Origin of the sequence: Dongia deserti, from assembly GCF_003574735.1 — a bacterium.
Classification (GTDB): Bacteria; Pseudomonadota; Alphaproteobacteria; order Dongiales; family Dongiaceae; genus Dongia_A; species Dongia_A deserti.
Window position 1 is genome coordinate 1 of the sequence record NZ_QORW01000027.1, and the last position, 54,757, is coordinate 54,757.

At 62.9% G+C, this 54,757-nt stretch carries 56 protein-coding genes and 1 pseudogene (1 of these 57 cut by a window edge); 25 read left to right on the forward strand and 32 right to left on the reverse strand.

Features of this window, described 5'->3' with window-relative positions; translation table 11 throughout:
• Positions 1–113 precede the first annotated feature (113 nt).
• The gene (locus tag DTX69_RS27325; protein ID WP_162917609.1) at positions 114–1,538 is read right to left on the reverse strand and encodes a YcaO-like family protein; all 1,425 of its coding nucleotides are present in this window, start codon (positions 1,536–1,538) and stop codon (positions 114–116) included.
• Between the two features lie 750 nt (positions 1,539–2,288).
• Between DTX69_RS27325 and DTX69_RS27330 the strand changes: the two genes are divergently transcribed.
• The 5 genes from DTX69_RS27330 (at position 2,289) to DTX69_RS27350 (ending at position 9,169) form a co-directional block, all read left to right on the forward strand.
• Positions 2,289–3,473: a YcaO-like family protein gene (locus DTX69_RS27330; RefSeq protein ID WP_162917610.1), complete on the forward strand. Its 1,185-nt coding sequence runs from the start codon at positions 2,289–2,291 to the stop codon at positions 3,471–3,473.
• Between the two features lie 88 nt (positions 3,474–3,561).
• Complete coding sequence (locus DTX69_RS27335; protein WP_119304765.1) at positions 3,562–5,625, forward strand: oxidoreductase; 2,064 nt, start codon at positions 3,562–3,564, stop codon at positions 5,623–5,625.
• A complete protein-coding gene (locus tag DTX69_RS27340) occupies positions 5,626–6,555 on the forward strand; it encodes a DMT family transporter (protein ID WP_119304766.1) in 930 nt (309 codons plus the stop codon).
• Between the two features lie 58 nt (positions 6,556–6,613).
• Positions 6,614–6,802: a tautomerase family protein gene (locus DTX69_RS27345; RefSeq protein ID WP_119304767.1), complete on the forward strand. Its 189-nt coding sequence runs from the start codon at positions 6,614–6,616 to the stop codon at positions 6,800–6,802.
• Between the two features lie 321 nt (positions 6,803–7,123).
• Positions 7,124–9,169 carry a BTAD domain-containing putative transcriptional regulator gene (locus DTX69_RS27350; RefSeq protein ID WP_119304768.1) on the forward strand — a complete coding sequence of 682 codons (2,046 nt, stop codon included), beginning with the start codon at positions 7,124–7,126 and terminating at the stop codon, positions 9,167–9,169.
• On the opposite strand, the gene DTX69_RS27355 is transcribed toward DTX69_RS27350, so the two are convergent.
• The 4 genes from DTX69_RS27355 to DTX69_RS27370 form a co-directional block, all read right to left on the reverse strand.
• Positions 9,166–9,558 (reverse strand): hypothetical protein, encoded by a 393-nt coding sequence (locus tag DTX69_RS27355; protein ID WP_119304769.1) that lies wholly within the window; start codon positions 9,556–9,558, stop codon positions 9,166–9,168. The genes DTX69_RS27350 and DTX69_RS27355 overlap by 4 nt on opposite strands.
• Positions 9,559–9,607: 49 nt before the next feature.
• Positions 9,608–11,266, reverse strand: coding sequence for a peroxidase family protein (locus tag DTX69_RS27360; RefSeq protein ID WP_162917611.1), 1,659 nt, complete (start codon positions 11,264–11,266; stop codon positions 9,608–9,610).
• A 142-nt stretch (positions 11,267–11,408) separates the two neighbouring features.
• Positions 11,409–11,714, reverse strand: coding sequence for a hypothetical protein (locus tag DTX69_RS27365; RefSeq protein WP_162917612.1), 306 nt, complete (start codon positions 11,712–11,714; stop codon positions 11,409–11,411).
• 25 nt (positions 11,715–11,739) lie between these two features.
• The gene (locus DTX69_RS27370; protein ID WP_162917613.1) at positions 11,740–12,135 is read right to left on the reverse strand and encodes a hypothetical protein; all 396 of its coding nucleotides are present in this window, start codon (positions 12,133–12,135) and stop codon (positions 11,740–11,742) included.
• Positions 12,136–12,314: 179 nt separating this feature from the next.
• Between DTX69_RS27370 and DTX69_RS27375 the strand changes: the two genes are divergently transcribed.
• On the forward strand, positions 12,315–12,767 hold the full coding sequence (locus tag DTX69_RS27375) for a GNAT family N-acetyltransferase (RefSeq protein WP_119304829.1): 453 nt from the start codon (positions 12,315–12,317) through the stop codon (positions 12,765–12,767).
• Positions 12,768–12,875: 108 nt separating this feature from the next.
• Here DTX69_RS27375 and bufA2 read toward each other — a convergent pair whose 3' ends face one another.
• Positions 12,876–13,133, reverse strand: a complete 258-nt coding sequence (bufA2, locus tag DTX69_RS27380; protein ID WP_119304773.1) for a BufA2 family periplasmic bufferin-type metallophore — start codon at positions 13,131–13,133, stop codon at positions 12,876–12,878.
• A gap of 215 nt (positions 13,134–13,348) precedes the next feature.
• Between bufA2 and DTX69_RS27385 the strand changes: the two genes are divergently transcribed.
• From DTX69_RS27385 to DTX69_RS27400, 4 genes are all read left to right on the forward strand, one after another.
• Complete coding sequence (locus tag DTX69_RS27385; RefSeq protein WP_162917614.1) at positions 13,349–14,197, forward strand: helix-turn-helix domain-containing protein; 849 nt, start codon at positions 13,349–13,351, stop codon at positions 14,195–14,197.
• A 69-nt stretch (positions 14,198–14,266) separates the two neighbouring features.
• Complete coding sequence (locus DTX69_RS27390; RefSeq protein ID WP_119304830.1) at positions 14,267–14,677, forward strand: VOC family protein; 411 nt, start codon at positions 14,267–14,269, stop codon at positions 14,675–14,677.
• Positions 14,678–14,679: 2 nt separating this feature from the next.
• Positions 14,680–15,030, forward strand: coding sequence for a VOC family protein (locus DTX69_RS27395; protein WP_119304775.1), 351 nt, complete (start codon positions 14,680–14,682; stop codon positions 15,028–15,030).
• Positions 15,031–15,202: 172 nt separating this feature from the next.
• Entirely contained in the window at positions 15,203–15,640 is a 438-nt protein-coding gene (locus DTX69_RS27400; protein WP_119304776.1) for a VOC family protein, read from the forward strand.
• 183 nt (positions 15,641–15,823) lie between these two features.
• Here the strand turns inward: DTX69_RS27400 and DTX69_RS27405 are convergent, their stop codons facing one another.
• Complete coding sequence (locus DTX69_RS27405) at positions 15,824–16,285, reverse strand: YaiI/YqxD family protein (protein WP_119304777.1); 462 nt, start codon at positions 16,283–16,285, stop codon at positions 15,824–15,826.
• Positions 16,286–16,417: 132 nt separating this feature from the next.
• On the opposite strand from DTX69_RS27405, the gene DTX69_RS30425 reads away from it, so the two are divergent.
• Positions 16,418–16,873 (forward strand): GNAT family N-acetyltransferase, encoded by a 456-nt coding sequence (locus DTX69_RS30425; RefSeq protein WP_162917615.1) that lies wholly within the window; start codon positions 16,418–16,420, stop codon positions 16,871–16,873.
• On the opposite strand, the gene DTX69_RS27415 is transcribed toward DTX69_RS30425, so the two are convergent.
• Genes DTX69_RS27415 through DTX69_RS27440 form a run of 6 tightly spaced genes read right to left on the reverse strand, consistent with a single transcriptional unit; the run spans position 16,861 to position 23,755 of the window.
• Positions 16,861–17,757 (reverse strand): LysR family transcriptional regulator, encoded by an 897-nt coding sequence (locus tag DTX69_RS27415; RefSeq protein ID WP_119304779.1) that lies wholly within the window; start codon positions 17,755–17,757, stop codon positions 16,861–16,863. The genes DTX69_RS30425 and DTX69_RS27415 overlap by 13 nt on opposite strands.
• A 5-nt stretch (positions 17,758–17,762) precedes the next feature.
• Positions 17,763–17,999 (reverse strand): formate dehydrogenase subunit delta, encoded by a 237-nt coding sequence (locus tag DTX69_RS27420; RefSeq protein WP_284736111.1) that lies wholly within the window; start codon positions 17,997–17,999, stop codon positions 17,763–17,765.
• A 28-nt stretch (positions 18,000–18,027) separates the two neighbouring features.
• Positions 18,028–18,873: a formate dehydrogenase accessory sulfurtransferase FdhD gene (gene fdhD, locus DTX69_RS27425; RefSeq protein ID WP_119304780.1), complete on the reverse strand. Its 846-nt coding sequence runs from the start codon at positions 18,871–18,873 to the stop codon at positions 18,028–18,030.
• Positions 18,870–21,707: a formate dehydrogenase subunit alpha gene (gene fdhF / locus DTX69_RS27430; RefSeq protein WP_119304781.1), complete on the reverse strand. Its 2,838-nt coding sequence runs from the start codon at positions 21,705–21,707 to the stop codon at positions 18,870–18,872. Before fdhF ends, fdhD begins: the two co-directional genes overlap by 4 nt.
• A 15-nt stretch (positions 21,708–21,722) precedes the next feature.
• Positions 21,723–23,282 (reverse strand): formate dehydrogenase beta subunit, encoded by a 1,560-nt coding sequence (locus DTX69_RS27435; protein WP_119304782.1) that lies wholly within the window; start codon positions 23,280–23,282, stop codon positions 21,723–21,725.
• On the reverse strand, positions 23,279–23,755 hold the full coding sequence (locus DTX69_RS27440) for a formate dehydrogenase subunit gamma (RefSeq protein ID WP_119304783.1): 477 nt from the start codon (positions 23,753–23,755) through the stop codon (positions 23,279–23,281). Before DTX69_RS27440 ends, DTX69_RS27435 begins: the two co-directional genes overlap by 4 nt.
• A 246-nt stretch (positions 23,756–24,001) precedes the next feature.
• Here DTX69_RS27440 and DTX69_RS27445 point away from each other — a divergent pair, with 246 nt between their 5' ends.
• Positions 24,002–25,114 carry a cyclic nucleotide-binding domain-containing protein gene (locus DTX69_RS27445; protein WP_119304784.1) on the forward strand — a complete coding sequence of 371 codons (1,113 nt, stop codon included), beginning with the start codon at positions 24,002–24,004 and terminating at the stop codon, positions 25,112–25,114.
• A 34-nt stretch (positions 25,115–25,148) separates the two neighbouring features.
• Here the strand turns inward: DTX69_RS27445 and DTX69_RS27450 are convergent, their stop codons facing one another.
• Positions 25,149–26,213, reverse strand: a complete 1,065-nt coding sequence (locus DTX69_RS27450; protein WP_284736112.1) for a hypothetical protein — start codon at positions 26,211–26,213, stop codon at positions 25,149–25,151.
• 422 nt (positions 26,214–26,635) lie between these two features.
• Positions 26,636–26,779, reverse strand: a pseudogene (locus DTX69_RS31150) (winged helix-turn-helix domain-containing protein); the annotation flags it as partial.
• A 356-nt stretch (positions 26,780–27,135) separates the two neighbouring features.
• On the opposite strand from DTX69_RS31150, the gene DTX69_RS27460 reads away from it, so the two are divergent.
• Entirely contained in the window at positions 27,136–27,912 is a 777-nt protein-coding gene (locus DTX69_RS27460; RefSeq protein WP_119304787.1) for a hypothetical protein, read from the forward strand.
• Positions 27,913–28,014: 102 nt separating this feature from the next.
• Here DTX69_RS27460 and DTX69_RS30430 read toward each other — a convergent pair whose 3' ends face one another.
• Positions 28,015–28,944 carry an alpha/beta fold hydrolase gene (locus tag DTX69_RS30430; protein ID WP_322090912.1) on the reverse strand — a complete coding sequence of 310 codons (930 nt, stop codon included), beginning with the start codon at positions 28,942–28,944 and terminating at the stop codon, positions 28,015–28,017.
• Between the two features lie 118 nt (positions 28,945–29,062).
• On the opposite strand from DTX69_RS30430, the gene DTX69_RS27470 reads away from it, so the two are divergent.
• Positions 29,063–30,457, forward strand: coding sequence for a hypothetical protein (locus tag DTX69_RS27470; RefSeq protein WP_162917618.1), 1,395 nt, complete (start codon positions 29,063–29,065; stop codon positions 30,455–30,457).
• Positions 30,458–30,488: 31 nt separating this feature from the next.
• Here DTX69_RS27470 and DTX69_RS27475 read toward each other — a convergent pair whose 3' ends face one another.
• The 4 genes from DTX69_RS27475 to DTX69_RS27490 all read right to left on the reverse strand — a co-directional run bounded on the left by DTX69_RS27475 (position 30,489) and on the right by DTX69_RS27490 (position 34,377).
• The gene (locus tag DTX69_RS27475) at positions 30,489–30,899 is read right to left on the reverse strand and encodes a DoxX family protein (RefSeq protein WP_119304790.1); all 411 of its coding nucleotides are present in this window, start codon (positions 30,897–30,899) and stop codon (positions 30,489–30,491) included.
• A 107-nt stretch (positions 30,900–31,006) separates the two neighbouring features.
• Positions 31,007–31,780, reverse strand: coding sequence for a ferredoxin--NADP reductase (locus DTX69_RS27480; protein ID WP_119304791.1), 774 nt, complete (start codon positions 31,778–31,780; stop codon positions 31,007–31,009).
• A gap of 247 nt (positions 31,781–32,027) precedes the next feature.
• Entirely contained in the window at positions 32,028–32,954 is a 927-nt protein-coding gene (locus DTX69_RS27485; protein ID WP_162917619.1) for an ankyrin repeat domain-containing protein, read from the reverse strand.
• 37 nt (positions 32,955–32,991) lie between these two features.
• Positions 32,992–34,377, reverse strand: coding sequence for a sugar-transfer associated ATP-grasp domain-containing protein (locus DTX69_RS27490; protein ID WP_119304793.1), 1,386 nt, complete (start codon positions 34,375–34,377; stop codon positions 32,992–32,994).
• A gap of 268 nt (positions 34,378–34,645) precedes the next feature.
• On the opposite strand from DTX69_RS27490, the gene DTX69_RS27495 reads away from it, so the two are divergent.
• Positions 34,646–34,867: a hypothetical protein gene (locus tag DTX69_RS27495; protein ID WP_119304794.1), complete on the forward strand. Its 222-nt coding sequence runs from the start codon at positions 34,646–34,648 to the stop codon at positions 34,865–34,867.
• 159 nt (positions 34,868–35,026) lie between these two features.
• Positions 35,027–35,212 (forward strand): hypothetical protein, encoded by a 186-nt coding sequence (locus DTX69_RS30435; RefSeq protein WP_162917620.1) that lies wholly within the window; start codon positions 35,027–35,029, stop codon positions 35,210–35,212.
• Between the two features lie 6 nt (positions 35,213–35,218).
• Here the strand turns inward: DTX69_RS30435 and DTX69_RS27500 are convergent, their stop codons facing one another.
• Complete coding sequence (locus DTX69_RS27500) at positions 35,219–35,722, reverse strand: cupin domain-containing protein (RefSeq protein ID WP_119304795.1); 504 nt, start codon at positions 35,720–35,722, stop codon at positions 35,219–35,221.
• Between the two features lie 276 nt (positions 35,723–35,998).
• On the opposite strand from DTX69_RS27500, the gene DTX69_RS27505 reads away from it, so the two are divergent.
• The 3 genes from DTX69_RS27505 (at position 35,999) to DTX69_RS27515 (ending at position 39,811) form a co-directional block, all read left to right on the forward strand.
• On the forward strand, positions 35,999–37,444 hold the full coding sequence (locus DTX69_RS27505; protein ID WP_162917621.1) for an ATP-binding protein: 1,446 nt from the start codon (positions 35,999–36,001) through the stop codon (positions 37,442–37,444).
• A 286-nt stretch (positions 37,445–37,730) separates the two neighbouring features.
• On the forward strand, positions 37,731–39,125 hold the full coding sequence (locus DTX69_RS27510; protein ID WP_119304797.1) for a selenium-binding family protein: 1,395 nt from the start codon (positions 37,731–37,733) through the stop codon (positions 39,123–39,125).
• A gap of 44 nt (positions 39,126–39,169) precedes the next feature.
• The gene (locus DTX69_RS27515; RefSeq protein ID WP_119304798.1) at positions 39,170–39,811 is read left to right on the forward strand and encodes a hypothetical protein; all 642 of its coding nucleotides are present in this window, start codon (positions 39,170–39,172) and stop codon (positions 39,809–39,811) included.
• Here the strand turns inward: DTX69_RS27515 and DTX69_RS27520 are convergent.
• From DTX69_RS27520 to DTX69_RS27530, 3 genes are read right to left on the reverse strand one after another with little or no spacing between them, the layout of a single operon-like run.
• The gene (locus DTX69_RS27520; RefSeq protein ID WP_284736113.1) at positions 39,799–40,668 is read right to left on the reverse strand and encodes a phytanoyl-CoA dioxygenase family protein; all 870 of its coding nucleotides are present in this window, start codon (positions 40,666–40,668) and stop codon (positions 39,799–39,801) included. The two genes, DTX69_RS27515 and DTX69_RS27520, sit on opposite strands and share 13 nt — an antisense overlap.
• A gap of 21 nt (positions 40,669–40,689) precedes the next feature.
• Positions 40,690–41,346, reverse strand: a complete 657-nt coding sequence (locus DTX69_RS27525; RefSeq protein ID WP_119304799.1) for a TIGR02466 family protein — start codon at positions 41,344–41,346, stop codon at positions 40,690–40,692.
• 35 nt (positions 41,347–41,381) lie between these two features.
• The gene (locus DTX69_RS27530; protein WP_119304800.1) at positions 41,382–42,416 is read right to left on the reverse strand and encodes a zinc-dependent alcohol dehydrogenase; all 1,035 of its coding nucleotides are present in this window, start codon (positions 42,414–42,416) and stop codon (positions 41,382–41,384) included.
• A gap of 154 nt (positions 42,417–42,570) precedes the next feature.
• Between DTX69_RS27530 and DTX69_RS27535 the strand changes: the two genes are divergently transcribed.
• The 3 genes from DTX69_RS27535 to DTX69_RS27545 all read left to right on the forward strand — a co-directional run bounded on the left by DTX69_RS27535 (position 42,571) and on the right by DTX69_RS27545 (position 45,009).
• On the forward strand, positions 42,571–43,173 hold the full coding sequence (locus DTX69_RS27535) for a DUF1989 domain-containing protein (protein ID WP_119304801.1): 603 nt from the start codon (positions 42,571–42,573) through the stop codon (positions 43,171–43,173).
• Between the two features lie 237 nt (positions 43,174–43,410).
• Positions 43,411–43,578, forward strand: a complete 168-nt coding sequence (locus DTX69_RS30440; RefSeq protein ID WP_162917622.1) for a hypothetical protein — start codon at positions 43,411–43,413, stop codon at positions 43,576–43,578.
• Between the two features lie 168 nt (positions 43,579–43,746).
• Complete coding sequence (locus DTX69_RS27545) at positions 43,747–45,009, forward strand: adenylate/guanylate cyclase domain-containing protein (protein ID WP_119304803.1); 1,263 nt, start codon at positions 43,747–43,749, stop codon at positions 45,007–45,009.
• Here DTX69_RS27545 and DTX69_RS27550 read toward each other — a convergent pair whose 3' ends face one another.
• Positions 45,010–45,879, reverse strand: a complete 870-nt coding sequence (locus DTX69_RS27550) for an SDR family NAD(P)-dependent oxidoreductase (protein WP_119304804.1) — start codon at positions 45,877–45,879, stop codon at positions 45,010–45,012.
• Between the two features lie 118 nt (positions 45,880–45,997).
• Here DTX69_RS27550 and DTX69_RS27555 point away from each other — a divergent pair, with 118 nt between their 5' ends.
• Both DTX69_RS27555 and DTX69_RS27560 read left to right on the forward strand, forming a co-directional pair.
• The gene (locus DTX69_RS27555; protein WP_119304805.1) at positions 45,998–46,465 is read left to right on the forward strand and encodes a PAS domain-containing protein; all 468 of its coding nucleotides are present in this window, start codon (positions 45,998–46,000) and stop codon (positions 46,463–46,465) included.
• A 68-nt stretch (positions 46,466–46,533) separates the two neighbouring features.
• On the forward strand, positions 46,534–46,875 hold the full coding sequence (locus DTX69_RS27560; protein WP_119304806.1) for a hypothetical protein: 342 nt from the start codon (positions 46,534–46,536) through the stop codon (positions 46,873–46,875).
• Here the strand turns inward: DTX69_RS27560 and DTX69_RS27565 are convergent.
• Positions 46,868–47,380 (reverse strand): hypothetical protein, encoded by a 513-nt coding sequence (locus DTX69_RS27565; RefSeq protein ID WP_162917623.1) that lies wholly within the window; start codon positions 47,378–47,380, stop codon positions 46,868–46,870. The two genes, DTX69_RS27560 and DTX69_RS27565, sit on opposite strands and share 8 nt — an antisense overlap.
• Before the next feature lie 400 nt (positions 47,381–47,780).
• On the opposite strand from DTX69_RS27565, the gene DTX69_RS27570 reads away from it, so the two are divergent.
• Positions 47,781–48,002 (forward strand): hypothetical protein, encoded by a 222-nt coding sequence (locus DTX69_RS27570; protein ID WP_119304808.1) that lies wholly within the window; start codon positions 47,781–47,783, stop codon positions 48,000–48,002.
• A 6-nt stretch (positions 48,003–48,008) separates the two neighbouring features.
• On the opposite strand, the gene DTX69_RS27575 is transcribed toward DTX69_RS27570, so the two are convergent.
• The 6 genes from DTX69_RS27575 to DTX69_RS27600 form a co-directional block, all read right to left on the reverse strand.
• Complete coding sequence (locus DTX69_RS27575) at positions 48,009–48,551, reverse strand: MOSC domain-containing protein (protein ID WP_119304809.1); 543 nt, start codon at positions 48,549–48,551, stop codon at positions 48,009–48,011.
• A 103-nt stretch (positions 48,552–48,654) separates the two neighbouring features.
• Positions 48,655–50,475, reverse strand: coding sequence for an ABC transporter ATP-binding protein (locus DTX69_RS27580; protein ID WP_119304833.1), 1,821 nt, complete (start codon positions 50,473–50,475; stop codon positions 48,655–48,657).
• A gap of 516 nt (positions 50,476–50,991) precedes the next feature.
• A complete protein-coding gene (locus DTX69_RS27585) occupies positions 50,992–51,666 on the reverse strand; it encodes a hypothetical protein (protein ID WP_119304810.1) in 675 nt (224 codons plus the stop codon).
• A gap of 28 nt (positions 51,667–51,694) precedes the next feature.
• Positions 51,695–52,138 carry a hypothetical protein gene (locus DTX69_RS27590; protein WP_119304811.1) on the reverse strand — a complete coding sequence of 148 codons (444 nt, stop codon included), beginning with the start codon at positions 52,136–52,138 and terminating at the stop codon, positions 51,695–51,697.
• A 158-nt stretch (positions 52,139–52,296) separates the two neighbouring features.
• Complete coding sequence (locus DTX69_RS27595) at positions 52,297–53,322, reverse strand: hypothetical protein (protein WP_119304812.1); 1,026 nt, start codon at positions 53,320–53,322, stop codon at positions 52,297–52,299.
• 83 nt (positions 53,323–53,405) lie between these two features.
• Positions 53,406–54,757: the 3' portion of a hypothetical protein gene (locus DTX69_RS27600; RefSeq protein ID WP_162917624.1), read on the reverse strand. It continues 241 nt past the right edge of the window; only the last 1,352 of its 1,593 coding nucleotides appear in the window; the start codon falls outside the window, past its right edge; it ends in the stop codon at positions 53,406–53,408.

Consider the following 54,757-nt stretch of genomic DNA (forward strand, 5'->3'; position numbering starts at 1 on the left):
CCATCGAAACCACCTGGCGCGGCATCGGTCAGCTCATCGACGTCTTCACACCACAGGAATGCGCTAACTACTTCAGAAACTCAGGATACGCTCCAGAATGAAGGAATCACGCTCTAGATCAGCAGCGGCAGATCGCTGAGGTCCTGGGGTCCGAAACTCCCATCATGCCAGCGCAGCGCACGCGGCACGTCGATCAATCGCTTTAAACCAAGCCGCGGCTTGAAATGGCAGAGACCGGGGACGAAGGCGCGCACTGCCGGCACGCCGATCTCTGTTCGCCGCAAATCAAGGACATAGGCCTCTAGCCCGACGCGGCGCAGCCGTTCGCGTACGAGCTCGATCGTTTGTTCGTCGTCACAGGCGACATTGGGTGGGCGGCGCGCAACCAGCGTCTCGCCGGGCTGCAGGTGCGATAATCGGCCGACCTTCGTCAGCCAGGTCAGCAATCGGCGATCCTCCGCGCGTGCTGCGTCGCCGGCCTGCGCCACCCGCCGCTTGGCGAACGCGATGGACAGTTCCACCTGGCGCATCTCGCGATAGGCGGAGCGGACGGCGCGCACGCGGTCGGCGTGGCAACCGAAGCCAAGCGCCAGCAGGTTCCCATCTGTGTCGCTCAGGATGGCGGCGATAACCGGGATCTCCAGGTCGTGGGTCAGGTCGAGCAAGCGGAGCTGTTGGCCCATGCGCTCGCGCGCTGCCAGCGCCTGGGCGAGCAGATCGTTATCGAGCAGCGACGGCGGCACCGCAGGCCGCTGCACGCCGGCATACCACCAAATGCCGGTCGCATCGCGCTCCACCAGTTCGAGCAGCGCATGCGCCAATGCGCTGTCCCGCGTCGGGCCTGTTGCGCATCCGTTGCTGTCGCCGCGCCAGCTGTGGTCGGTGCAGTCCGCGCGCGCGCCGTAGTGTCCGAAGCAGATCTGCGATGGCAACCAACGCATGGATTGGTCCGTCAGCGCTTCGACCCCAGTCCAATCGATCTCGCCATCGAATGCGTCCGGCGCGGGGATGGCGTCATAACCTTGCCAGGAAACGTTGAGGGCACGCCATTGATCGCGCTGCGCCGATGCGAAGCCGAGCAGATCCCATGGGTTGATTGCCCGCTCAGCCAACCCCTGAAAATCGCACCGCTTGGCGCTGTCCCCTGTCCGATAGAGCCACGACTGGAATTCCGCAAACTCGCCAAGGCATGCGCGGATGGCTTCGTCGGAACGAAGTCCGGTTCCCGAGAATGCCTCGCGCGGTTCGCTGCCATGCTCCTGGATTGCAGCTGCGATCCACACCGTCTCATCTGCAGCCACGCCGACCTCGAGGTGGAGATCGAATCGTGCCAGCAGGGCCAGCAGCGCGCGATCGGCCGCCGCATGCGCGCCGCTCCAGCGCCACGCTGCTTCCGATGGCTGTGCGTTCATCGCCTGAACAAATCCGACGCGCGCCAAATCCGACAGTGTTTTCTCATCGTCGGTGCTCTGCGCATGGAAGGCTGCGTCGTGAGACCAACGACTTGCCAGCTCGCCATGCGCGGAGGAGAGAATCATGTTTCCAATCATGATTGCTGCGAGACGATGGAAGGTAGCATGACCCAAGCCGCACAAGATTGCTATGCGTTGAGGCGAACCTCATACGCAAAAGCTGACGCATCCACTTGATAGTCTCGCGGTCCAACGCCGAAGGACTCTTCGCTGCGCGCATGTATGGCACGCTCGAGTATTCGCGCGAGAGCCTTCTCGTACACTCTGGCGACGTGCATGTTGCTTCGACCTTCACACACGCTATCAGCGCTTCAAAGAGCGAAAATTGTCGACGAGCGTATTGACAAGATTGGCCTCGTATAATAGTACGCGGGCGGGGCAATTGGGTGGATAAGAGTGCCCCGCTAACCTCAGACATCTAGCAAAAGCGGAAGGAGATGCTCATGACAAGGGCAGGTACGCCTGTAACTTCGGCTGTCCAGCACAAGTCCTTCGCGGACTCAAGGATTTCGCCGCAACCGCTGCTTCGGTGCAAGTTGGCACCCCTTCCTCAAGAGATGCTTCGCTGCAGAAGCGACGTAACGATTTCGCCGCAACAGCTTTGTCGTTGCAAGGTCGCGGCAGGCATCTAACCGCCGCCAAAAAAGTATTCGTCTGCGGGGGAACGCTCAGATCCTCTGTCGTTTGAGCGTTCCTCCGTTCTAGCCATCGAAACGTAAGTCGATGTAAGGGGGGCGCGCGTCAATGGAGGATTGCGGACATAGTCCTTTACGTGCCCTCTCGCAGATCGTGAGTGAGCCATACGCAATACCATGCATGGACGATGAGCCGTTCTTCCCGAGCTACATCGTCTATGCGGCAGATGGGGCAAATGCTCATGATGTAGTTGGCGAGGGCTCTGACCAATCGCTGAGCGGATTTGGAATTGCGGCGGAGCACTCGCTTGCTGAGATGAAGGCAGCGGGAGAGTGTCTGGAAAGCATCTGCGCACTGTTCCATAGACCGTCCAGAGACAAAGGGCCGGTTTCGTCCCAATCGCAGACGCTGGAGTCATCTGATCCGCGCGCATTTCGCGACGCGTTCTTTGCATCCCTCCCGGAGCATCACGAGGTCATAGACCATCAATTCGGGCTGTTAGAGCAGTGGCCCGTGTTGAACGCACGAACCGGTGAGGTCAGCACATGTCCAGCGCAGCTGATTTCTCTGTCCGCCGACTATGCGTCGGAATGGCAACTCCTCTCAGAAAGAACGAGCGCGGGCCTGGCCGCTGGTGAAATTGGAACGCGACGCGCGACCACTGCTGCTGTACTCGAACACGTAGAGCGTGACTCTGTGGCCGCCGCGTTCTCGGACCCTGAACGCATGAAGCCATTCGCGGCATTGCCAAGCGCGATCGCTGAACTGGTCAGCTATGTCGAGGGCTTCCGACTCAAGCTGTTACTCTTCGACATCACATCTGATCTGGCCGTGCCGACGGTGTTGTGTATGGCACTCGACGAAACAGGACGAGGTCCCTTCTTGTCTGGCGGTGCGGCAGCGTGCCTGGACTTTAGCAACGCACTCGAAAAGGCGATACTCGAATCGGTCCAAGGACGCACAGTTCTGCGCCAACACGCGGCGGAATTTGCAGCCCTGAATGTCAAGTCCAGGCAATCGATCTCGTGTGGCATGGATCGTGTCGCCTACTGGTGGGATGTGGCACGGCACGCAGAACTGGACTTCTGCCTGCGAAGAGCGGAGCGGGACGGAGTGGACCCTGAGCCAGTCGCTTCCGTGCCCTCGTGCGAGTGTCTGCTGAATAACCTGTCAGTCAAAGGCTACGAGGTATGGCTTGCTGACATCACTCTACCTTCTATCCGTGAGAGGGGATTTGAAGTCGTCCGCGCTCTTGTGCCAGGCCTGCACAGATTGCACCACAGCGAGGCCAATCGGGAAAGCTACAGTCGACATTACGGGAACCTAGTGTGGGAGCAACATTGCCCACCTCATCCTATTGCGTAGGGCTTCGGTGATGAGACTTTGTAGGGATGCCATACATCGCTCCGACGGGCCGTGGGGTGCCGGCCACATTCTCGTGGGGTAGTTCCAGATGACGATCTCGATAGAGCCGGCCTGCTACACCAATCCGAAGCACAAGATTCTATTCGAGCCTGTAAGGATCGGACCGGTCGTCGCTCCTAACAGATTTTATCAGACGCCCTATGCAACGGGATTTGGCTTCCGGGATCCGAAGGCAAGCGCCAAGTTCCGAGAAGTCAGAGCTGAGGGTGGATGGGGCGTCGTCGGCACCGAGCAGACCGAAATTCATTCCTCTTCAGACATGACGCCGTACATAGAAGGCAGGCTTTGGGACGACAGCCACATCGCCGGGCTTGCGCTGAGCGTCGATGCGATCCACCGGCACGGTGCCTTGGCTGCGCTGGAACTGTCCCATGGCGGCTTGAATGTCATGAACGCGATTACTCGCGACGATGTCCTCGGCCCAAGTTGCCTGCCGCTGACACAAACATTTCCCACGCTGCCTGAACCAGGCCACTGCCGAGCGATGAGCCTGGAAGACATAAAGACCCTTCGGGAGTGGCATGCGCAGGCGGCTGTCCGCGGGCTGAAAGCAGGCTTTGACATCATATATGTCTATGCCAGCTTGGTGCTGTCGCTGCCTGCCCAGTACCTGTCACTGCGCTACAACAAGAGAACCGATCAATACGGCGGCGCGCTAGAGAATCGCGTCCGCTTACTGCGGGAACTCATTGAAGACACAATCGATGCGGTGCAAGGGAAGTGCGCGGTGGCTGTACGCATAACCCTCGATGAGCTGTTGGCGTCTCCCGTCGACGGCAAGTCCGAACTTGAAGAATTCTTTGCCATCGTCGGGGAGTTGCCTGATCTTTGGGACATCGTGGTCGGCGGCTACGGAAACGATTCTGGATCGGCACAATTTGGTGGCGGCGACATTGCGACGTCAGTCGTGAAGCGGGTGAAAGCGTTGACCACCAAGCCAGTCGTGAGTGTGGGCTGCTTTACCCAGCCGGACATCATGACGAAACTGATTCTGGAGGGCGTGGTGGACCTGATCGGTGCGGCACGTCCGTCGATTGCCGACCCATTCCTTCCGAAGAAGATCGCCAGCGGAAGAGGGAACGACGTTATCAAGTGCGTGGCATGCAATCTCTGCGTCGCAAGCGATTTCTCCAGCGCGCCGATCCGGTGTCCACAAAACCCGACGTCAGGCGAGGAGCTGAGACGTGGTTGGCATCCCGTGCATGTTGGTGCTGTATCGCGAAAGCGCTGCCTGGTAGTGGGCGCGGGCCCGGCAGGGCTGGAGTGCTCCAGGCTACTCGCCGCAGCCGGGCATGAGGTAACGATCGTTGAGCAGCAAGACTATGTTGGCGGTCGTGTGACTTTGGAGTCACTGCTGCCCGGCATGAGTCGATGGCGAGACCTCGTCTCCTGGCGACATGAAGCGTTGCTCAAGGACCCTGCCGTCAAGATTAAGACCAGTACACGTGCGGTGGCGGGGGCGTGGTTGTCGGATCGCTACGATCACATCATTCTCGCGACGGGTTCGCGATGGCGGAAAGACGGCATTGGTCAGTCCTGTCATTTTCCAGTACAGATCGACGGCGATGCCGTTCCGTTGACGCCTGACGACGTGCTGAGGCGAATCCAAGGTGGTCAAACTCACTGGCCGAAGTCCGTAACGGTTTACGACGACGAGCACTACTACGTTGGGAGCTTGGTTGCTGAGCACCTTGCCGCGATGGGATGTCACGTTACCTTCGTGACACCGGCCGCCGAGGTGGCGGTCTGGACACATAAGACGATGGAGCAGACGTACTATCAATCCAGGATGATAAGGAGTGGCATCACAATTCTACCGCACTATCGCATGGCGCACATTTCCAGGAACTGGTGCCAGCTCGAGAATGTGTTTGTCGGGTCGGTTGTTGAGGTTGCCCATGATGCGATCGTTCTAGTGACCGCACGAGAGCCGAACCGCGAACTCCATGATGCGCCGTTCATCGCCCTACCGACAGTGCGACCGACATTGGCAGGCGACGCGTCAGCCCCTGGGACGCTTGTGCATGTCACCTACGATGCCCATCGCGTTGCGAGAACCATAATTGAAGCCGACTCTTTGGTGGCGGCCTAGATGACCCGGGAACACACGATCAGTAAGCAGGCATTCGGGGTTGTGACGCTTGGCGTCCTGTGGAGTGTTCAGCCGGCTATCGTCAAATACTCTGCCATCACCAATATGTCTCCGTCCGCCTTTCTGCTTGGCGCCTCCGCCACAGTTGCCATACTGCTCTGTGCGTACAATGTCGCGACCCGCCACTCGCTCCTTTCCATCGTTACGAAGTGGCGATTTTATCAAGCTTCGGCGTTGACTGGGTTCTTCTTTCCGCTTCTCGTCCGAATCTATATTTCAGACACGGTGCCGCTCTACATTCTCACCGTTGCCGTTGCGCTGACTCCCGCATTTGTCGCTCTCATAACCCGGTTCTATCTGGGGCAAGCGCTATCCACGCTGGCGGCTTGGTCGCTTATCCTTGGTGTTTGCGGCACAATCATAAGCGTTCTTCCGGACATCGCTGACGGAGACACCGCTCTTCGCATGAAGAGTCTGGCGGTAGTGCTCATTCCATTCTCCTACGCAGTCAATCAGGTGTTCGTGTGCAGGGCATTTCCAACGGATAGCACTTCGATACAGGTGGCCGCAGGCGAGAGCGCCCACACACTTCTTATCACCGTCTGCTTTGTCATAAGCATGGTGCTTCTCGGACGCGATGAGATTGGTGATCCGTTGGATGTATCGGCCGTCTCAGGTGCTGTGCTTTTCTGGGGAATAGTCACCGCGCTGGAGACAGTCGCGTTCTTCTGGTTCTCTGCTCGGGCACACCCGATAAGTGTTTCCGTCGCGGTCTATACGTCGATCGGCTTTAGCATCTTCGGTGGCTGGCTGGTCTTCGGGGAGGAGGTAAGCGCGAGCAGCCTGTTGGGGGTAATTCTGATTGTGCTGTCTGCTACAGGGATCGCATATCAGGAAGGCCGCAAGACCAGCCGCACGGGCGTAACGTAGCGCTAGGAGAAAGCACCTGCGCTCTGTGAAGGCACGCTAGCTGAAAACGGAGGATGCCATGCCACTAATTCGAGTCGAGTTCTTGAAGGGAAGAACGCAGGAGGAGAAGAAGAAGCTCATTCGTGCACTAACCAACACGTATGCGGAAGTGATGGGGAGCGATCCGGAAAGCATCTATGTAATTATTGAGGAGAGGGAGTGGACCGACTGGGCCCTTGGCGGCGTGCCGTTCTCAGAGCGACCATGATCAGCTGCGGGCGCTGAGATCAGCGGTGCGGTTCGGGAATTGGAACAGAGCTTAGGGGCCTCGACCGGCCGATCGTTGGCTCAGTTGGTAGAGAGTTCTATGGCCACTTTCTCGCCCGACTAGGCCCATAACGGAAAAGTCCACAAGCTCACCAACATGTGTGCGGTTGCCTTCGCCCGGCCACTCGCTTCTTTTCCTCATCAAACGCGCATCGGTGGGGCTTGCCAACCAGCCATATGTACTGGGAAGAAGAGTCGTGGAGCTGGGCGACGATCCTCGGGATTCCTCTGAGTCGAGCAGGAACTGGGACGTAGTAACCGCATGTTGACGGCGCACCTGCTTGGCGGATTCAGCCTCAGCGACCCCAAGGGCCGCGATGTCTCGCCGCGCTCGCGCAAGGCACGCGGGCTGCTCGGCTATCTGCTGCTATCGGACCTAGGCAGCGAGCGGCGCGAGAAACTGGCCGGACTGCTGTGGAGTGAGAGCCCAATCGAGCAGGCTTATGATTCCCTGCGGCATTGCGTGGCAGAGCTACGGAGGGTTGGCCAGGCTGCCGGCATCGCCTTTCTCAATGCCGACCGGCAAAGCGTGCGCATCGATCGGTCGCAGATCAGATGTGACGTTGTTGACCTGAAAGCCAACCTTGCCGCCGCGCGCACCGCGGATTGCCGTCACCTGCTGTCAGCGCCCGATCTCACCTTGATGCCGGGCTTGGAGGCGGACGATCCGACCTTCGACAACTGGCTTCTGGTCGAGCGCGAACGCAATGCCGAGATCCTCGTGCGCGAGATGCTGGTACTCCTGCAGCGCCCGGGCATCGAGCCGCGCGACCGGGTTGACCTGGCCCGCGCGATCGAGCGGCTCGATCCCTATCAGGAGGATGCCGTCCGCATTCACATGGAGCAGCTGGCGGCGGAGGGCAATATCGCCGCCGCGACCGCCTATTTTGAGCGATACCGTGCACGATTGCTCCGCGAATACGAGGTCGAGCCATCGGAAGGGCTGGTAGACTTTGTCGAAGGCCTCGCCGCGCGCCGGAGCGGTGCCAGCCGCAAGCCAAAGACTGTGGAACCGGCTTCCTTGGAGCCTGCGATCGCGCCTCAGCCGGAGGCGGGACGCCACGGCGTTCCGATCATTGCGGTTCTTTCGGTGCCGAGCGCGCAGCAATCTGATCAGCTTAGGTACCTCTCAGAGGCCTTCATGCAGGAGCTTGTGTCCACCCTGTGCCGCTTCAAGGATTGGACCGTGACTGTCCCCGGCACGCCAATGGAAGAGAAGGTTCAGTCGAGTGCTGACGCTGCGCTCGCTGAATTGTCGGCCCGCGGCGTGGATTTTGCCCTCGTCGCGTCCATTGCCGCGGTCGCCGGCGCAACGGCCATCAATGTAAGGCTGGTCGAGTGCGACAGCCGTGCTGTGGTGATCTCCGATCAATACCCTGCTTCGTCGGAGAACTGGCTCGCGGCGTTGAATGACATCTGCTGCAGGATCGCGTCCCGGACCAAGATTAGCTTGGTGACCGCCCGGTTGCGACGAGTCGCGGGGCGATCGATCGAACGGCGCCAAGCTTATGACCTTTGGCTGGAAGGTCGGGTCATGGCTAACATCTGGGAGCCTGAGACCGAAGAAAAGGCGGTCGAGCTGTTCTCGCGTGCCGTGCAATTGGACGGCAATTTGGCGGACGCCTACTCATGGTGGGCCTCAGTGCTGAATTCTCGCTGGATTGTCCATCCCGGCGCGATCGCTGATGAGGGGAACCGCGAACGGGCGTACCAGCTCGCCAAGCGCGCGGTGGCGCTGGACCCGCTGAACAACCTTACGCAAGGCAATCTCGGGTGGAGCCACCTTCTCGCGCGCCGCTTTGAGTCGGCGGAATTGCACTTTCGCCTGGCGTACGAACTCAATCCCTCTAGCCCGGACAATCTGCTGGCGTGCGGACTGGCGAGCGCGTTCTGCGGTGATCATCCACGCGCCCGGGAGCTTTCGCGGCGCGCCTTCGACCTCAACCCGTTTCCGCAGCCTTATTACTATGGATATCGTGCTAGCATCGATTTTCTCGGACGCGACTTCGTGGCCTGCATCGAGGCGGTCAATCGCGTGCCCGACTTGTTCCCTGACATCCAGGGCTGGGCGGCGGTGTCGCATGCCCATCTGGGCCAGCTTTCAGCCGCGAGTTCTGCGCTCGACCGCTATCAGGAGGACATGCGCAGATGTTGGGCAGGCCCGTCGAACCCGAACGGCGAGGACCTATGTACGTGGTTTGCCACGGCCTTCCCCATTCGCCTTGAGGCCGATCGCCAGCTGATTGCAGACGGCCTCGCGATGATACGGCAGCAGGTACAGGCCCTCGCACGCCGAATGTCGTCTTAGCCGTGCTTGCAGCGGCCGAACATGTATTCCCCGAAGCGGAAGAACATGGCTTTACGCGGGAAGCGGCTATCATCGATATAGTCCGGCGTTCCCGGCCGGTATTCGAGCGGATAGACGCTGGTCTGCTCGTCGATGCGGTCCATGGCCCGATCGACGTCGTCCTTCCACGGCAGCACCATGTGCGTCACGTCACGGGTATCTTCGTGAACGATGATGGTGTGCTTCACAATCTTGCCGTTCTCTTCCCTGTCGGCCGGAATGTCGACGAACTTGCTCAGCGTCCCGATCGGGTCTTCAACCAATTGCCGCCTTGCACCGCCAATATCCTGGGCAGCCTTGATGATGAGTTCGCCCAGTTCAACCTTGTCCTTTACGCGCAGCTTTGCCATGTGCGGGCTCCTTGTCTGACGATGTTGCTTGCTGGATGTGTGCTCCAGTCTAAGCCAGTGTTTTGACGATGACCTCGGCAAGATCGGCATCGGGCATCGCCGGGACCTTCAGCAGGTGCGGCAGCTTCACGATGCCGGTGGGTTTCAGGATCCGATCGAAGTCGAGCCCCCTTTGCCCTGCAGGCGTCGCATAGGTCTGCGGAGCTTTCTTCAACGCATACAGGATCGCCGCCGCGAAAATGTGGGAGCCGAGCGGCCCGAGGTAGCGTCCGTTGCCGCCAAGCACCGCGGCTTCCTGCAGCAGATAGTAGGAGAGCGGCGTCTCCGTCAGGAATTCTGGATGCGCCTGCAGTGCGGCCGTCAGCTTCTCCGCCGGGTGCAGGTTGGAGAATGCCGGTCTTGGCAGCATGTCCTCTTGTGTCAGAATCTTCTTCGACGCAGAGCCGAACAGCTGGCGCGCGCACTCCTGCCCCGTGGGAATCTCGAACTGATAACACCGCCAGAGATCGTGGAACGAGAGCGAGCCCTCGAAGTCGGTGCGTCGGTTCTTGAGATCGCTATGAACGAAGGTCGGCGCCAGGAATGGCGAAATCCGCCGGGCGCTTTGCGGCGTAACTCGATCCTCCATCTCTCCATCGTCCATCTCGAGCAGCTGGCGCCAATCGACGACCCAGTCCGCCGGCAGCGGCAGATTGGCGCCCGGCGAACTGGAGGAGAACGACATCAGCCGGCCCAGGCCGCTGGCACCCAGACCGATATGATTGTTGATCGTGTACGCCGCGCGGACCATCGCGTGCCCGACGCGCGCAGCACCGAACACGAATTCGATCGGCAGATGGTCCTGCGATGCGATCTTTCCGGCTTTCAGATCGCCATAGACCGCAGGCAGCAGGAGAAGCTGCAGATAGTCGTGCACGACGATGCGGCGGTATGCTATCAGAACGAAGTGCCGCGCGAGCTCGAAGCTCTCCTTCTTCGACAGCGGCCGGTTCGCGTCGGCGGGATCGCCATTGTGATGCAGGTAGCGCGCAACCCTATTGTGCACGAGCATGAACTGCGCCGTGAGCTGTGCCAGGATAAGGTTGTCGTCGTTGCGCGCGTCGCGTACCAACGGCGTTATGCTTGTCCCTGCAGACCACCCCCCGGCCGCACCGGCTCTCGGAAGGTCATAGGGAAGGCCTTCGCCCTGCTCCCAATTCTCCGGTAGTGCCGCCTTGGCAGTACGCCCCAGATGGAACAGGTACTGGCCGTCATCCTCGATATCCTGCGGCCGGTTCAGATAACCCGCCTCATACGGCGCCTGATAGAGGTGAGGGCATTGCGTCGGACCGCCGCCGTAGATCGTGTCCAGGTCGAGGTTCGGCGTCATCAGATTCTGCAGCGTGACGGATGCTCCGCCCTGCCCCGAGCCGGCAATGCTCTGGGTCAGGTCGTGCACGACCAGCTGGCCGAAGTACGTATATCCCGCAGGGATGTTGTCGCGATCGTCCTTGGGCGGATCATCGACACCGCTGGATCGCGCATCCGCGATCTCGGCGATCGCATTCCTGTCCAGTGCCGCGCTGCCGCGCTTTGCCGTCGTGCCCGCAGCGAACAGGTTGCTGTAGTGCTTGACCGGGCATTGCACGTGCGTGCCTTCGCTGCCGCTCGCCGATGCTGCTGACGAGAGATTGCTGCCATGAATGTCGGAAAGATTACCGTGCCGCATGTTCCCCTCCGCGAAAAGCGATACCCGCTTGCCCAAACAGATCGGCGACGAAGGCCTATGCTACTCGTGCTTGCGGTATCCCGCTTGTGTCAAAATGCGTGTGGGTTAGGGGCGGCACATCATGTGCGCCGCCCGCTCCTGATCACCCCGTCGGAAACCAAAGGCTGGCGTGAAGAATCTCGTCAACGATGCTGTCCCTGGTGTGCGCAAGCGGCCGATCGTACGTCTTCACCGCCTTGATACGAATATCTTCCGCATGCAGTTCGGCGTATTTCGCACGCAGTGCTTCGAAGATCGCCGAAAGCCGATCTGCCCATGGCTCCGGACCGATGTTCAGGTTCGCTGGCTTCAAGCCAACGTTATACTCATCCTCCGGGATCAATGTCGGCACCAGGACGTGAAACATGGCTCGATTCACGTCGTAGTTCACCTGTATGCGGGTAGGCATCGTACTCTCCCTCAGCCGCCGCCATTCAACTCGCCTGGCGCGCCGGGGCTTTGGTCGTGGAACCCAGGACGCGGCGCTTGAATGCGTGTCGCAGCGATGGCGAAAAAATTCTCCCGACGATCAGCTGATGCGTGGTCGCCAGTGGCAGTGCCAACGTGGCAGCAATATCCTGCTGCGATGGCCGCGGCGGCAGGACCGGGTACTTCCGGCGCACCGCCTGGAATATGGACGTCAGCTGCTCCGTCCAGTCGGGTGTTGTCGCATTCCAGTCCTGCTGCGGAACCAGGGCCAGATCGTATTTCTCGGCATCGACTGGTTTGGGAGTGAGCGCGTCGTACATCGTCTGGTTGACGTCATGCGCGACGGTGATCGGGTCTGGCACCATCAAGGCTGCCCTTTCCAAAGCTGTTAAAGTCTGCATTGTGGTTCTCCCTCGGTATGAGTGGTGACGGGGGCAAGATGACCAAAAGTGCCGTGAAGCCAGCGTGAATAACCGAATCTCTGGAATCACAAGTATTTAGCTGCTCCTTTCACGCTGATGCGCGGGCTCTGCGCGTCGGTTAGATTGCAGATCGATCAACGACGAACGGAATTTCTGTGGTGCTCTCAATTGCTCGCGAATCCCCCCGCCAGGACGACGTCATCACCCTCATCCGTCAGTCGGACGCGCTGATGCAGTCGCTCTATCCGGCGGAAAGCAACCACCTCGTCGACATCGATTCCCTGGCGCAGCCGCACGTTCATCTGCTGGTGGCGCGGGAAGACGGGCGGGCGCTCGGCTGCGGTGCCTTCGTGCTTGGCACGGACGGCCAAGCGGAGATGAAGCGCGTCTTCGTGGCCCCTGTCGCGCGCGGCAAGGGCATTGCACGCGCGATCTTGGAAGCGCTCGAGCGCGCGGCCGCGCAACAGGGCGTCACGCTCATGCAGCTCGAGACCGGCATCAGGCAGCCGGAGGCGATCGCGCTCTATCGCAAGTTCGGCTACGTCGAGCGCGGCCCGTTCGGTAGCTACCAGCCCGACCCACTCAGCCTGTTCATGGAGAAGCAGTTCTGATCATTGGAACCGGCATGTGCCAAGCACTCTATCGGATCGTCTGCGACTCATCCAAAAAGCGGGCGCCGACCCCCGGCCGGCGCCCGCTGAAAGAGAGGGAGATCGCGGCTAGAGGACAGTGCCGCCCTTGCTGGTGCATTCCTCGGCCGAGGCGGTCGGAAGCCAGCCGTGGCCTTTGCAGGCGTTGAGGCCTTTGCATGAGCTGCTTGCGGTCTTGCACGCGCTCTGGCCTTTGCAGGCGTTGATGCCCGAACATTGCACTTCCGCCGACTGGGTCGGCTTGTCATAGCTGGAACAGCCCGCCACCAGTAGCAGAGCCGCCGCGGCCGCCAGGGACGCCCCCGAAGCGATACGCATATTGCTCATCGTCTCCTCCCATTGTCATGGAGTCACGGATCGCAGCAGCATCACCGTAAGGAGGGAGAGCACCCGGGGAGAAATCACCAATACGTGAGAGTGCCCCGGCGCTGTCCATCTCATGGTGCCGTGCGGCGCTGGACCTCGCGTGGCGCAGCGCATAGTCTCTACGTGCCGGGGGAGAGATCGGATGCCAGGAACCAATGCTAGGCAACGGATCAGGCGTGCAGGTTAACGTTCATCGCTCCGGCACCCACAATTGGGCGCTCATCACGCGCGCGCCCGATGCGGGGCTCCAGCCCTATGTCATCGATTACCAGGGCTATCGGGAGCTTGCGCGCGTGCCGATGCGCCGGCTTCAGCCGCCGTTCGATGGCATCCCGATGATCGTCACGTTCGGCCCGAGCATCGACATCGTCAATGGCGACCGGCCTTTGGAGCGGCGCCTCTATCGCTCCTTCCTGGCCGGGCTGCACGACGTGCACGTGTTCACCGAATATGAAGGCCGGCAGAGCGGGTTCCAGGTGAACTTCACGCTGCTCGGCGCCTATCGGTTTCTCAACATCACCATGTCCGACATCGCCAATCGCTGCCTCGATCTCGGCGATCTGCTCGGCGACGGCGAAGCGGAGCGCCTCGTGGATTCCCTGCAGGACGCTGCGGACTGGCCGACGCGCTTCGATCTCATGGACCGCTTCCTGCTGGAGCGCTTGCGGCACGGCCGGCCGATGTCGCCGGACGTCGCCTGGGCGCTGAAGAACCTGCAGGCGACCCACGGCGCGCGCTCCATCGGCGCGCTCAGCCGCGATCTCTCCTGCAGCCGCAAGACCCTGATCCAGCGTTTCCACGCCCAGATCGGCCTCAGCCCGAAGGCAGTCGCCAACATCCTGCGCTTCGCCCACGCGGTCGAGCGCATCAGGGCCGCCGACGAGGAGAGCTGGGCCGACCTTGCCATTGCTTGCGGCTATTACGACCAAGCCCATTTCAACCGCGACTTCCGCCGCTATTCTGGCCGAACCCCGCGCGAGTTCCAGGCAGCCTTGCTGCCCGACGGTGGTGGAATCGCCGGGTAAAATTCATCCAAGACCAGCCCCGGCGCTGGCTCTAGCGTGGCGGCATCGTGTCAGAGAATGGAGAGCGTCATGGCCGACCAATCGAAAACCGGCGCACCGAACATCTTTCCCTGCCTGCGCTACGAGAACGCGCCCCGGGCGATCGAATGGCTGAACAAGGCGTTCGGCTTCGAGAAGCAGTTCGTGGTGCCGGGCGAGAACAACGCGGTGGCGCACGCGCAGCTCCGCCTCGGCGCCGGCATGATCATGATGGGCTCCGGCGGCAAGCCGGACCCGAAGAACCCTTGGGCAACGGAGCACTTCGGCACCTATGTCGTCGTGCCGGACATCGACGTGCACTACACGCGCGCCAAAGCGGCCGGAGCGAAGATCGAGCGGCCGCTCGCCAATACCGAGTACGGCTCGCGCGAATATTCGGTGCGCGATTGCGATGGGCACTTGTGGAGCTTCGGCACGTACGACCCCTATGCGGAGTCATGAGCATGAAGGTCAAACGCATTGTCGCCAATATTTCGACCAAAGACGTGGCCGCAGCCAAGCACTTCTATCAGGATATCCTCGGCCTCGACATCCTGATGGATCACGGCTGGCTTGTGACCTACGGCTCGGCTGAGAAAATGACTGTGCAGGTCGGCGTCGCATCACAAGGCGGCTCGGGAACACCGGTGCCGGATCTTTCGATCGAGGTCGACGATCTGGATGCCGCGCTACAGGGTATGAAGAACGCGAAGATTCCGATCGAGTACGGCCCCGCCGAAGAACCCTGGAACGTGCGCCGCTTCTATGTGCGTGACCCGTTCGGAAAGCTCGTCAACATTCTCGTGCATCTCTAAGAGACCGTTTGAAAACGGGGTGGCGGTTTGAGGCGGTCCATGATTCAAGCTTCTGATGTGGACAGCAGCGAGTCGGGCCTGGATGGCCGCCGGTGTTGGGGGCACCTCAAGCGTCCGTTGTTAGACTAGGCGACACCTTGTGGATTGGAACGACACCTTGGAGATTGCAAACATGGCGCTCAAGCGGATGGACAACGTAGGAATCGTCGTCGAAGACCTTGGAGGGACGATTGATTTCTTTCGCGAACTCGGCCTCGAGCTCGAAGGACGGGCCACGATCGAAGGAGAATGGGCCGGACGTGTCACTGGACTGGGCGATCAGCGTGTCGAGATTGCCATGATGCGCACACCGGACGGCCACAGCCGGCTCGAGCTCTCCCGCTTCCTCACGCCGCCTGTCGTCGCAGATCACCGGAACGCTCCGGTCAACGCCCTGGGCTACCTCCGCGTCATGTTCGCCGTGGACGACATCGACGAGACGCTTGAAAGGCTCCGCACGCGCGGCGCGCAGCTCGTAGGCGAAGTAGTCCAGTATAAAGACGCGTATCGGCTCTGCTACATCCGTGGGCCTGAAGGGCTTCTCATCGGACTCGCCCAAGAACTCACCTGAGCGCAATACAAGGACAATAGCGAAGAGTAACCAATGTCAGCGAGCGCGTCCGAGGCCGACCCGCCTGTTCGAGGTCCATCCCTCCACGGTCGGCCGCGTTCTCGCTAAGCACGATTAGATCGTCAGCCCGGGCCGGGTCGCTCGGGAAAGCCGCCGTCAGCAGTCTAAAGGCGAAAATGCGCCTTAGGGTGCGCGCTGCGCTCGCTGCACTGCTTGCTCCAGCGCGTTCAGGAAATTCGTGCGGTCCCTCTGAGAGAAAGCGGGACCGCCACCTTTGATCTCGCCCATGTCGCGCAGCTGCGATGAGAGCTCGCGCATTGCCAGCGCCGCCCCGATGCTGTTGACCGTGAAAGCCCGCCCATTGTGGCCCAACGCTTGCGCGCCCGCCTTCAGGCAGCGATCCGCCAGCTGAATGTCGCCCGTGATGACGATGTCGCCAGGCGCGAGATGCTCCACGATCCAATTATCCGCCGCATCGAACGCATCGCCCACCAGCACGTTGCGGATCAGCGGATGATCGGAGGTGCGAAACCCGCGATTGCTCACCAGATGCACAATTATCCGATGCCGTTCGGCCACGCGGCGGATCTCATCCTTCACCGGGCAGGCATCGGCATCGACGTAGATTTGCGGGCCGCTCGGCATCGCTTGCTCAGCCTTCTTCTACCGTCATGGTCGTGCTTGGCACGGCCATCCACGAGTTCGTGTGCAATTGCTCAGTCATTCTGGCTAGGCTATGTCTTGATCGATGGAACGTCAAAGGCTCACGGCCAGCCAATGCGATTTGAGATCAGGCACCCACACCGCGACGAGCATGATCGCGTCCAGTCTTTAGTTTCGACGGTCGTCAATGAAACCTATGGCAGCATATGGCCGACTACGCCAATACAGGTCGGCGACGAAGACTGGGGCTCTGGTTGGGTCGCAGCCATTGCTGATGATTTGTTGGGTTGGATTTTGACAAGGGATCACTGGGTCGAGGATCTCTGGGTGTTATCGGGCTGTCGCGGGCAGGGTGTCGGATCAGCGCTCTTGACACATGGGGAAAAGGAAATCGCTGCACGCGGCGTGGCAACGGCGCATCTGTATGTCATAGCGTCGAATGCGCCGGCTATTGCGTTCTATGAGCGATGCGGATGGCAGCATCTGCGCGAGGTGCCGCATGAACTGTTGTCGATCCCAAGATTGGAAATGACAAAGACCATGACTCGGCGGAGACACTACCCCACGTAATCTGCCAGCGCCGGAAACTGCAGCGAGAACAGAGCCAGCGTGATCGGCGCCAGAGGTTCGCGGTTGGGGACGATGAGCCCGACCTTGCGCGAGACTTCGGGTTCCACCAGATCGAGCGCAACCGCGCCGGACGGCATGCCCAGCACCTGGATCAGGGTCTTGGGCACAATGCTGGAGAGCCGCCCCGAACGCACATGGGCGCAGAGATTGACGACGGAATTCGTCTCCAACTGCGGGCGCGGGCTGCAGTCCAGGGACTTGAAGATGCCGTCCATGATACGCCGGTTCTGCATGTTGGGTGTCAGCAGGCAAAGCGGCAGGTCCGCTGCCTCGCGCCAGCTTGCGCTGATGCGGCCGGCCAGCGGCCCATGCTCCGGCGTCAGCAGCACGTAGCGCTCGACATAGAGCTCGCGCGCGAGCACGCCGTGCAGCGGCTCGTTCTCGATATAGGTCATGCCGGCATCGAGCTCGAACTGATCCAGTCCCTTCTGAATCTCGATCGAGCTGGTTGACCAGACCGTCACCTTCACCTGCGGATGGCGGTCGTGCAGCGGGTCAGTCACGGCGGGCACGAGGGGCAGCGCGGAGGGAATGACGCCGAGCTTGAGATTGCCGGTCAGGGAGCGCCGCGCATTCTGGATGCCTTGCCGCAGGGAGTCCTCATCCGCCAGCATGCGCCGCGCCCACAGCAGCACCTCCTGGCCTTCCGGCGTGAAGCCGTTGAAGCGCTTGTCGCGCTCCACCAGCATGACGCCCAGCTCCTCCTCGAGCTGGCGGATGGCGGCGGACAAGGCCGGTTGCGTGATGTTGCAGGTGGCGGCGGCGCGGGCGAAATGGCGCTCCTTGGCGAGCGCGACAAGATAGGAGAGTTGCCGCAACAGCAAGGAGGTCAGGCCGACTTCTTGTCGGCGTCCTTCTGGGCGATGCGTTTCACGGCCTCCAGGGCAACGTGGGACAAGCCGGCGCCCGCCTTCTCCGCCAGATGCGTCTCGATCTCGCGCCGCATGCGCGGATCCCAGAAACTCTTCAGGTGATTGGCGGTGCCCTCGACCGCCTCGGCCTCGGGGTAGGAGGCGAAAAAGGCCGCCACCTGATTGGCCATATGCACCAGCCGCTGGGTCGTCACGGGTTTGCCCTCTTCATCGGATCAGATTTCAGTATACGCGTTCGGGATGGCTGACAAGTACCGCGCTGTCGTGGCGCGCCAGCGCGATCAGCGTCAGATTGTGCGCCTCCGCCAGCCGCCGCGCCATCAGCGTGGGCGCGGATACGGCCGCCAGGATCGGGAACCCCGTCACCACCGCCTTCTGCACCATCTCGTAAGAGCAGCGACTGGTGATCAGGCAGACGCCCGAGGCCGGGTCCATCCCGGCGCGCAGCAGGGCGCCGATCAGCTTGTCGAGCGCGTTGTGCCGCCCGACATCCTCGCGCACCAGCTTGAGCTCGCCCTGCGGCGTCGCGAAGGCCGCGGCATGCATGGAGCGGGTTGCGCGGTTGTGGGTCTGCGCTTCGGGGAGGTTGTCGAGTGCGCGATGGATCGCATCCAGCGGCGCCTTCAGATCGGCCGTTACCGGCTGCATTACGCGCACCGTCTGCTCCAGGCTGTCGACCCCGCACAGTCCGCAGCCCGTGCGCCCGGCGAGGGTGCGACGGCGTTCCTTCAGCCGCCAGAAGGCGCGGGAGGAGAGCTCGATGCGCACCTCGATGCCGGCCTCGACGGCGACCGCCTCGATCGCACCGACATCGTCCTTGCTGTCGGCAATACCCTCGCTCACGGAAAAGCCCAGCGCGAATTCCGCGAGATCGGCCGGGCTCGCCATCATCACCGCGTGGCTGATGCCATTGTAGACGAGGGCGATCGGCGTTTCTTCCGCCAGCACATCGATGCGGTCGATGGCGGTGCCGTCGCGCGCCACCCGCCGCACGTTCGCCGGCTGGGTCACCGGCGGCAGCGGACGGCTCTCTTCCGTCGCGTCAGCCTTGTGGGGCTCGGTCGTCATTCCGCCGCAGTGGCCGCCACCTTGCGCGTCGCCTCGCGCAGCTGCTCATAGGAGCGCTGCCATTCCGACTTCTGGTTCGACAGCCGCACCTGAACGGCCGTGACCTTATATTCGGGGCAGTTAGTCGCCCAGTCGGAGTATTCCGTGGTGACGACGTTGGCGCCAGTCAGCGCATGATGGAAGGTGGTATAGACCACGCCCGGCTGCATGCGTTCGGAAATCTTGGCGTGCAACGTGGTTTCTCCGACGCGGCTTGCCAGCGAGACCACGTCGCCATCGCGGATGCCGCGGCTCTCCGCATCGAACGGATGGATCTCCAGCACGTCCTCCGGATGCCAGGCGATATTGTCGGTGCGCCGCGTCTGCGCGCCGACATTGTACTGCGAGAGGATGCGCCCGGTCGTGAGGATGAGCGGGAAGCGCGGCCCCGTACGCTCGTCGGTCGGCACGAAGGCCGTGATCATGAACTTGCCCTTGCCGCGCACGAAGCCCTTCTCGTGCATGATCGGCGTGCCTTCCGGGGCGGCGTCGTTGCACGGCCACTGGATAGAACCGAGCTCGCGGATCCGATCGAAGCTGACACCCTTGAAGGTCGGGGTCAGGCGGGCGATCTCGTCCATGATCTCGCTGGGGTTCTTGTAGTTCATCGGATAGCCGAGCGCGTTGCTCAGCAGCATCGTGGCTTCCCAATCGGCATAGCCGGCCAGCGGCCGCATCGCCTTGTTGATCAGCGAGATGCGGCGCTCGGCGTTGGTGAAGGTGCCGTCCTTCTCCAGGAACGACGAGCCGGGCAGGAACACGTGCGCGTAGTTGGCCGTCTCGTTGAGGAAGATGTCCTGCACGACCACGCATTCCATGGCGGCAAGTCCCGCCGTCACGTGCTGCGTGTTGGGATCCGACTGAGCGATGTCCTCGCCCTGGATATAGATGCCCTTGAACGAGCCCTCGACCGCGCTGTCCAGCATGTTAGGGATCCGCAGACCCGGCTCTGCGTCGAGCGTCACGCCCCAGGCCTGTTCGAACGACTGACGCACCGTGTCGTCCGACACATGGCGATAGCCGGTGAACTCATGCGGGAAGGAGCCCATGTCGCAGGCGCCCTGCACATTGTTCTGGCCACGCAGCGGATTCACGCCGACGCCGTTGTGGCCGATGTTGCCAGTCGCCATGGCGAGGTTCGCCATGCCCATGACCATGGTCGAGCCCTGGCTGTGCTCGGTGACGCCAAGGCCGTAATAGATTGCGGCATTGCCGCCGGTGGCATAGAGCCGCGCCGCCGCGCGCACAGTTGCCGCCGGCACCTTGGTGTATTGCTCGACCGCTTCCGGCGAATTCTCCGGCAGCGCAACGAAATCGCGCCAGTGCTTGAAATCCTCCGGCTCGCAGCGCTCGGCGACGTATTTCTCATTCACCAGCCCCTCGGTCACGATCACATGTGCCAGGGCGTTGATCATGGCGACATTGGTGCCGGGCATCAGCTGCAGGTGATAGTCGGCTTCAACATGCGCCGTCTTCACCAGCTCGATGCGGCGCGGATCGACGACGATCAGCTTCGCACCCTCGCGGATGCGCCGCTTCATGCGGCTTGCGAACACCGGATGGGCGTCGGTCGGATTGGCGCCGATGACCATCATGACGTCGCTCGCTTCGACCGAATCGAAATCCTGGGTGCCGGCGGAGGTGCCGAAGGTCGTCTTCAGCCCATAGCCCGTCGGCGAGTGGCAGACGCGCGCGCAGGTATCGACATTGTTGTTGCCGAAGCCGGCGCGGATCATCTTCTGCACCAGGTAGGTCTCTTCATTGGTGCAGCGGGAAGAGGTAATGCCGCCGATCGAACCGCGGCCGTACTTCTTCTGGATGCGCTTGAACTCGGAGGCGGCGTAGTTGATCGCCTCTTCCCAGCTCACTTCCTTCCACGGGTCGGTGATCTTGGCGCGGATCATCGGCTTGGTGATGCGGTCCTTGTGGGTGGCATAGCCCCAGGCGAAGCGGCCCTTCACGCAGGAATGGCCGTGGTTCGCCTTGCCATCCTTATACGGCATCATGCGCACGACCTCTTCGCCGCGCATCTCCGCCTTGAAGGCACAGCCCACGCCGCAATAGGCGCAGGTCGTGAGCACGGTGTGCTCCGGCTGGCCGCTCTCGATGATGCTGTTCTCCATCAGCGTAGCCGTCGGGCAGGCCTGCACGCAGGCGCCACACGACACGCACTCGGAATCCAGGAAGTCCTGTTTCTGGCCCGGCGACACGACGGACGCGAAGCCGCGCCCGTCGATCGTCAGCGCGAAAGTGCCCTGCACCTCCTCGCACGCGCGCACGCAGCGCGAGCACACGATGCACTTGGCCGGATCGAAGGTGAAATAGGGGTTGGAGGTATCCTTCTCAGCCGTCAGGTGGTTGGCGCCGTCATAGCCGTAGCGCACTTCGCGCAGGCCGACTTCGCCCGCCATGTCCTGCAGCTCGCAATCGCCGTTGGTCGCGCAGGTCAGGCAGTCCAGCGGATGGTCGGAGATATAGAGTTCCATCACGCCGCGGCGCAGCTTGGCAAGGCGCGACGTCTGGGTCTTGACCTTCATGCCCGGCTCGACCGGGGTAGTGCAGGAGGCCGGCGTGCCCTTGCGGCCTTCGATCTCCACCAGACACAGGCGGCAGGAGCCGAAGCTGGCCAAGCTGTCGGTGGCGCATAGCTTCGGGATCTTGGTGCCGATCTCGACCGCAGCGCGCATGACGGACGTGCCGGCCGGTACGGTCACGCTCTCGCCGTCGATCTCCAGCGTCACCATGGCCTCGGTTTTCGAGGGGGGCGTCCCGTAATCAGTTTCTTTGATCAGCATGGCCAAGCTCCTGACCTATTCGGCCGCGCGCGCCGTTTTGCGCGGTGCACGGTGAAAGTCTTCGGGGAAATGCTTTAACGCGCTCTGAACAGGGAAGGGGGTCAAGCCGCCCAGCGCGCACAGCGAACCGTCCAGCAGCGTCTCGCACAGATCGTCCAGCACAATGAAGTTCCTGTCGCGCTCTTCACCGGCCACGATGCGGTCGATCACTTCCACGCCGCGGGTCGAGCCGATCCGGCAGGGCGTGCACTTGCCGCACGATTCTGTCGCGCAGAACTCGAAGGCAAAGCGCGCCTGCTGCGCCATGTCGACGCTATCGTCGAACACAACGATGCCGCCGTGACCGAGCATGCCCTTTTGCGCCGCCATCGCCTCGTAATCGATCGGCGTATCCAGCAGGCTTGCCGGGAAATAGGCGCCCAGCGGACCGCCAACCTGGACTGCGCGGATCGGACGGCCGCTGGCCGTGCCGCCGCCGAATTCTTCGATCACCTGGCGCAGGGTCAGGCCGAAACCTTTCTCAACAAGCCCGCCGCGCTTGATGTTCCCCGCCAATTGCAGGGGCATCGTGCCGCGCGACCGCCCCATGCCGTAATCCTTATAGAATGCGGCACCCTTGTCCAAAATTGTCGGGACCGCGGCGAGGGATAGCACGTTGTTGATCACCGTTGGCTTGCCGAACAGGCCGGAAATGGCCGGCAGCGGCGGCTTCGCCCGCACCATGCCCCGCTTGCCCTCCAGGCTGTCGAGCAGCGAGGTCTCCTCGCCGCAGATGTAGGCGCCGGCGCCGAGCCTGAGCTCCAGTTGAAAGGCCTTGCCGCTCCCCCGCACATTGTCGCCGAGATAGCCCTTGGCATTGGCGACCTCGATGGCGCGCTGCATCTGCGCGAACGAGATCGGATATTCGCTGCGGATATAGACGTAGCCCTTGGTGGCGCCGACAGCGAGGCCGGCGATGGTCATGCCTTCGATCAGCAGGAACGGATCGCCTTCCATCAGCATGCGGTCGGCGAAGGTGCCGCTGTCGCCCTCGTCGGCGTTGCAGACGATGTATTTCTGATCCGCAGGTGTGGCGAGCACTGTCTTCCACTTGATGCCGGTCGGGAAGCCCGCGCCGCCGCGCCCGCGCAACCCGGACTCGGTCACGGCCGCCACGATATCCGCCAGCTGCATCTTCAGCGCGTTGGTGAGGCCCTGATAGCCGCCGTGGGCGATGTAATCCTCGATCGACAGCGGATCGATGACGCCGCAGCGCGCGAAGGTCAGGCGCTCCTGGTTCTTGAGGTATGGAATCTCTTCGGGATTGCCGCGGCGCAGCGCATGCGCGCCGCCCTGCAGGAAACCCGCTGCAAACAAGCCAGCGACATCGTCCTCGCCAATCGGGCCATAGGCAATGCGGCCCTGCGGCGTTGCCACTTCCACCATCGGCTCCAGCCAGAACAGTCCGCGCGAGCCGTTGCGGATGATCTTGATCTCGGTCTTGCTGCGATCGGCCTCGGCCTGGATCGCGCGCGCCACTTCGTCGGCGCCGAGCGAGACCGCCGACGCATCACAAGGAACATAAACTGTGATCATCGCCGGCCCTCCAGCGCGTCCACCAGCTGATTGAGGCGCCTGGGTGTGACGCGGCCATAGAGCTTGCCGTCGATCATGGCGGAGGGGCCGCAGGCGCAATTGCCGAGGCAATAGACCGGCTCGAGCGTGTAGCGCCCGTCGGCACTGGTTTCGTGGAAGTCGGTGTTGAGCCGGTCCTTCGCATGCGCTTCGCTGTCGCGACCTCCGACGGACTGGCACGCCTCGGCACGGCAGATCTTCACGATGTGCTGCCCCGGCGCGTGCTTGCGGAAATCGTGATAGAAGCTCATCACGCCATGGACTTCAGCGCGGCTGAGGCTCAGCTCATCTGCGATGATCGGCACAGCCGCCTCATCCACATATCCGAATTCGTCCTGTATGGCGTGGAGAATGGGGAGCAGAGCTCCCTCAAGGTGTTTCAAGGCGCGGACGATTCCGCGCCCAGTCTCCGCGTCCCAATCTCTCACCGACATCGCTTTCACTCGCTAGCGGCCCTGACCTTAAGCATTAGACGCCTAAATGCGACATCCGATCAAATCGGAAAGGCTGATCCGCTGATAGATTTTATTTATCACGCTTTGCAGATCAATAACTTACTTCTCTGAATCCGGCCCAGAACGCTCCAAAACCGCCATTTTGCGACGCGTCAAGACCTTTACTTGCCGGACGAACCACCGTGGGCTACCCAGACCAACCCTTACCTCCTGGGAAATCTGACCATGCCTGCCATCCTGCGTTTCGCCGAATCAGAGGCGGATCACGACGCGATCTATCGCCTGCGCTACGAAATCTACGTCGAGGAGATGGGCTATGCCTTCCCCGGCGTGGATCATCAGGGGCGACGGCTGGTCGAGCCGTTCACCCTCCCAACCCGGCTCTTGATGGCCGAGGAAGATGGATCGCTGGTCGGCACGCTGCAATTCAACTGGGGCGCCGAAAGCGCCTTCACGGATGAGGAGCGGCGAATCTATCGCCTGTCCGACTTCGTCGCCCTGGTGGGCGATGAGGAAATCATGATCGCCAGCCGGTTCATGACGCGGCCCAGCCATCGCGACAGCGACCTGCCGGCACGCATGCTGGATGCGATGTTCGAATTCGCACTCGACAATAATGTGCCGCTGCTGTTCGCGGATTGCCGTCCGCACCTCATCAATAACTATCTGCGGCTCGGCTTCCGCACCTTCGCCAAGACCTACAATGACCCGATCGCCGGCATGCTGGCGCCACTGATCTTCGTGATCGACGATCTCGCACACCTGGAGCGCATCAAGTCGCGCCTGTTGCCCTTGTTCAGGGCGAAGCGGCCAGCTGGCCCAGATGCGATCGTGTCGAAGGTGCTCGCCCTGTTGCCGGCGTCCACGCCGGTACAACTGCTGAGCAACCCGGCCGGTTCGCCCGATTGGACCGGCCTCCAAACCACGCTGGCGGAGGACGAGATCTCCATCTTCCACGGCATGGAGCCGGAGGACGTCGCCCGGCTGATCGAGATGAGCCCGGTCATCAATTGCGCGTCCGGCGATCGCATCGTGGGCCAGGATCTGGCGGAACGCAGCGTGTTCGTGGTGTTGGATGGCGCAGTCGAAGTGATGCGCGACGGCAAATCGATCGCGCTCCTGACTCGCAGTGCCGTGTTCGGCGAGATCGCGTTCCTGCTCGGCATCGAGCGCACTGCCGACGTCGTCGCGGTGGGCGAGACCAAAGTGATCTCCTTGCGCGAACGCGCGCTCAATGAGCTGATTGCGTCGGAATCAAAGCTGGCCGCGCGCTTCCTGCTCAACCTCGCGCGCGTCGCCTGCCTGAAGCTGGTGGAGACGGATCGCGCCGGTCACTAGCGGGGCGCGATAGGTAAAAGCTCTGTCTAGAGGGTCACTTGGTCAAGGCTGTACCCATGCATTCCGGCAGGCGATTGCGTGGGTCGATCTGGGACGCGACCGACGCGGGTGCGCAGAGCGGCATGCCGGCTCTGCGGGCGCCGTCAAAGAACAGAGCCGCTGAAGAGCCGCCTGGCTGATAGAAGTCCTTGTCCACCCACGCTTCAGCACTGAACGCGGGCTCGACTTCAAGCACCTTCCTGACCTGCTCCGTTGCTTCCTGAGCTCGCCCCACCATGGCATAACTTAACGCAAGCATCACCCGCACCTCCAGGTCTGGATCCGGCACTTTCTCTAGGGCCAACACGGCCTCATCGTAGTGGCGCGCGAAGTACATGGTTATGCCAAGGCTCATGAACTCGTACGGTGTGTGCAGAGGATTCAGTCGAAGCGCGCGTTTGACAAGCTCGACACCTTCCGCTGCGCGCTCTACGCCGAGTGCAATTGGAAGCTGGGTTCCAATCGGACGAATGACTGTACTATCATTCGGGCTCAGCGAAAGAGCCCTGTCCCATGCAGCGGCACCCAGGGACGTATTGTCCTGAAGAAAATACGACATCCCGAGGACGAGCTGGGCGTGTCCATTGTTCGGGTCCGCCTCGGCTGCCTTCCGAGCAGTGTCGTGAAACTGTCGCCAGGCAGATGCCGGGTCCTCGTCCCACCCTAGGAATGCGGCGTCCCAGTATACCCAGGCCAACAGTGCGTACGCATGCGAGAACCCCGGATCGAGGGTTATGGCGCGGTCAAGCAATCGCTGCGCTTCCGCGTTGCTCTGCGGGGTGTGACGTCGATACGCCGCCAAGGCCAGCTTGAGATTATCATAGGCATCGAGGCTGTCGGGTGGCTTGCTCCGCGCGATCTTTTCGCCGCCGGTAGCAAGTGGGCCAGCTATGCCCGTCAGCGTCGCCACAATTTGCGCCGTCACCTCGTCCCGCGCGTCGAACAGTTGATCCAATGGACGGTCATACCGTTCGGACCAGAGCTGCGCACCGGTCGTCCCGTCGACGAGCTGTGCAGTGATTTGAACACGTTTAGCGTCGGTCTGGAGGCTGCCCTCCATACGTACCTTACACCCAGCTCCTGGCTGACCTGTCGGACGCTTACGGAGGCGCCATAGGTAGAGCTGGAGTCTGCGGCGATCACGTAAACGCCAGAATGTCGGCCGAGGTCGGCGATGATGTCTTCGCTTATGCCGGCCGCGAAACGCTGCGTCGTGGCGTCGTCCTCAAGGGCTTGAAACGGTCGCACTGCGATTGATGGGCGGTCGAAGAGTGGCGTGGGGTCTGTCAGGCCTGGGCTGCGAGTCTGGCTCCACCACAACCAACCGCCAATACCTGTTGCAGCGAACAAGAGCAGTACGAGAACCAGTGCAGCGTTCCCACGAAGCTGGGCACGGGGCAAAGTGCTTCCTGCCACTGGCGAGGCACCGTTCCCATTCGGCATACGGTTCTCAAGATTTGCGCCAGGTTCGAAAGCGTAGCCGCGTTTCACATACGTCACGATGATCTGGTGATTTTCATCGCCCAGCGCCTTGCGGATCTCGGTAACGCATTGAACTAGGCTGTCGTCGGTCACTGCAGTGTTGGGCCAGACCGCTTGCATCAACTCGTCTTTGGTGACGAGCACGCCCGGTTGTCGCAAGCAGCCTCAGGACCTCGGCTGCCTGCGCTCGGAGTGTCACCACCCCGCCCGCGGCATCCGTCACCAACCCACGCTGAAAGTCGACCATGCGGCCATTCAGGCGAAGCGGCATCAGCCTCGAGCCATCCATTGGAATGCTCCCGGCGGCGGAGACGGTCTTAAGCTTCCTTTACTGCAATTCTACCGTACAGTGTGCGGCTCCACCACGCGGATTTCGGAGGTCCTTCGTCCCATTTCGTCCACCGATCGTCCCGTTTTCGTGACCAGTGACGCCCATCGCGCTCACAGTTCGTCATCAGCCACGCGCTTGGCGGGAAGCACCCGCCGGAAACGGAGGCGTCATGATCGAACTGGTGATCGCAGCATGCCTTGCGACGGGAGAGTGCAAAGAAGCCCGTCTTACCTACGATGCGCAGGATGTCTCGCTGATGACCTGCATGATTACTGGTCAGGTCGAGGTTGCGCGCTGGCAGGAGCGACATCCGGTCTGGCAGATCAAACGATGGCATTGCGACGTTACCGGTCAGGACGACCGAGCCGCATCCCGGAGTGTATCGGGACAGCAAGATTCGGAAGTGCTGCTCGTGCAAACCGCCGCAGGGGCACGGGGTTCTAGCGTAGCCGCGGTCCACAACGCCGAAAGTCTTCCTGTCTGGAAAACGATCATTCTGGGCACTTACCGCACGCCCGACGACCTTCGCGACGCTTTACGACGAAAGCGGATTTGGATTGGTCATGCGGCAAACCCGCTGCTCGACTTGTCTTCACCCGCACTTCAGCAAGTGGAGGCACCAATTGACCTCGCGGTTATTTCGGTTGCAGAACTCGGCTTCGCTGAGGATGGCGCGTCGCTATCCGATGTCATTTTCCGTGCGAAGCGGCTTGGTCTCACGCCTTGCCTACCGGAAGTCGCTTTCCAATTACCCCTCCAGTATCAGCATTGGCCGCTCGGGGAGTTCCTGCTCATTGCAACGGAGCCCATCGCGCCGCCTGCCGGCGAACCGGTAGCGCTGCTTGTAGGCAATGGTGGCGCTGGCTTGGTAATTGTCGGACGCCGCGCGGATTACGATGACTTGATCGCACCTGAGACGAAATTGGTGTTTGCCGCTCCACGGTAAAGGCGTGGCAATGGTCACTTTGTCCTTTGGTGATCGTTCCACAGAGAAGGAAGCCAAGCGTGGATACTCGTCCGTCTGAATCAGATCAATGCGTAAAGAAACTTAGGCCAATCCTTCCCTGGCCAGGAAGTCCATCGATGCATCGGCCAGTTGCACGGGCGCGGTGTAGCAGAGCGTGTGGGCTACGTCCGGAATGATCATCAGCTCGCCGTCGGGGAGGCCGCGCGCGACCTGCGTAGCCCATTCCGGCCGGCAGATGGGATCAAGTTCGCCGCGTACGACGAGAGACGGTGCGCGGACGCGGTGCAACTTGTCTTCCGGTCGATCGACGAGCGAGTAGTGGAAGGTTTTCAGCGCGCGAACGTAGCCGCACTTTTTGTAGTCCTCCGAAGCGATCTCGCCGGTTTCAGGCGGATTGAACTTCGCGTTCTGCCGCCAACGGACGACCTGGTCGAGCCAGGTCCGTTCCTTCGGCGGTGTCGTCGGTCCTTGCAGGACGGCCGCGGTCAACAGATCAGGATAGCGCGCCGCCATGTCGATGATGATCTGGCAAGCGAATGAATTGCCGACCAGGGCGACGGGCCGAGCCAGTACCGTGCCGAGCCAGGCCGCGAGCGCGTCGGCGAGCCCTGGTACGTTAAGGGTCTCCTCTGGCTTGTCACTGTCACCGAAACCCGGGAAATCAGGGATGTAAACCTCGGCGTGAGAGACGAGCTGCGCGGCGGTCGGGATCATGTAGCGTCCCGACAAAGCGAGGCCATGGACCAGCACGATGGTCGGCGCGTTCGGCGGCGGCGTAGCGGATGCCAGCGAATAGATCGAGAGACCGTTTACGTCATGGCGCTTCGGTGTAAGGCCGGCTGCTTCGGCCGATGGGAGTTTGGATCGTCTTGCTCCTGGTGCCGTGCCCGTTGCTCCGCATGCAGCGAGTAGTGGGAACAGGATGGCCGGCGCGAGGACATCCCGAGCGAAGCGCCGCCGACTCACAAGCGGGGACGAGCGGCCATCCATATGGATTCGCTTTCCTGGCATCGGGATCAATACCTCGACGCGGTGGTTGTTCCTGTCCGGGGTGAACAACTTGACCCGGCCGCCGTATCCGGCGGATCCGGCTGCAGAGAGCTTTGAAGAACTGTGAACAGGACGTTACATGAGATGGGCTCCTCATCCCCCGCCGGCGATTGCGACCTTCGATTCGGCAACCGCGATGGCAATGGCGATTGCACGGTCTCTGGATGGCAAGGACTTTCCCGATCTTGGCCAGTCGCCGTTTCTCCACGCTCCGGTCGCGGCGTCGGATCTCGTGCCGCGCGGGCTTCGCAGCTACCTGTTCGCCGTGGCGGGCGCACGCGAAGGGGTCAGGCCCGATCGCATCGAAACGGTGAACAGTGCCAAGCTGGCGAATTGGCTCGTCTCACTCTACCCGCAGCGAAAGTTCCCCATTGTCGCGCTTGGCTCGTCGTGCGGTGCATTCGTCCACCTCTGCGCAGCCGCCGGAATCCCCTGGTTGCCTCAAACCGTGTTGGTGCCGGTACGTCGTGAACGAGCGGGCGATCCCGAAGATGCTTGCGAAGCGCTGGCACTCGGGAGCGCTCCGGGAGAAAGATTGCTGGCCTGCAATCCGGATGTACAACTCCATCAACTGCACGATCCCAACCAGGATCGCCTGATGGTCCGCTACATGCTGTATTTCCGGCTGAAGTGGCGTTGCCTGCCGGAGCCCTATCGCGACTTTCTCGAGCGGTCGCTCGCACCCGGCGGAACGATTCTGCTCGTGGCGTGCCGGCGTTCGTGGCCGACCGTGCGCGTGGGGCCACGCCATGTCTTTCAGCATGGCGCAGTCGGTGGCGCCAATGAGGACGAATACTATTCCGGTTCGGAGCGCGTGTCCGAGCATTTGCGGCACATCGGATCCGCGCGCCCCCGCTGGGTCTCGCCCGTTTCAGATGGCATCAGTCCGGAAGCGGAATGGGGATTCGAGGATGCGCTTGTCGACAGCGTCGTCGCATGGGCACGCGCTCGAGGAACGAGGGTCCTCCTGCTGTCATTCGATCGCCCAGAGGATCTGAGTGCCCCGATCGCGGATCTCTACCGGACCTGGTATCGGCGCCGCAGTGTACCGGAGGATCGGCTACACGTTCAATCCTTCATTATGCTGGAGCCTCATTGGACGATGCGTCTCGGGCTCGTGCCGTTCTGGATGGTGTTCAACATGGAGCGTTCTGCGGATCGGCTGGAGAAATTTCTCGATGAGAGGCCGCCATTCGAAGAGATCGCGCTGACTTTGTTCGCACACGGCGTCGACAGTGTCGGCTTGCCGCCGATCGAGCGCTGGCACCAGCTGTTGTCGCGCGCACGCCGACGAGGACGCTTCGTCGGCGTGAACACGCGAACCTACCCGGCGCACTTCTCGGTCTTCGCGAGATATCAAGCAGCGTTGCGCAAGCTGAAAGGACCGCGCATTCCCTTCAAGCAGATGTCCGCCGAAGAGGCGCTTCACACGCTCGCCGAAGACCACGCGATGAGGCTAGAGCAACTCTGCTAACGCCAGCCGCGCATGCCCGCCGTGTGCCGGCTCAGGCCTTGCCCCGCGCTGCGTCGACCGACCAGGGCCCGGCTCCTATGAAGGCGAAGTAGAGGAACACGAAGCAGTACAGCGCCGCCAATTCACCCTCATTGAGCAGCGGGAAGAAGCCGCTCGGTGCGTGGGCAATCCAATAGGCAGCGGCCATTAGGCCGCTCAGCACGAAGGCAACCGGCCGCGTGAACAGGCCGATGACGATCAGCGTGCCGCCAACCAGCTCGAACATACCGGCGATACCGCCGAGGGAGGTCGGATCGACGCCGGTCATCTGGCTCTGTGGAAAGCCAAGATACTTGCTGGTGCCATGCTGCAGGAAGAGCAGGCCGGTCATGATACGCAGGATCGAACGCACGCGCGGCGCCCACTCTGTCGCGGTTTCAGCAATTTCAGTAATGGCAGCCATATCGTTCCCCTTGGAATGGGTTGCGAATCAGTCGCAAATGTAATTGTGGGTGTAGCGGATAACCGATTGGCCGGCTCAACGTCCCATCACGGATGCGTGAGCGACGATTATTTTTCTACGAATGCCTTTTCGATCACGAAGTGACCGGGCCTGCTGTGGCTGCCTTCAGTGAAGTTGCGCTCGGCCAGGACCGTTTGCAGGTCGGCCAGCATGTGCGGGCTGCCGCAGAGCATCACGCGATCGTTCTCGCGATCGAGCGACGGCAGGCCGATATCCTCGAACAGCTTCCCGGTTTCGATGAGGGCGGTGATGCGTCCGTTGTGACGGAACGGCTCTCGCGTCACGGTCGGATAATAGATGAGCTTCTCGCGCACGAGCTCGCCGAGGTACGGGTCGTCCGGCAGCTGCTCGGTGATGGTCTCCATGTACGCGAGCTCGGCGATGCGCCGGCAGCCATGGACCAGCACCACGCGTTCGAACTGCTCGTAGATTTCTGGATCCTTGATCAGGCTCAAAAACGGGGCGAGGCCGGTGCCAGTTCCAAGCAGATAGAGGTTCTTGCCGGGCAGCAGATTGTCGCTCAGCAGCGTGCCGGTCGGCTTGCGCCCGACCAGGATCTTGTCGCCTTCGTTCAGGTGCTGGAGCCGCGAGGTGAGGGGGCCGTTCGCCACCTTGATGGAGAAGAACTCCAGGCGCTCCTCGTAATTGGCGCTCGCCATCGAATAGGCACGGAGCAGCGGCTTGCCCTCGATCCAAAGGCCGATCATCGTGAACTGGCCGTTCTGGAACCGGAAGCCCGGATCGCGTGTGGTCACGAAGCTGAATAGATTGTCGGTCCAGTGGCGGACTGCGAGGACCCGCTCCTCATTCAAATTACTCATTGTTTCAAGCACCTAGCTTTTGTTCGATGCGGCCGCGCGGTCGCTCCTCAAGCCAAGCGCAGCATTCGCTATGTACTACTCGATATATCGTCAATCTTTTGCAATGCAACACGAGTTGCTCGCCAAATTTGGCAAAGCAGCCATGCGAAATGTGAAACCACAGATTCAGTGTGAAATCTAGGCGGCCGCGCCCCCGCGTTTTACGTCCGATCGGAACCAGGCATCCGCTCGAGTGCTGTAGTCGCGTCTAGCAAGATGTCCGGCACGCGCCACCCATCGAGGCGAGCAGCTGGACCGCCGGCTGGTTGCCTTTGGTGCGCGCGATGTCGAGGGCGGTCGCGCCGTCGAACGCAGCGGGCAGATTCACATCCGCGCCGTGTTGCGCCAGCAAGGTCGTGATCTGCGCGACGGCAGATGGTTCCAGATTGTCGGCGCCGAACATGAGATTGTGGATGGGCGCGCCGCCCTTCGGCCGCATCGCGTTGGCGTCCGCGCCGGCGCGGAGCAAGTTGGTGACCAGCGCCGTCGTGTATTCCGCCGGCCGCGCCACTACGGCGCGATGGAGCGGCGTCGAGCCCTTCTCGTCCAGCGCGTCCACATCGGCACCCGCCGCGATCAGCTGCTGCACCAGCGCGAGTTTGCCCGACCGGATGGCGATGAAGATCGGAGCGGCCGGCGTGCTGCTGTCGCTGGCTGTGCTCGGCGCATTGACATCGGCGCCGGCCTTGATCAGCGCTGCGGTGATCTGCGGCTGATCCAGCGTCATGGCGAAGGCCAGCGGGGTCATGCCGATCGAGTCCGGGATGTTGGCATCCACCTTGGCATTGATCAGCGACACTGTGCCGGGTGTGCTGCCGACCGACATCGCGGTGAACAGCAGCGGATCGCCACGATGGTCCCTGGCGTTGGGATCGGCGCCGAGGCTCAGCAGCGTATCGACCAGCATCTGGTTCTGCAGCACGAGCGCGCGATAGAGTGGCACGCGCCCTTCCGCATTGGGCTCGTTGGGATCGGCGCCCTGATCGATGGCGACGCGCAGCGAGGTCGCATCCTGGGCGTTGATCGCCGCCCACATGCGGTCGGTCGCCGTCTCGGCCTCCGCCGGGGCCGCGAATGGGCCGATCAGCAGGACGAGAGCGATGATGCGGCGAATGATGTTCCTGAGAAAGCGCATGTGTTCGGTTTCCGAGACGATCCGTGATGAGAGAGCTCTAGAGAGTCCGCAAATGAAACGCCAGCAGTTCCCCGAAGCGCTGGTTGCCGAGCGGATCGCGGCTGACGCGTTGATGCATGTCAGTGTCGGGGCCACCATTGGCTTCGACAATGGCTGGGCCGTCCTCGAGGATCGCCATGTCCCAGCCGATGATGTGGCGATCCTCGAACGCGGCGTGGGCGCGTTCGGCCAGCGCGCGCGTTTCGGCCCAGAGCGGCAGGATGCGACCTTCGATTAGGCCGCCGGTATCGGGATGGTGCGTCTTCCAGCCGTGGTGCGGGCGCAGGCCCCAGTCGGTGGCAGCACCGAGCCGGCCAGTAGCGACGTCGATTGGCGCGGCAATGCCGCCGGCATGGAAGTTGTCGACCTGGCGATTGTCGCCGACCGCCATGCGGAACAGCGCGCAGACCGCTTCATGGCCGCCGCTTTCGTTGCGCATGGTGACGATGCGGGCGGTGCACAAGGCACCGTTGCTAAGGTCGGCGATGGCGGAATGGTTGCGCGCGCGGGACTGCACCAGCAGCGTTTTTTCTTTGGAAAGCCTGCGCAGGTGAGCCAGCAGCTCCTCGGGTGGGACCGGCAGGCCATCCTGCAGGCGATACCCGTCAACGCTCCGCTGCCACAGGCCGGCGCCTTCGCCCCCGCGTCCACGCGCGGGCTTCACGAACAGGTCCTGCGCCAGAAACTGGTCGCGCATGCCCTTGCGGAGGTTCAGCTTGCCCCGTCTCACGACCGCCATCTTGGGCAGTGTGCGGATGCCAGCCCGCTTGCAGCGCTTCAGGAAGGCGATCTTGTTCTGCGTCGACGACCGGTCGGATGGCGGCACCTTGCGCCGCAGAATCTGCAGCAGACCATTTTTCAGCTCGTAGCGGTGAATGTAGTGCGGTGCCTTTGGTTGCTGGGCCGGGTCGAACATCTCGAACATGTAGTACCAGGGCGGGAGCATGCCATGGCGCGCGGCGAACCAGAGCTGCTCGAGTGCTTGCCGCGCAATGGCCTTGCCGGTCTTTCGGCGCACCATGCTGCCGTTGAGCCAGCTCGACCACGCGGTCATCGCCAGCACGATCGGCAGCCACGCCAGGAGCGCGAGCAGCGATCCCACTTTGTGCAACGCGCTTTGTTCCCGCCACAAAGCACGCAGATAGTATTTGTGGATCTCGTCCGCCGAGGAGCCATTGCCGGCACGCCAGGCCCAGAGCAGGGGCAGGGGCGTTACGATGTAGGCTTGGACGGCGCGCGGACTGCCGCGCTCCAGCCAGTGGATGAAGCGATAGGTGCGCCGCACCAACCGGTCGTCGCCCTTTTCATCTCTGGCCAGTGCCCCATAGATCGCCGGCACATCGGCGCGCAGCACGTCGCGCAGCCGCAATTTGCTCCTGATCATTCGATATAGGCGCGGGGGTTCCGCCACTCCGTCCGGCACATGCAAACCATTTCAAACCACGCATTCCGCGCCGTTGTAATGGCTGAAAAAGCGACGGAATCAAAGGTCTTATCCGGCACGAGCGCCAGGCGCAGCGATCGGACGCAGGTGCGGGCTAGGTCAGAATTTTCGTAAAATCCCCTTAAAATCCCGAACGATAGTCCTTGCTTGCCGGGTCCGATTAGCCCAAGTTATCCACAGGCGCTCTCTTTGCTTGTAGAGAGGTTGCATGAACATCACCCAAGTGGCCAGCGTGGCCGCCGCCTTCGAGGCGGCACGCATGGCGGGCATCCAGCAGGCGGGTTCGGCGGCCGGGACGGTTGCCGTGCAACGCGAGGCCAATCGTGCGGCGGCGGAAGCGGACGTGCGCAAGACCGAGGCCGTGCAGGAAGCCGAGGAGAAGGCCGGTTCGTCCGAGACGACGGGCCGCCGCGTCAACATCACAGTCTAGTACCGTCGCCCGTCCTGTCCGCAGGCCGGCCAAGAGGGCAGCATGAACGTAAGGGCTCCGTGGCAACGGAGCCTTTTTGCGTTTCATTTGATCCACCGTCCCCCATATGGGGGATACGGCAGATACGAAGGTTCCTTATTCTGATCGTGGAGAGGAACCATGGCCGGACCATCAAAGAAACACACGATGCACATCCCCAAAGCGAAATCGGCGCCGTGGAAGGTGTTCGAGTTCGCTATAGGTCCCGGCCTCATGTTGGCGGTCCTGATCGCCCTCGGCGCCCACCTCATCATCAATGATCAGGCGCTTGGCAAGGCAACGCTCACCGCGACTCACGGACGGTAGGGAACGTCAGCTGAGCTTCCCGCTGATGAAGTCTTGGAAGCTGTAGCTCTTCGCAGCACTGCCGTCGACCAGATCGACGCCGTCGGGCTTGAACACGATCATCTTGTTGACGCTGGGGAAGTGGCCAATGTCATAGGGCGTGTCCTCGCCACCGGTGAGATAGACGAGATCGGTCGTGCCGGTGTTGACGATGGTGTGCGCCTTTCCGTTCAGCGGGAAGGCGATGAAATCGCCGGCGCTGACCGCGACCTTCTCATCGCCGATCTGTGCCGTCCCTTCGCCTTCGACGATATAGCTCCATTCCTCCTGCACTGAATGGCGATGCAGCATGAAGGCCTCCTTGCCCGGCGGCACGCGCAGCATGTTGACGTGCGCGCGCTTGAGGCCTGCTGGCCGGCTCAATTGAATATACTGCGCCTGGGAATTCGGATTGAGCGGATGGCGGAACGGCATGCCGGCATCCGGCGCCAGTTGCTTGGTGCGAACGATCGGATTCGGTTCGTCGCTCATGGCTGCTCCTCCCCACCAAATCTCTGTTGTGACGGAACCCTACGTCCGGTGCTGCCAATTCATTGTCATCATCGCGAGATCGACAGTATTTGAATGAGTTTCCCGACAATTGCATCCAGACGCGCGTGGGCGCAAGCGCGGCCCAATTCTTAACTCACCCGAAACCAGCGCCATGCATTTTAGACGCGCTGCGAACAATGGTCGCGCCGGGTAGGGGCGGCGGGACCCAATGAGTTGTGACAGAAGAGGGCTATAATGAGTTTTGGGGATATCTTGGTGGCGAAGGGTCTCGCTTCGCCCGACGACATCGTCCGCGCTCTGGATCACCAGAAGGCCAATGGCGGCAGGATCGGCGAGAGCCTGGTCGCGCTGGGCGTGGTGACGCAGGAGCAGGTCACGCAGGTGATTGGCGAGGTCCCGCCGGCACCGCGCAGTGTCGAGGATACCGGCATCGATCCGGTGTTCCTGCTGCAATTGATGCTGAAGGGCATGTTCCTGGAACGGATGGAGGTGCCCTCGCAACTCGCGGAGGCGCTGAAGCTCTCTGCCGGGATCATCAACAAGCTCCTGCAGGATGCCAAGGACCGCAAGCTGGTGGAAACGCTCGGTGCTGCGGTCGGCGGGGGCGGTGCGATTCCCGAGATGCGCCACGCCTTGACCAAGGCCGGCCGCGAATGGACGCAGGAGGCAATCGAGAACAGTCAGTATTTCGGGCCGGCGCCGGTCTCGCTCGAGGCGTGGCAGGACCGCATCCTGCGCCAGCGCGTCACCAACGAGACCATCTCACGCCAACGGCTGGAGCAGGCCTTTGAAGGCCTAGTCATGCCCGAGCGATTCCTGATGCGCCTCGGCCCGGCGATCAACTCGGGCAACCCGATGCTAATCTACGGGCCCGCCGGCAACGGCAAGACGACGGTGGCCGAGATCATCGGCAAGATCTTCGAGAACGTGATCTACGTGCCATATTGCGTGGAGATCGGCGGCGAGGTCATGAAGGTCTTCGACCCGACTATCCACCGCTCAATCGAAGGGAGCAGCGGCGTCGACACCACCACCGGCGTGCGGGTCGGCCCGCTCGATCGGCGCTGGGTGCCGTGCTATCGGCCGCTGGTCATCACCGGCGGCGAGCTCACGCTCGATATGCTCGATCTCAAGTTCAATCCGATCGCCAAGTTCTACGAGGCGCCGCTGCACGTGAAGGCGCTGAACGGCACCTTCCTGATCGATGACTTCGGCCGCCAGATGGCGAAGCCGGAGCAGATCCTCAATCGCTGGATCGTCCCGCTCAACAGCAAGGTCGACTATCTCAGCCTGCACAGCGGCAAGAGCGTGAAGATCCCGTTCGACGAGATCGTCATCTTCTCCACCAACATGCATCCCAACGACCTGATGGACCCGGCGTTCCAGCGCCGCATCTCGTACAAGCTGGAAACGCTGGAGCCGCCGGAGGACCTCTACAAGAAGGTGTTCAAGATGATGGCGGCGAAGCAGGGGCTGGAGCTGCCGGAGAGCATCTATCAGCAGGTGATCGATTCGATCCGCACGGTGGAGGCGCCGCTCGCCTACTTCCAGCCGAAGTTCATCGTCGAGCAGGTCCTGGCCTCCTGCAAGTTCGAGGGCATCAAGCCGCAATTCACCCCGCAGAACACCGAGGACGCCCTCAGCAACCTCTTCATCCAGAGCACCAAGAGCAAGCACATGGGCGTGATGCGGAGCGACTGAGGTTCCCGTCGGCTTCACGGAATCAAGGGCTTCGACCGGCAGCACATCTTCGAGCTGACCGACGAGCGCGCCGATCGCCGCTGACATAGCGGGCACATTTGACTTTGTGTGTTGTCACGATCGGTTTTGCGCTACACTGCCCCAATTCAAATCATGTCTGAAGGCATCACGTCTCGCGCCGGATAGTCGGCGGGGCCGAAGCTGCCCTCCATTGGAGACGCTTGATCCGCGTCCCATGACACGGAATGGTCGCCACGCGTGGCGGCCTCAGCAGGGAGGATGAGACATGGCGACCTGGAAACCCGATCCGACTTTCTATCCGTCACCCCGCATGGCCATGAAGGCTCCGGCAGAGGCGCTGGCCTATGTGGCGTCATTCGATCCGAAACGGCAGGTGCCTGACGGCATCGCGGTCGTCGATGTCGATCCAAAATCGTCGACCTACTCCAAAATCGTCAACACCATCACGATGCCGAACGCTGGGGACGAGCTGCATCATTTCGGCTGGAACGCCTGCTCTTCGTGCTTGTGTCCGAATGCCCCGCATCCGCACGTGGAGCGGCGGTACCTCATCGTGCCGGGGCTGCGTTCCTCGCGCATCCACGTGCTCGACACAAAGGCGGATCCCGCCAAGCCGAAGATCGTCAAGGTGGTCGAGCCGGCGGAGGTGGCCGAGCGGGCCGGCTACACCCGGCCGCACACGGTCCATTGCGGGCCGGAAGGCATCTATGTCGCGGCGCTCGGCAACGCGGAGGGGAAGCGGCCGGGCGGCGTGTTCCTAATGGACCACGACAGCTTCGATATCCGCGGCCGGTGGGAGATCGACCGCGGCGAGCAGGAGCTCGCGTACGATGCCTGGTGGCATCTCGGCCACGACACCCTGGTCACCAGTGAATGGGGGACCCCCGATACGTTCGAGGAAGGCCTGGTGCCGGAGATCCTGCTCGGCGCGCAATATGGCCGGCGCCTGCATTTCTGGGACCTGCACACACGCAAGCACCAGCAGACCATCGACTTCGGCGACAAGTACCAGCTGGTGTTCGAGCTGCGACCGGCCCACGACCCGACCAAGGCCTATGGGTTCGTCAACTGCGTGCTCAGCCTCGCAGACCTTTCCTCGTCGATCTGGGTGTGGCATCGCGATGGCAAGCAATGGGCCGTGACCAAGATCATCGATATCCCGGCAGAGCCGGCCGAGCCGGATCAGCTGCCGCCAATGCTCAAGGGCTTCAAGGCAGTGCCACCTCTGGTGACCGATATTGATCTGTCAATGGATGACAGGTTCCTCTACATCGCCTGCTGGGGCACCGGCGAACTGCGCCAGTATGACGTCTCCGATCCGTTCAAGCCGAAGCTTACGGGCAGCGTGCGGGTCGGCGGCATCGTCGGCCGCGCGACCCACCCCGGCGCCAACGGCCGGCCGCTCAATGGCGGTCCGCAGATGGTGGAGGTCAGCCGCGACGGCCGCAGGGTCTACTTCACCAACTCGCTCTATGGCGTCATCGACGAGCAGTTCTATCCGGAGGGTCTGCAGGGCTGGATGGTCAAGCTGGAGGCCAAACCGGAGGGCGGTATCGCCTTCGACAAGGAGTTCTTCATCGACTGGCCGGCATCGCACCGGCCGCACCAGGTCAGGCTGCAGGGCGGAGATTGCTCGTCGGATTCCTATTGCTACCCGTGAGGGATGGTTGGATGCGACGCGCACGGCGTCGGAGCGCTGACTGAGTGAACGAGTACTGGCCGTGGCTGGTCCTGGCGGGGCTCGGCGCGTTTCATGGCCTCAATCCGGCGATGGGGTGGCTGTTCGCCGTTGCGCTTGGCCTCCATCGCAACAGCCGCGTCATCATCATGCAGGCGCTGCCGGCGATCGCGCTGGGGCACGCCGCCTCGATCGCGATCGTCGCCGGCGCGGTCGTCCTGACCGGGCTCGTCATCAAGGCACAGGCGCTGCTGGCGGGCGGCGGCATTCTGCTGATCGGGTGGGCAATCTATCATCAGCTTTACGGTCATCGCCACCGGGTCCGGGTCGGCATGCGCACGGGCCTTGCCGGGCTCGCGCTGTGGTCGTTCGTGATGGCGACCGCGCATGGCGCGGGGCTGATGGTATTGCCGGCGCTCATCCCGCTCTGCCTCGCCGACTCGCCTCTCGGTGCAACCGCGGCGGAAGGTTCAATTGGAATCGCGCTGGTGGCGGTCGGCATTCATACCGCCGCGATGCTGGTGGTCACGGGCGCCATCGCGGTCGCCGTCCGCGAATGGCTGGGGCTGGCGGTCCTGCGCAGCGCCTGGATCAATTTTGACTGGCTCTGGACCGCGGGCCTCGCGCTCGCCGGCATCATTCTGCTGGTATCAGCTCACCCATCGTAGCCGACCTGCTGGTTGAAGAACGAGCCGGTCGACGGACGCTGCGGCAGCTTCAGCTCGAAGGGAACGGAGCGCACGCGCCCGGTTCGCTCGCCGCGCACGATCAGCCCTTCGTGCTTGCTGGGCAGGGGGTTGGGAGAAAGCGGGATCGCATCCTCCGCGGAATAGACCGCGATGAACAAACGCCGTGGACGCGTGCCGCGGTTCGGGCCGGAGGAATGGCCGGCGCGGGTGTGCATGAGACAGACGCTGCCCGCCCTCATGGTGAAGACCTTCGCGTCCTTGGCCCAATCCGCGGATGCCGCTTCGCTCGCAACGCCGGTGAACTTGCCATCGTGCCAGATTTCCGCGAGGCCGCTTTTGTGCGAGCCGAGCGCAGAGATCAGCGGCCCGTTCGTTTCGTCGACGTCGTCGAGCGCCAGCAGTGCCGTCACCAGATCGTCATTGCTGTGCGGCGTGAAGGGAAAATCCTGGTGCCACTTCACCTCGGTGTTGGCGCCGGGCAGCTTGGCATTGATCTTAGAGTGATGAAACTTGACGTTCGGGCCGATCAGATCCGCGACCATGTCCGGGATGCGGCTGTTGGTCACCACGTCGAGATAGGCGTCGGAGATCTCGGTCGGCGAATTGACGCGGCGGAGCAGCGGTGCAGCGCGCGAGTGACCGGGGATCTGCAGATCGAAGCGCGGACGGCCGTCGATCATCTCGCCATAGTTGCTGTCGTGGTTCCGGCTTTCCTCCCACCAGGTGTCGAACGCGTGGCGGAGCGCCGCGAGCTGCTGGCGCGTAACGGCATCATCCGCGACGATGGTGCCGTCGCGGTGGAAGGCGTCGATCAGATTGTGCGGCAGGCAGCTCAAGCGGGTCTCCTCCAAACAAAGCTATCGCCGAATCGGAGCGGAGCCGGTCCACAGCGGCTTGCTTACGGCCTCGGTGAAGTCCTTGAACATGAGATTGAAGCTCATGCTGATCCGCTCCTCGGCGCTGCGGTTGACCGGCACGGAATGGACCAGCCAGGCGGGGAAAATCACCATGCGCCCCTCCTTCACCTCGAGCTTGATTTCGTTGCCGACATACTTGTTCCACTTCTCGGCGGGCGGCAGGATGCTCGCAGCCTGGGGCCGCGGGTCGGCAAACACGATCTGGCCGGAGCTCTGCGGCAGCGAGACGTAGTAGACGCCGCTCAGGAAATTGTTGGGATGCGTATGCGGGCTGTTGAGGCCGCCGGTCGGGTTGATGTTGGCCCAGCAGCCGGTGATCTCGAAATTGCGATGCTTGAGATCCAGGAACGCCATCGCCGCGGCGCCTGCCTTGTGCACCAGCGCGCAGAACTCGGCAAAGCGGTTATGTTTGTGCAGCATCGGCGTCGTTTGCCAGGTGCTGCCGAGGGGAATTTGAGGCCTCGGCTCCACCAGCTCCTTGATCGCCGCCTGGAGCTCCGCATTGATCCGCGTCGCGACGTCCGGGTCCAGATCGGCGACCCAGATGGGCGTTGGAAAGAGATCCTTGACTGACAAATCGGCGAAAACATTGGCCATCCTAGAAACCCGGCTGGTGATTCACGCTCTCCGCATCATGCCAGCTTTAGCACCATGCGGCCAAGGATCTTACCGGCGCGCATCTGGTCGAAGATCGCGTTGACCTGCTCCAGCGGCACCTTCTTGATCCTAGCAGTCACCAGGCCGTTGGTGGCGAAGGCGACGGCTTCGGCCAGGTCCAACCTGGTTCCGACATTGGAGCCGCGCACACTCAGCTCCCAATTGGTGATGGCGGAGATGGAGGCGCGGATCGCGTCCTTATCGCCGCCGGGCAGGCCGATATAGCAGACCGTGCCGGCTGGTCGCAGCATGGCGATCGCCTGCTCGAACGCCTGGGGCGCAACGGCGGTCACGATCGCGCCGTGGACTCCGCCGATCTTGTCCTGCAGGACCTGCGGCGCGTTCTTCTCGCGCCCGTTCACCGCGAGTTCGGCGCCGAGCTTCTTGGCAAGGCGCAGTTTCTCATCGGCGACATCCACCGCAGCGACGCGATAGCCCATCGCCTTGGCATATTGCACGGCAATGTGGCCGAGCCCGCCGATGCCGACCACCGCAACCCATTGGCCGGGCCGCGCATTCGTGCGCTTCAGGCCGCGATAGGTGGTGACGCCGGCGCACAGGATCGGCGCCAGCTGATAGAAATCGGCGTTCTTCGGCAGGCGCGCGACGAAGGCCGCGTCCGCTACCATGTATTCGGCATAGCCGCCGGGCTTAGTATAGCCGCTGGCTTCCCCGGCCTTGCAGATTGTCTCCATGCCGGCGAAGCAGAACTCGCATTGCCCGCAGGCGCTGTACATCCACGGCACGCCGACCGCATCGCCCACCTTGAGATCGCTCACGCCTTCGCCAAGGCCGACGATGTGACCGGCGGCCTCATGCCCCGGAATCAGCGGCAGGTTCGGCAAGGGCGACCAATCACCATCGATCGCGTGCAGGTCCGAATGGCAGACCCCGCAGGCCGTGACCTTGATCAACACGTCGCCACGCCTCGGTTCAGGCACAGGCACCTGCTCGATGCGCAGCTTGTCGCCGATCTTGTGCAGTACGGCGGCCTTCATGGTCTTCTTCATGGTTCCCCCAATTAGTGTCCGCGCCACGGAGCGAAGGGGCGAGCTTAGTCGAGCGTGCCGCGCATTGTCATCTGACCTTCAGTGCGCGCAAGCAGAGTTGCGCGGCGCCGGGCTTTGGGCTCAGATAGCGGCACGACAGGAAGAGAGGCCATCCATGACCAGCGAACTCATGACCGTTCCCGCGCGGCGGGGCAGGGCGCAGCGTCTAACCAAGGGGCAGTCGATCAAGATCATCAACACCCATGGCAGCCAAGTGGTCGATACTTGGTGCTTCAGCGCCGAGGACCCGCGTGAGTTCATGTCGATGGAGCATATGCGCCCGACGCTCGGCCGGCTGTGGCCCCGCAAGGGAGACGCGCTGCATACCAACCGCCGACGGCCGATCCTGACCATGGTGGAGGACACCTCGCCCGGCCGCCACGACACCATCATGGCGGCGTGCGACGACTACCGCTACGGCCTGCTCGGCTGCAAGGAGTATCACGACAATTGCACCGACAACCTGAAAGCTGCGATGCGCCAGATCGGCCTCGAAGCCCCGGAAGTGCCGCAACCGCTGAATCTCTGGATGAACATTCCCGTGGCTCCGGACGGCAGCACCGCGTGGGGCGAGCCATTGTCGAAGCCGGGTGACTATGTGGTGTTGCGCGCGGAGATGGATTGCATCGTCGCGATGTCGGCATGCCCGCAGGACATCCTGCCGATCAACGGCAAAGCCTGCCATCCGACGGAAGCGCACTATCAAGTGCTCGGCTAACTGCGCACCGTTTCTTTCTTCCCGCGCCAATTCGCCGGCGCCTAATACTTCCGTATTGGGCTGTGCCGACCGATGCTATGCACTGCCCGCAGCGCTCCGCGAACTTTGCTTCGTTCAGCGCGCCCGATCTTGATGGCGACGATCCAGCATTCTGCGGCGTTCTGTCGCTTGGCGGCAGAGCCGCGGAAACACCACATGCAGCAGCGTCAGGGAAGTCGCGTTCTAGAGGATGTTATCATGTCTCGACTTGTCCTGATCGGCCGCTATCTGCGGTCGTTCGTCGACGCTTTCAGCGCAGCGCGGGCAGTCGCTGCCGCAGTCGAAGCGCACCGTCAGCCCAGCGCCGCCGCGCTCAAGATCCTGGGGATAGACCCCGAACAGTTCCGCACCATCCGGTTCGCCTGAACTCAGAAGTTAGAAATCAGACGGGCACCGGCTGCATCCGACTTCAGACGTTCTGACCTCCGTTGCGGCGTCACGTCCTCCCGCCCGCGCGGTCTGACGCAACACATCTGGTCAAAATGCTCAGGTGGGTCATAATGCGCAGACCAGGCAGGGTGATGGGGCGGGCACATGACCTATCCGGTTCCGGCCAACGAAACCGAGCGCGTGACGGCCGTGCGCGCCACCGGCCTGCTCGATAGCGCGCCGGAGATCGCCTACGATGACATCGGCGAGTTGGCAGCGCAGATCTGTCAGTGTCCCGTCGCCTATGTCGGATTCATGGATGACGACCGCCTGTGGCTGAAAGCCAAATACGGCCTGCCGCCCGATTTCAACCAGTGTCCGCGCGAGATCGCCTTCTGCACGAGCACAGTCTGCGGCGTGGAAATGGTGAACGCGCCGGACGTGACGGAGCATCCCTGGTTCAAGAACCTGCCCTTCGTGGTCGGCCCGCCACATTTCCGGTTCTATTGTGGCATTCCGTTGGTGACTGCCGAGGGCTATGCCCTCGGAACATTGTGCGTGATGGATTTCCAGGTGCGGCATCTGACGCCCGAGCAGCTGGAGTCCCTCCGCCGGTTGTCGCGCCAGCTGCTCGGGCAGCTCGAGCTGCGGCGGCGCCTTGTCGAGCTGGATCAGGCGCAGAGAGAGGCGGCGGCCGAGCGGGAGCGCTCGGAATCGCTGCTGGCCAATGTCCTGCCGCGGCCTGTGGCGGATGAGCTGAAGGGCACTGGGAAGGTGGCGCCGCGCTACTTCTCGGCCACGACGATCCTTTTTGCCGACATGAAGGAGTTCACCAGGCTGACTGAGCTGGTGGAGCCGGCTGCGCTGATCAATCTGCTGGATCAGTACTTCACCACCTTCGACGACATTTGCGTGCGTCACCAGCTCGAGCGCATCAAGACCATGGGCGACGCCTATCTCGCGATCGCCGGGGTGCCGCATGCGAATCCTGCGCACGCGATCGATGCCTGTTTGGCGGCGCTCGAGATACAGGCGACCGTCGCGCGTATGAAGGCGCAGCGTGAGAGGGCGCGCTTGCCGGCGCTCGAGGTGCGGATCGGTCTGCACTCCGGGCCGGCGATCGCCGGCCTCGTGGGCAAGCGCCGCTTCAGCTACGACGTGTGGGGCGATGCCGTGAATATCGCCGCATCGATGGAGGCGAACGGCGCGCCCGGGCGCATCAACATCTCGGATACGCTTGCGGGGCAGGTCTCGAAGCTGTTCGAGTTGGAGCCGCGCGGCAGCGTCGAAGTCAAGAACAAGGAAGCGATGCGCATGCACTTCCTCAACGGTCTTTCGGCCGGCTTGGCGCGCGAGCCGGAGCGCTGGCAGCCGAACGAACGCTTTACTGCCGAACGCAACCGGCTGCTGACGGGTTACGCCGGATAACTAGGGCGTCACGTCCTTTACGTACGCCGCGAACTGGTCCTTCCAGTCGGGGTGCCAGCGTGAGAGCGCGGGACGGTTCTGGATGATGTCGTCCGCCGCCCATTGGATGCGCCGCGCATCGAGGGCGTGCGGCACGTCGTTGTCGGGGCAGAGGACATAGAAGTCCCCGTCGTTCAGGTGCTCCAGCATGAAATCGACGGTCTGCTCCGGTGTCCAGGCGCCTTTCGGCTTTTCGCTGTCCGCCTGATCTAGCTTGCGTCCGGTGATGCCGGTCCAGACATGGCCGGGGATGAGCAGATGCGCGGTGACCTTGCCGCCTTCGATGTTGCGCAAGGCATGCGCCAGCCCTTCGGTGATCACCTTCACGCCCGCCTTGCTGACGTTATAGGCCGTATCGCCCGGCGGCGTGGTGATGCCCTGCTTCGATCCGGTGTTGATGATCGCCGCCGGCGTGCCTTGCTCCACCATCGCCTGGGTGAAGACCTGGGCCCCGTTGATCACGCCCCACAGGTTCACGCTGAGCACGCGCTGCCAGCGCTCGTAGTGCTCGAACGGACCGCCGCCATTGCCGATGCCGGCGTTGTTCATCAGCACGGCCACCTCGCCGAAGCTCTGGTAGGCGATCTGCTTCATCCGCTGCACGTCCTCCAGCACCGCAACGTCGGTCGGCACCGCGCGCACGTCCGCCTGGCCGCCCTTCGCGACCGTAGCGACAGATGCGGCAGCCTGGTCCAGCGCGTCGCCTCTCAGATCCGCGAGCACGATCTTCATGCCCGTCGCGGCGAACTTGTGGGCGGCGGCGAGGCCGATACCGGAAGCGCCGCCGGTGATGACCGCGACCCGGCCCGGGGCAATGGCGGGGTGTGACATGCTGTTCGTCCTCTCTATCTTCGTTTGGATCGTTTCATAGCATAGTCCGGCGCAAGTCCCGCTTGGAAGCGCCGCGCCGCCGCAACTAAGATGAGGCCTGAGACGTTTCTGGACTCTGATGGCCGATCCAGACTTCCTCGCCGATTGCCACGAGCGCGTGCGCGCGATCTATCGCTATTGGGACAGCAAGCGGAAGGGGCGCCTGATGCCGGCCCGGGCGGACCTCGATCCGCTGGACATTCCGCGTCTCCTGCCGGACATCTGCCTGGTCGACGTGGTGCCGGACGAGCGTAAATACCTTTATCGCCTGATTGGCACCAACGAGGCTGCGATGCGCGGCCGAGATCCCACCGGCCTGGCGGTTGGGGATGCCTATTTCGGCACCAGCAAGCAGTCGGTGTTTCTCAACTATGACGCGGTCACGGAGACCCGTGCGCCGCGCCTCGACCGTGACCCCAGCATCACCAGCGACAACCGCTTCATCCAGCACGAATCCATCTTCCTGCCGCTGTCGGACAATGGCGAGACCGTGACCATGATCCTGGTCCTCACCGTTTACGGCCCGGCGCCGAAGAAGCGATTTTAAGGGGAACAGGCGCAACCGGACGCCCCACGCCGGTGTTGTGGAGTCTGGAACAAGCGGAGCGCCGCTCCATGCTGTCTGGCCCACCGCGCTTCTGGAAACTCTCGGCCCTGGCGATCGCCGCATTGCTGCTGGGCAACCTGCCGGCGGACGGCATCGAGCGCGCTGCGGGCGAGATCGGCACCGAGGCGCTGCTGAAGGAAGCGGGCGCCGCCTGCCAGATCGCGAGCGAGCTGGAGCAATCCCGCGTGGTGTGGAGCAGCCCGGACTACGAGCATCACGCAGCTTTGATCGTTGGCGGCAAGTCGCCGGAGAGCGAGGGCAACGGGGAGCAAGCTTACAAGCTCTGTCTGTTCGACAAGCAGACCGCGAAAGTAGAGCTGCAGGAGATCGGGCCTGAGCTCTTCAAGTAACCGGAACTTCAGCGGACTGGCCGAATTCCAATGCCAGCAGGGTGCTTACATGGCGCGGAAAATCCGGCAACAGCGGTCCATAGAGCGAGCGTGCTTCATCGCCGTAACTGCCGAGCAGTCCGTTCATGGTGCCATAGACAAGACGGATGTCCGGATCGAGCTCTGTCATGAGTCTAGCCACACTCTTAGCGCGTCTATCTTTGTCCTTCTCCGGATCGTCGCTGAAGGGCAGACCGAACGTAGCGATCGCCATCGACGACATCGCGCTCCAGACGCAGCCCTGGCGACGCGTAATGATCTCGCATGCCTTCGCGAGGTAAACGGGCACTTGATGGATCCGGTCGTCCCTTACTTGCAGCAGAATGAAACAGAGTTCCGTCGGCTCGGGCGGTCGGCGATGCCCCGCCGGGCGGTTGACAAGCTCATCGATGATCTCGTTGGACAGATAATCCAAGAAGGTGGACCGGAGTTTCTTCCGCATCCGCCAGCGTTGCAGTGACCACATGCACGATCTCGATCTGGTAGAGTCCCCGCAGCAGGATAGCGCCCCGGTCAATGGGGCAACAGGGGCTGTTCCGGGCGGTTTACAAAAAAGAGCGAGGACGCAATCTCCGCATGTCAGGAATCAGAGGAGAGAGCGAATGGTGAGGAGCAGAAACCGGGACTGGCCCGCCTCTGCCACACGACAATGGGGCAGCAAGAGGGACCAGCGCACCGTGGTGATCGCGACTCCGGCTGCAACGACGGGTAACGCGCCGCGGAAGGTTACCGTGAGGGCGGCCAGCAGCAACGGCCACGCATGGCAATGAACGACTGAAAGTGAGCGGCGGAAGCTTCTCTCTTTCCTGATATGAAATGCACCCGCTCTCCCGCTTCTCATGGGAAAGGCTAGGGAGAGGCAAGGCATGGTTCATGGAAGGCGCAACTTCGGCCCCACACCGAAGCACAAGCCGGACGAGGTCAAGGAAGAAGCACGCAAGTCGGCGGAAGAAGCGGCCAATGAACGCATCTCCGCCACACGCGGCGGTCTGCCGCACGAGCGCGGCGACGAGGACCTCAAGCGGGGCTTTGAGGCTGAGCACGACGGCCATTATCAGCGCAGAGCGCAGCGGCAGCAGCGTTCGTGAGTGCCGCTAGACCGGCAAGAGCGGGCGCTGCTCGCCTTCCGGCATCTGCACGTGGATGCCATCGCCGGTCTGCACGTCGCCGCCGGTTAGCACCACACCCATAATCCCAGCTTTCCGGATGAGGTTGCCATCGGTGTCGCGGCCGAGCACGGCCTGCATCAGGCCCGGCTGAAAACGATCAAGTTGGACACAAGGGTTGCGCAGGCCGGTGACCTCGATCACCGCCGTGCCGATCACCAGGCGCGTGCCGGTGGGGAGGGCGAGGAGATCAAGGCCACGTGTGGTGATGTTCTCGCCCATGTCGCCGGGCTTCACGCGGAAGCCAGCCGCGTTCAGTTCATCGTGCAGCTCGGCATGGATCAGGTGCACCTGGCGCAGGTTCGGCTGGGTCGGGTCGCGTGCGACGCGGGAGCGGTGCTTCACCGTCTCGCCGGCATGCGCATCACCCTCCACGCCGAAGCCGGCAATCAGGCGGATGGAAAGGGCAGGGGCCTTGCTGAAGCTGTGCGCGGGGCTGCTGTGGACGGCGAGGACAGTGGGATTGGGCATGATTCTCCTGAGCCTGCATTCTCTCCGCGTGTCATCCCGGCTCAAGGCCGGGATGACACGCGGAGTGTGTCGCCGGGATTGAGCTACACACTCCAGTTCCTGTCTAGCCCGCTTCAACCAACAACCCGCCGACTTGTCGATCGAACAGGCGGCGGTAGACGCCTTTCTCGCGCTGGATCAAGGCACCGTGGTCGCCTTCCTCGATGATCCGGCCGCGGTCGAAGATGAGGATGCGCTTCAGCGCCCGGACGGTCGACAGGCGGTGCGCGATCACGATCGTCGTGCGGCCCTGCATCAGGCGCTCGGTCGCCTCCTGGATCAGCGCCTCCGATTCCGAATCGAGGCTGGAGGTCGCCTCGTCCAGCACCAGGATCGGCGCATCGGCCAGGAACGCACGGGCGAGGGCCACGCGCTGGCGCTCGCCGCCGGAGAGCTTGATGCCGCGCTCACCCACCAGCGTTCCGTAGCCCTTGGGCAGCTTGGCGATGAAATCGTGCGCGTTGGCAAGCTTCGCCGCGCGCTCCATCTCCGCCTGCGTTGCGCCGGGCTTGGCATAGGCGATGTTCTCGCTGAGCGAGCGATGGAACAGGATCGGCTCCTGCTGCACGATCGCGATCTGCGCGCGCAGGCTCGCCTGCGTCACCTGCGAGATGTCGTGCCCGTCGATCAGGATGCGCCCGCCATCCACGTCGTGCAGCCGCTGGATCAGCTTGACGAACGTGGTCTTGCCAGAGCCGGAGAGGCCGACCAGCCCGATCTTCTCCCCCGCGCCGATCGCGACGCTGAGGCCGTCGTACAGCGGCTGATGATGACCGCGGTAGTGGAAGCGGACGTCTTCGAATGCAATTCGGCCTTGCCGAATTACGATCGGCTCAGCGCCGATGCGATCCTCGATCCCCAATGGCTGGGCATGGATCTCCACCAGCTCCTCCATGTCGTTCACCGACTTCTGCAGATCGCGGATATACATGCCGACGTCGCGCAGATAGCCCTGGATCACGACATAGGCCGTCATCACATACGCGACCTCGCCGGCGGTCGCTTCGCCCACCCACCACAGATAGAGCGCGAGGCCTATGACCGCGGTGCGCAGGATGATGAGCGCCAGGATCTGGCCCGAGCTGCTGTTGGTGTGGCGCATCCAGGTGCGATAGGTGCGCTTCTTCCATTTGCCGAGCACGCCGAGCAGGCGCGCGTCCTCGCGATGCTCCGCGCCGAAGGATTTGACCACGGGGTTGCACGTGACGGCGTCGGCCAGCGCGCCGCCGGTCCTGGTGTCCCACTGGTTGGATAGGCGGGCGGCGGGTCCGATATAGCCGATCGATAGAGATGCCGTCATGCCGATGAAGACGAGCGCGCCCACGGTCACGGCGAGTCCCATCAGCGGCCAGTGCCAGCCGAGCAGGGCGGTCGAGCCGACCAGGACGACAAATGAAGGCAGCAATGCCAGCAGCACAGTGTCGTTGAGCAGGTCAATCGCCCACATGCCGCGCGTCACCTTGCGCACGATCGAGCCGGCGAAGGTGTTGGCGTGCCACTCCGCCGCGAAACGCTGCACCTTCCAGAAGGCCTCGCGCGCCACGTCCACCATCTGCACCAGCGTCAACCTGCACACGCCGATGAAGGCGAGGTGGCGCGTCACCAGCATGAGTAGGCCGAGCGCGATCATCGCCGCGAGGGCCCAGAAAGCCTCACGCAGGCTCGCTGCGCGATCGGCGGCCTCGCCCGGCTGTACCGCGGGCGCGAGCGCGTCGATCAGCCGGCCGACATAGACCGGCAGCAGCACGTCGGCGAGCGTCATCAGCAGCACGCCGATGGTGATGAGAACCACCCGCGCCCTTTGCCGGCGCCAGTGGCTGAAGCTGAAGGCGAGCACGTCGCGGAAGGGCGCCGCGCGGTCGCGAAAACGGGCAAGAACGCTCATCGAATCAATCGGCGCCACGCAGGCGGCAGCCGCTCCAATCGAAAATGCAGAGACTCAGGGACAGCGCAAACACACGAGCCCAACGGGGCGGTGGATCGCGGCTGCCGGTATTGCTTAGGGGTTTGATGGGGCAGGCGGTGGTGAACCAGCCTGCGCGTCGGATGTCCTAATGCTCGGACGGGCCGGGATCGATCGGCACAAACATATAACCCATGCATGCCTCCCGGCGATTCGAAGTGGAAGAGGATCGGAAGATAACCCCATTGCGCGCAGATGGCAAGATGGCACGCTGGCTCCTGTGCCTCGCTCACCAACATCCCACTTGACACCGAGACCCACATACGAGTCCGGGGTGACGTAAGAGTGGATGGTGACAGTGGTGTACTCACTCGCACGAACTCCCCTCAAAAAAACCCCTCTCCCGCTGACGGATGCTGGTATTCGCTCGGGGGGATGGCGAGTAGCTGCATCCGCTGCGCGGAGAGGGTAGTGGGAGCCTGTGCGTAAGATCCTTTCCTAGAAAACCTCTGCGCTGGTTTCGCCCCAAGTGGAGACCTCGACCTCGCCGTCAGTGACAGCGATCGAGCCGCCGGCATCCGCGCTGGCAGCGCCTTCGCCCGTCACGTCGACGCTGGTCTTGGTGGTGATGCGGCCGGCACCCTTCTCCACGGCCTCGACATCGTCCGGCACGCGCACTCTCGCGACCGCTTTGGCGACCGCCATATTGCCCTCCCCGTCGGCCGCGAAGCTGTAGGATCGGGTCACGCTCCTGATGACGCCGCTCGGGGTCGTGACGGTGCGCGTAACCGTGCGGCTCCAAAGCCGGCTATCCGCGGCGTCTCCTTCGACCGCGACGTCCGCATCAGCGCTTGCCTCGGCTACTGGCGCCAGATCGGTGGCCACTCCCAGCGCGGCTGGCTTGGTCCCCAGAGACCTCGCAGCGGCGGCGCCTTCTGCGACGCGGGGCTCCGCGGCAGCCGCGTTCGTCGCCGCAAACCCGCGTGCGCCGAAACCGTCTATAGACCGCAGGTCCGCGGCGACACCGGCTCTTGCCTTGTCCTGGCCCTGACCTCCGTCATGGGCGGACTCGATCACCGCGTGCGCCTGGCCGAGGCCGAGCGTCAGCGCGATCGCGCCGGCAGCGATGGCGCGCAGCCAGCGCGCAGCCGTGCACCAACCGTCCTGTCCCATGTGCCTCTCCATCCCGGTCTCCGCGGCGCTACTCCGACTGCTGGCGTTGCGGCTTCACGGTGGCGCTGGACTCGGCCTTGGCGGAGCAGCCATCGCCTTCGACCACCTTCAGATCGTGATCGCTGTCCTCGACATCACCGGCCTTGGCATGGGCGCTCGCTTCCGCCTTGCACTTGCCCTTCTGGCCGCTCGTGGTAACGGAGCTCGACGCCGACGAAGAGGCCGAGGCGGACGACGAACTGCCGGTGGATTGCGTGCTGTCGGCGATCTGGCCGCGGCGTGGTTCGGGCGCGAGCCTGGGCTCCAGGCGCGGCGCTCCAGGGTAGGCGTCGGCCTGGGCATGAACGGTGAGGAACGAGGGCTGCGTCCGATCGATCGCGAAAGCCGGCAGGGGGATGAGCGTGCCAAGGCCGATAGCGCCCAGTCCAAACGCCGCCAGTCCCGTCGCCAGAAGCTGGAACTTGTCTGTCATCACTGCCTCCAAATCTTTGGCTCCCTGATTGGGTGCCCGAAGCGGACTGCAATCTCCGAGGGAGCCTCAATCATTCGGAAATCACTGCACCGCTTCGGGCGAGGATTGCGGCCAAACCCGACGCAGGCCTGCAATCCTCATTGTCTCCATTCGTCTGATCATCGCGAGCTCGCGATGAACGCGACGCTCGCGCGCGCCACGCCGGCCGGCACGGGGCGCACCTCGGTCTTGAAGTTCGCGCGCTCGCCCGGCCCGAGCGTCTGCACCGGCGGCCGGAACTGCCAGCGCCGAACTTCCTGCCCGGCGCTGGTCTCGAGGCTGCCTTGCATGAGCGGGATCGTGCGCATCTCGTTGCTGGTGTTGATCACCACGCCCTGGACGATGAGGCCGTCGTTCCGGCGGACCGGATCGACCAGTGCGATCTGCAGCCCTTCGGCGCTGGCCACCGGGGTCGCCGGCTGGGCAGGCGTTTGCACGATCGCTGGAGCGGGCTCCGGCGCCGAGAGACTTGCAAGGCCGCCATTCGACGTCACGCCGGCGTTAGGGGAGTCAGAGGGTGCCGGCAACGCGGCGCTCGGCGTCCCGCCCGCAGCCGTGCAGGTGCGATAAGCATTGCCTTCGTAGCGATCGACGCAGTTCGCGGCGGAATATTGCCGCTGGTCGACGCTGTTCCACGCGACACCCACGCGCGCCTGCCGTGCGCCGGGAACGCTCAGCGTGTAGAGGCCCGGTTGCAGCGGCGTTGTCGGCACCACATGCACGATGCTGGTATCACCCGGCGGTGACTCGTAGTGGAAGGGCACGGAGAAAGGCTCGATCGGCGCGACCGCCCATTCGCTGCCGGCGACCGGCATCGCCTGGCCCTGCGCGTTGATCTCGCTGCGCACCCAGGCGACGCGCCACAACTCGACGGAGCCGCGCGCGGAACGGCCGGCAAGGGCAGGCTCGCTGATCACGAAATGCACGTTGGATGGCATGCGGGACCGCTCCGGCCAGGTCTCCACTTCAAAGTCCCGGTCGCCGTCGAGGCGGTAGAGGTCGTCCCCCGTGGTGAAGGCATAGATGCCGGGTTCGTCCGGGATAGGGTAAGACGGCTCCCGCGTTCCTGCGCAGGCAGAGACACCGACGAGCACGGAAAGGCATATCGCGCTCTGCGCGATCCTTTTGCTGGCTGGTGCAAGCATGGTGAGGCTCCTTTTCACTCATCGGCCCGAGCGAGGCCCGCGATCCGGAGATCGCGAGCCCATTTCACTCGAGCATCACGCCGCTACTCCACGGTCGCGGACGTGTTGGTCTGGGTATTCAGCAGCACGTCGACTGCCGGTGACAGCGCTTCCTCCGGAGCCTCCGCCGAACCGTCGGCGGTGGCGTCCGCGTTGGCAGCGGCGCTGTCGTCGCTGACTGCGGCAGAGCCGGATGCATTGGCCGCCGCGTTCGGGTTGAGGCCAGCCGCGGCGGCGGCAGCCTGCGCGGCCGCGTTCGCTGCATTGCCGTTGTGGCTCAGGCCGACATCGACTTCCGCGGTCGTCTCTGCCGAGCCGTTGCCTTCGACCTCCGCTGTGGAGCCCGCCTCGGCCGCGACCGCCTTCGTGGTCTTGCTCCTCGCCAAGTTGGCGGCGGAGTTGAGGTCGATCGATCCTTCGCCGTCGAGCGTGCCGTCAGCCGAGGTTTCGGCCGAACCAAGGGTTTCGCCGTGGAGAACCAAACTGCCGGACGCATCCGTGCTGGCGTTGGCGCTGCCATCGCCGACAACGTCGGCGCTCGCGTTGGACTCGGCACTCACGCCGACCGTCTCTTCGTCCACGTTGTGGCTGACCGCCGAGTCCGAATGCGCGGCCAGCGACCCCGGTCCGTTCAGCGTCGCATCGACATGCGAACTGGCCGCGGCCGGGTCGGCAAAGGCCGCGTTCGTGTCGGTCGTCACGCCGGCTGTTCCATCGCCCTCCAGATTGGAGACCGCACCGGCCGCCGCATCGATCTGTTGATCGTCGCCTTCCGTGTTGGCGGTGACGCCGGCCGCGCTTCCGACGGAAGCGGAGCCATCCCCTTCGAGCACGGCGTCGGCATCCGCACTGGCTTCGCCGCTGATATTGCCGTCATCGAAGCCGGCACCGCTGCTGGTCGAAGCGTTGCCCGTGCCGTCGCCATCGATCGAGACCGCGGCACCGCCCGTCGATTGCACGGTCGACGTTCCACCTTCCGAAGACAGGCCCGCCGAAGCCGCCGACGCTGCGCCGATCGAGCCGTCGCCCGTCAAGCTTCCCCCTGCCGAGGATTCGGAGCCGCCGCTGAGGCCGGCACCCGAAACGTCGACGCTGGCATTGGTGTCTACCGTGGCATCGGTGCCAGTCGCGACACCATCCGAGGTCGATTGCGCGCCGAGCAGGGTCGTGCCGCCCGATGTACTGGCTTGCGAGCCGGCCGAAGAGGATGCACTGGCCGAGCCCTCGCCCGAGGTGCTGGCCGAGGTCGAACTGGTTGCCGAAGCGGAGACACCGCTCTCATCCGCGGTGGCGCCGGCATCGGCATCGCCGCTGGCCGTCGTCCCGCTGTCCGTGGTCGCTCCGTCATCGGTGCTATCGGTGCCGGAGGTGTCGTCTGCATCGACCGAGGCGTCGG

Excerpts from the sequence above, each read along its gene's own strand:
- DTX69_RS27325 (WP_162917609.1), bottom strand. The coding sequence starts at position 1,538 with ATGATTCTCTCCTCCGCGCATGGCGAGCTGGCAAGTCGTTGGTCTCAC.
- DTX69_RS27330 (WP_162917610.1), top strand. The coding sequence starts at position 2,289 with ATGGACGATGAGCCGTTCTTCCCGAGCTACATCGTCTATGCGGCAGAT.
- DTX69_RS27335 (WP_119304765.1), top strand. The coding sequence starts at position 3,562 with ATGACGATCTCGATAGAGCCGGCCTGCTACACCAATCCGAAGCACAAG.
- DTX69_RS27340 (WP_119304766.1), top strand. The coding sequence starts at position 5,626 with ATGACCCGGGAACACACGATCAGTAAGCAGGCATTCGGGGTTGTGACG.
- DTX69_RS27345 (WP_119304767.1), top strand. The coding sequence starts at position 6,614 with ATGCCACTAATTCGAGTCGAGTTCTTGAAGGGAAGAACGCAGGAGGAG.
- DTX69_RS27350 (WP_119304768.1), top strand. The coding sequence starts at position 7,124 with ATGTTGACGGCGCACCTGCTTGGCGGATTCAGCCTCAGCGACCCCAAG.
- DTX69_RS27355 (WP_119304769.1), bottom strand. The coding sequence starts at position 9,558 with ATGGCAAAGCTGCGCGTAAAGGACAAGGTTGAACTGGGCGAACTCATC.
- DTX69_RS27360 (WP_162917611.1), bottom strand. The coding sequence starts at position 11,266 with ATGCGGCACGGTAATCTTTCCGACATTCATGGCAGCAATCTCTCGTCA.
- DTX69_RS27365 (WP_162917612.1), bottom strand. The coding sequence starts at position 11,714 with ATGCCTACCCGCATACAGGTGAACTACGACGTGAATCGAGCCATGTTT.
- DTX69_RS27370 (WP_162917613.1), bottom strand. The coding sequence starts at position 12,135 with ATGCAGACTTTAACAGCTTTGGAAAGGGCAGCCTTGATGGTGCCAGAC.
- bufA2 (WP_119304773.1), bottom strand. The coding sequence starts at position 13,133 with ATGAGCAATATGCGTATCGCTTCGGGGGCGTCCCTGGCGGCCGCGGCG.
- DTX69_RS27390 (WP_119304830.1), top strand. The coding sequence starts at position 14,267 with ATGGCCGACCAATCGAAAACCGGCGCACCGAACATCTTTCCCTGCCTG.
- DTX69_RS27395 (WP_119304775.1), top strand. The coding sequence starts at position 14,680 with ATGAAGGTCAAACGCATTGTCGCCAATATTTCGACCAAAGACGTGGCC.
- DTX69_RS27400 (WP_119304776.1), top strand. The coding sequence starts at position 15,203 with ATGGCGCTCAAGCGGATGGACAACGTAGGAATCGTCGTCGAAGACCTT.
- DTX69_RS27405 (WP_119304777.1), bottom strand. The coding sequence starts at position 16,285 with ATGCCGAGCGGCCCGCAAATCTACGTCGATGCCGATGCCTGCCCGGTG.
- DTX69_RS30425 (WP_162917615.1), top strand. The coding sequence starts at position 16,418 with ATGCGATTTGAGATCAGGCACCCACACCGCGACGAGCATGATCGCGTC.
- fdhD (WP_119304780.1), bottom strand. The coding sequence starts at position 18,873 with ATGACGACCGAGCCCCACAAGGCTGACGCGACGGAAGAGAGCCGTCCG.
- fdhF (WP_119304781.1), bottom strand. The coding sequence starts at position 21,707 with ATGCTGATCAAAGAAACTGATTACGGGACGCCCCCCTCGAAAACCGAG.
- DTX69_RS27435 (WP_119304782.1), bottom strand. The coding sequence starts at position 23,282 with ATGATCACAGTTTATGTTCCTTGTGATGCGTCGGCGGTCTCGCTCGGC.
- DTX69_RS27440 (WP_119304783.1), bottom strand. The coding sequence starts at position 23,755 with ATGTCGGTGAGAGATTGGGACGCGGAGACTGGGCGCGGAATCGTCCGC.
- DTX69_RS27445 (WP_119304784.1), top strand. The coding sequence starts at position 24,002 with ATGCCTGCCATCCTGCGTTTCGCCGAATCAGAGGCGGATCACGACGCG.
- DTX69_RS27450 (WP_284736112.1), bottom strand. The coding sequence starts at position 26,213 with ATGGAGGGCAGCCTCCAGACCGACGCTAAACGTGTTCAAATCACTGCA.
- DTX69_RS27460 (WP_119304787.1), top strand. The coding sequence starts at position 27,136 with ATGATCGAACTGGTGATCGCAGCATGCCTTGCGACGGGAGAGTGCAAA.
- DTX69_RS30430 (WP_322090912.1), bottom strand. The coding sequence starts at position 28,944 with ATGCCAGGAAAGCGAATCCATATGGATGGCCGCTCGTCCCCGCTTGTG.
- DTX69_RS27470 (WP_162917618.1), top strand. The coding sequence starts at position 29,063 with ATGAGATGGGCTCCTCATCCCCCGCCGGCGATTGCGACCTTCGATTCG.
- DTX69_RS27475 (WP_119304790.1), bottom strand. The coding sequence starts at position 30,899 with ATGGCTGCCATTACTGAAATTGCTGAAACCGCGACAGAGTGGGCGCCG.
- DTX69_RS27480 (WP_119304791.1), bottom strand. The coding sequence starts at position 31,780 with ATGAGTAATTTGAATGAGGAGCGGGTCCTCGCAGTCCGCCACTGGACC.
- DTX69_RS27485 (WP_162917619.1), bottom strand. The coding sequence starts at position 32,954 with ATGCGCTTTCTCAGGAACATCATTCGCCGCATCATCGCTCTCGTCCTG.
- DTX69_RS27490 (WP_119304793.1), bottom strand. The coding sequence starts at position 34,377 with ATGATCAGGAGCAAATTGCGGCTGCGCGACGTGCTGCGCGCCGATGTG.
- DTX69_RS27495 (WP_119304794.1), top strand. The coding sequence starts at position 34,646 with ATGAACATCACCCAAGTGGCCAGCGTGGCCGCCGCCTTCGAGGCGGCA.
- DTX69_RS30435 (WP_162917620.1), top strand. The coding sequence starts at position 35,027 with ATGGCCGGACCATCAAAGAAACACACGATGCACATCCCCAAAGCGAAA.
- DTX69_RS27500 (WP_119304795.1), bottom strand. The coding sequence starts at position 35,722 with ATGAGCGACGAACCGAATCCGATCGTTCGCACCAAGCAACTGGCGCCG.
- DTX69_RS27510 (WP_119304797.1), top strand. The coding sequence starts at position 37,731 with ATGGCGACCTGGAAACCCGATCCGACTTTCTATCCGTCACCCCGCATG.
- DTX69_RS27525 (WP_119304799.1), bottom strand. The coding sequence starts at position 41,346 with ATGGCCAATGTTTTCGCCGATTTGTCAGTCAAGGATCTCTTTCCAACG.
- DTX69_RS27530 (WP_119304800.1), bottom strand. The coding sequence starts at position 42,416 with ATGAAGAAGACCATGAAGGCCGCCGTACTGCACAAGATCGGCGACAAG.
- DTX69_RS27535 (WP_119304801.1), top strand. The coding sequence starts at position 42,571 with ATGACCAGCGAACTCATGACCGTTCCCGCGCGGCGGGGCAGGGCGCAG.
- DTX69_RS30440 (WP_162917622.1), top strand. The coding sequence starts at position 43,411 with ATGTCTCGACTTGTCCTGATCGGCCGCTATCTGCGGTCGTTCGTCGAC.
- DTX69_RS27545 (WP_119304803.1), top strand. The coding sequence starts at position 43,747 with ATGACCTATCCGGTTCCGGCCAACGAAACCGAGCGCGTGACGGCCGTG.
- DTX69_RS27550 (WP_119304804.1), bottom strand. The coding sequence starts at position 45,879 with ATGTCACACCCCGCCATTGCCCCGGGCCGGGTCGCGGTCATCACCGGC.
- DTX69_RS27555 (WP_119304805.1), top strand. The coding sequence starts at position 45,998 with ATGGCCGATCCAGACTTCCTCGCCGATTGCCACGAGCGCGTGCGCGCG.
- DTX69_RS27560 (WP_119304806.1), top strand. The coding sequence starts at position 46,534 with ATGCTGTCTGGCCCACCGCGCTTCTGGAAACTCTCGGCCCTGGCGATC.
- DTX69_RS27565 (WP_162917623.1), bottom strand. The coding sequence starts at position 47,380 with ATGTGGTCACTGCAACGCTGGCGGATGCGGAAGAAACTCCGGTCCACC.
- DTX69_RS27570 (WP_119304808.1), top strand. The coding sequence starts at position 47,781 with ATGGTTCATGGAAGGCGCAACTTCGGCCCCACACCGAAGCACAAGCCG.
- DTX69_RS27575 (WP_119304809.1), bottom strand. The coding sequence starts at position 48,551 with ATGCCCAATCCCACTGTCCTCGCCGTCCACAGCAGCCCCGCGCACAGC.
- DTX69_RS27580 (WP_119304833.1), bottom strand. The coding sequence starts at position 50,475 with ATGAGCGTTCTTGCCCGTTTTCGCGACCGCGCGGCGCCCTTCCGCGAC.
- DTX69_RS27585 (WP_119304810.1), bottom strand. The coding sequence starts at position 51,666 with ATGGGACAGGACGGTTGGTGCACGGCTGCGCGCTGGCTGCGCGCCATC.
- DTX69_RS27590 (WP_119304811.1), bottom strand. The coding sequence starts at position 52,138 with ATGACAGACAAGTTCCAGCTTCTGGCGACGGGACTGGCGGCGTTTGGA.
- DTX69_RS27595 (WP_119304812.1), bottom strand. The coding sequence starts at position 53,322 with ATGCTTGCACCAGCCAGCAAAAGGATCGCGCAGAGCGCGATATGCCTT.